45 protein-coding genes (2 of these 45 cut by a window edge) are annotated in these 57,671 nt (G+C 73.0%); 27 read left to right on the top strand and 18 right to left on the bottom strand.

Features of this window, described 5'->3' with window-relative positions:
• On the bottom strand, window positions 1-218 hold the 5' end (the start) of the coding sequence (locus tag G339_RS40900) for a C40 family peptidase (protein WP_276203773.1). 850 nt of this gene lie to the left of the window's left edge; the window shows 218 of its 1,068 coding nt (coding positions 1-218); it begins with the start codon at window positions 216-218; the stop codon falls past the left edge of the window.
• A 525-nt stretch (window positions 219-743) separates the two neighbouring features.
• Here G339_RS40900 and G339_RS0120945 point away from each other — a divergent pair.
• From G339_RS0120945 to G339_RS0120915, 7 genes are all read left to right on the top strand, one after another.
• Window positions 744-1,256 (top strand): amino-acid N-acetyltransferase, encoded by a 513-nt coding sequence (locus tag G339_RS0120945; RefSeq protein ID WP_019633028.1) that lies wholly within the window; start codon window positions 744-746, stop codon window positions 1,254-1,256.
• Between the two features lie 4 nt (window positions 1,257-1,260).
• Window positions 1,261-2,139, top strand: a complete 879-nt coding sequence (locus tag G339_RS0120940; protein ID WP_019633027.1) for an RDD family protein — start codon at window positions 1,261-1,263, stop codon at window positions 2,137-2,139.
• Between the two features lie 158 nt (window positions 2,140-2,297).
• Window positions 2,298-2,861, top strand: coding sequence for an RDD family protein (locus G339_RS0120935; RefSeq protein ID WP_019633026.1), 564 nt, complete (start codon window positions 2,298-2,300; stop codon window positions 2,859-2,861).
• A gap of 854 nt (window positions 2,862-3,715) precedes the next feature.
• Entirely contained in the window at window positions 3,716-4,036 is a 321-nt protein-coding gene (locus G339_RS0120930) for a histone-like nucleoid-structuring protein Lsr2 (protein ID WP_019633025.1), read from the top strand.
• A gap of 338 nt (window positions 4,037-4,374) precedes the next feature.
• Window positions 4,375-6,888 carry an ATP-dependent Clp protease ATP-binding subunit gene (locus tag G339_RS0120925; RefSeq protein ID WP_026341637.1) on the top strand — a complete coding sequence of 838 codons (2,514 nt, stop codon included), beginning with the start codon at window positions 4,375-4,377 and terminating at the stop codon, window positions 6,886-6,888.
• Window positions 6,889-7,505: 617 nt separating this feature from the next.
• Window positions 7,506-8,567: an acyltransferase family protein gene (locus G339_RS0120920; protein ID WP_019633023.1), complete on the top strand. Its 1,062-nt coding sequence runs from the start codon at window positions 7,506-7,508 to the stop codon at window positions 8,565-8,567.
• Between the two features lie 85 nt (window positions 8,568-8,652).
• Window positions 8,653-11,151 (top strand): ATP-dependent Clp protease ATP-binding subunit, encoded by a 2,499-nt coding sequence (locus tag G339_RS0120915; protein WP_019633022.1) that lies wholly within the window; start codon window positions 8,653-8,655, stop codon window positions 11,149-11,151.
• A gap of 86 nt (window positions 11,152-11,237) precedes the next feature.
• Here G339_RS0120915 and G339_RS39955 read toward each other — a convergent pair whose 3' ends face one another.
• Window positions 11,238-11,759, bottom strand: a complete 522-nt coding sequence (locus G339_RS39955; RefSeq protein ID WP_019633021.1) for a hypothetical protein — start codon at window positions 11,757-11,759, stop codon at window positions 11,238-11,240.
• A gap of 265 nt (window positions 11,760-12,024) precedes the next feature.
• The gene (locus G339_RS0120905; RefSeq protein ID WP_019633020.1) at window positions 12,025-12,906 is read right to left on the bottom strand and encodes an HhH-GPD family protein; all 882 of its coding nucleotides are present in this window, start codon (window positions 12,904-12,906) and stop codon (window positions 12,025-12,027) included.
• A 65-nt stretch (window positions 12,907-12,971) separates the two neighbouring features.
• On the opposite strand from G339_RS0120905, the gene G339_RS0120900 reads away from it, so the two are divergent.
• The 3 genes from G339_RS0120900 (at window position 12,972) to G339_RS39945 (ending at window position 14,790) form a co-directional block, all read left to right on the top strand.
• On the top strand, window positions 12,972-13,634 hold the full coding sequence (locus G339_RS0120900) for a hypothetical protein (protein WP_019633019.1): 663 nt from the start codon (window positions 12,972-12,974) through the stop codon (window positions 13,632-13,634).
• Window positions 13,635-13,816: 182 nt separating this feature from the next.
• The gene (locus tag G339_RS39950) at window positions 13,817-14,236 is read left to right on the top strand and encodes an esterase/lipase family protein (RefSeq protein ID WP_051107904.1); all 420 of its coding nucleotides are present in this window, start codon (window positions 13,817-13,819) and stop codon (window positions 14,234-14,236) included.
• Complete coding sequence (locus G339_RS39945; protein ID WP_019633018.1) at window positions 14,203-14,790, top strand: lipase family alpha/beta hydrolase; 588 nt, start codon at window positions 14,203-14,205, stop codon at window positions 14,788-14,790. Before G339_RS39950 ends, G339_RS39945 begins: the two co-directional genes overlap by 34 nt.
• A 176-nt stretch (window positions 14,791-14,966) precedes the next feature.
• Here the strand turns inward: G339_RS39945 and G339_RS0120890 are convergent, their stop codons facing one another.
• Complete coding sequence (locus G339_RS0120890) at window positions 14,967-15,584, bottom strand: alpha-ketoglutarate-dependent dioxygenase AlkB (RefSeq protein WP_019633017.1); 618 nt, start codon at window positions 15,582-15,584, stop codon at window positions 14,967-14,969.
• A gap of 143 nt (window positions 15,585-15,727) precedes the next feature.
• Between G339_RS0120890 and G339_RS34725 the strand changes: the two genes are divergently transcribed.
• Both G339_RS34725 and G339_RS36990 read left to right on the top strand, forming a co-directional pair.
• Entirely contained in the window at window positions 15,728-17,764 is a 2,037-nt protein-coding gene (locus G339_RS34725; RefSeq protein WP_019633016.1) for an outer membrane protein assembly factor BamB family protein, read from the top strand.
• A complete protein-coding gene (locus G339_RS36990; protein WP_019633015.1) occupies window positions 17,761-19,953 on the top strand; it encodes a serine/threonine-protein kinase in 2,193 nt (730 codons plus the stop codon). The genes G339_RS34725 and G339_RS36990 overlap by 4 nt, the downstream gene beginning before the upstream one ends.
• 5 nt (window positions 19,954-19,958) lie before the next feature.
• On the opposite strand, the gene G339_RS34715 is transcribed toward G339_RS36990, so the two are convergent.
• Together G339_RS34715 and G339_RS0120870 are read right to left on the bottom strand one after the other, a co-directional pair.
• Window positions 19,959-23,456 (bottom strand): ATP-binding protein, encoded by a 3,498-nt coding sequence (locus tag G339_RS34715; protein WP_019633014.1) that lies wholly within the window; start codon window positions 23,454-23,456, stop codon window positions 19,959-19,961.
• An 85-nt stretch (window positions 23,457-23,541) separates the two neighbouring features.
• A complete protein-coding gene (locus G339_RS0120870) occupies window positions 23,542-24,447 on the bottom strand; it encodes an MmpS family transport accessory protein (RefSeq protein ID WP_033323710.1) in 906 nt (301 codons plus the stop codon).
• 185 nt (window positions 24,448-24,632) lie between these two features.
• Between G339_RS0120870 and G339_RS0120865 the strand changes: the two genes are divergently transcribed.
• Entirely contained in the window at window positions 24,633-25,400 is a 768-nt protein-coding gene (locus G339_RS0120865; RefSeq protein ID WP_019633012.1) for a hypothetical protein, read from the top strand.
• 216 nt (window positions 25,401-25,616) lie between these two features.
• Complete coding sequence (locus G339_RS0120860; RefSeq protein WP_019633011.1) at window positions 25,617-26,612, top strand: hypothetical protein; 996 nt, start codon at window positions 25,617-25,619, stop codon at window positions 26,610-26,612.
• A gap of 113 nt (window positions 26,613-26,725) precedes the next feature.
• On the opposite strand, the gene G339_RS0120855 is transcribed toward G339_RS0120860, so the two are convergent.
• The gene (locus G339_RS0120855; protein WP_019633010.1) at window positions 26,726-27,313 is read right to left on the bottom strand and encodes a TIGR03086 family metal-binding protein; all 588 of its coding nucleotides are present in this window, start codon (window positions 27,311-27,313) and stop codon (window positions 26,726-26,728) included.
• 200 nt (window positions 27,314-27,513) lie between these two features.
• On the opposite strand from G339_RS0120855, the gene G339_RS0120850 reads away from it, so the two are divergent.
• Window positions 27,514-28,407: a DMT family transporter gene (locus G339_RS0120850; RefSeq protein WP_019633009.1), complete on the top strand. Its 894-nt coding sequence runs from the start codon at window positions 27,514-27,516 to the stop codon at window positions 28,405-28,407.
• Here G339_RS0120850 and G339_RS0120845 read toward each other — a convergent pair.
• Window positions 28,361-29,434, bottom strand: coding sequence for an MGDG synthase family glycosyltransferase (locus G339_RS0120845; RefSeq protein ID WP_019633008.1), 1,074 nt, complete (start codon window positions 29,432-29,434; stop codon window positions 28,361-28,363). The two genes, G339_RS0120850 and G339_RS0120845, sit on opposite strands and share 47 nt — an antisense overlap.
• A 30-nt stretch (window positions 29,435-29,464) precedes the next feature.
• Between G339_RS0120845 and G339_RS0120840 the strand changes: the two genes are divergently transcribed.
• Window positions 29,465-30,238: a polysaccharide deacetylase family protein gene (locus G339_RS0120840; protein WP_019633007.1), complete on the top strand. Its 774-nt coding sequence runs from the start codon at window positions 29,465-29,467 to the stop codon at window positions 30,236-30,238.
• Window positions 30,239-30,314: 76 nt separating this feature from the next.
• On the opposite strand, the gene G339_RS0120835 is transcribed toward G339_RS0120840, so the two are convergent.
• The 5 genes from G339_RS0120835 to G339_RS0120815 form a co-directional block, all read right to left on the bottom strand.
• Entirely contained in the window at window positions 30,315-31,751 is a 1,437-nt protein-coding gene (locus tag G339_RS0120835; RefSeq protein ID WP_019633006.1) for a SulP family inorganic anion transporter, read from the bottom strand.
• Window positions 31,748-32,350 carry a carbonic anhydrase gene (locus G339_RS0120830; RefSeq protein ID WP_019633005.1) on the bottom strand — a complete coding sequence of 201 codons (603 nt, stop codon included), beginning with the start codon at window positions 32,348-32,350 and terminating at the stop codon, window positions 31,748-31,750. Before G339_RS0120830 ends, G339_RS0120835 begins: the two co-directional genes overlap by 4 nt.
• A gap of 108 nt (window positions 32,351-32,458) precedes the next feature.
• Window positions 32,459-32,866: a hypothetical protein gene (locus G339_RS39025; RefSeq protein ID WP_019633004.1), complete on the bottom strand. Its 408-nt coding sequence runs from the start codon at window positions 32,864-32,866 to the stop codon at window positions 32,459-32,461.
• 361 nt (window positions 32,867-33,227) lie between these two features.
• Entirely contained in the window at window positions 33,228-34,016 is a 789-nt protein-coding gene (locus tag G339_RS0120820; protein ID WP_026341636.1) for a PRC and DUF2382 domain-containing protein, read from the bottom strand.
• A 110-nt stretch (window positions 34,017-34,126) separates the two neighbouring features.
• Window positions 34,127-34,723 (bottom strand): TetR/AcrR family transcriptional regulator, encoded by a 597-nt coding sequence (locus tag G339_RS0120815; RefSeq protein WP_019633002.1) that lies wholly within the window; start codon window positions 34,721-34,723, stop codon window positions 34,127-34,129.
• A gap of 197 nt (window positions 34,724-34,920) precedes the next feature.
• On the opposite strand from G339_RS0120815, the gene G339_RS36195 reads away from it, so the two are divergent.
• Window positions 34,921-36,654: an MDR family MFS transporter gene (locus G339_RS36195; RefSeq protein ID WP_019633001.1), complete on the top strand. Its 1,734-nt coding sequence runs from the start codon at window positions 34,921-34,923 to the stop codon at window positions 36,652-36,654.
• Window positions 36,655-37,300: 646 nt separating this feature from the next.
• Here the strand turns inward: G339_RS36195 and G339_RS0120805 are convergent.
• Together G339_RS0120805 and G339_RS0120800 are read right to left on the bottom strand one after the other, a co-directional pair.
• The gene (locus G339_RS0120805) at window positions 37,301-37,681 is read right to left on the bottom strand and encodes a DUF488 domain-containing protein (protein WP_240489864.1); all 381 of its coding nucleotides are present in this window, start codon (window positions 37,679-37,681) and stop codon (window positions 37,301-37,303) included.
• A gap of 1,300 nt (window positions 37,682-38,981) precedes the next feature.
• The gene (locus G339_RS0120800) at window positions 38,982-40,370 is read right to left on the bottom strand and encodes a PucR family transcriptional regulator (protein WP_019632999.1); all 1,389 of its coding nucleotides are present in this window, start codon (window positions 40,368-40,370) and stop codon (window positions 38,982-38,984) included.
• A 729-nt stretch (window positions 40,371-41,099) separates the two neighbouring features.
• Between G339_RS0120800 and G339_RS40535 the strand changes: the two genes are divergently transcribed.
• From G339_RS40535 to G339_RS0120760, 8 genes are all read left to right on the top strand, one after another.
• Window positions 41,100-42,893, top strand: a complete 1,794-nt coding sequence (locus G339_RS40535; protein ID WP_019632998.1) for a fibronectin type III domain-containing protein — start codon at window positions 41,100-41,102, stop codon at window positions 42,891-42,893.
• 160 nt (window positions 42,894-43,053) lie between these two features.
• A complete protein-coding gene (locus G339_RS0120790; RefSeq protein WP_240489863.1) occupies window positions 43,054-44,508 on the top strand; it encodes a fibronectin type III domain-containing protein in 1,455 nt (484 codons plus the stop codon).
• Between the two features lie 79 nt (window positions 44,509-44,587).
• Entirely contained in the window at window positions 44,588-46,000 is a 1,413-nt protein-coding gene (locus tag G339_RS0120785; protein WP_019632996.1) for a fibronectin type III domain-containing protein, read from the top strand.
• 14 nt (window positions 46,001-46,014) lie between these two features.
• Window positions 46,015-47,271 (top strand): lipase family protein, encoded by a 1,257-nt coding sequence (locus G339_RS0120780; RefSeq protein WP_019632995.1) that lies wholly within the window; start codon window positions 46,015-46,017, stop codon window positions 47,269-47,271.
• A gap of 16 nt (window positions 47,272-47,287) precedes the next feature.
• The gene (locus G339_RS0120775) at window positions 47,288-47,821 is read left to right on the top strand and encodes a hypothetical protein (RefSeq protein ID WP_019632994.1); all 534 of its coding nucleotides are present in this window, start codon (window positions 47,288-47,290) and stop codon (window positions 47,819-47,821) included.
• 224 nt (window positions 47,822-48,045) lie between these two features.
• Window positions 48,046-48,978 carry an AurF N-oxygenase family protein gene (locus G339_RS0120770; protein WP_019632993.1) on the top strand — a complete coding sequence of 311 codons (933 nt, stop codon included), beginning with the start codon at window positions 48,046-48,048 and terminating at the stop codon, window positions 48,976-48,978.
• Window positions 48,979-49,177: 199 nt separating this feature from the next.
• Window positions 49,178-50,422 carry a PucR family transcriptional regulator gene (locus G339_RS0120765; RefSeq protein WP_019632992.1) on the top strand — a complete coding sequence of 415 codons (1,245 nt, stop codon included), beginning with the start codon at window positions 49,178-49,180 and terminating at the stop codon, window positions 50,420-50,422.
• A 249-nt stretch (window positions 50,423-50,671) separates the two neighbouring features.
• A complete protein-coding gene (locus G339_RS0120760; protein WP_019632991.1) occupies window positions 50,672-51,961 on the top strand; it encodes a helix-turn-helix domain-containing protein in 1,290 nt (429 codons plus the stop codon).
• A 404-nt stretch (window positions 51,962-52,365) separates the two neighbouring features.
• On the opposite strand, the gene G339_RS0120755 is transcribed toward G339_RS0120760, so the two are convergent.
• Window positions 52,366-53,142 carry a TetR/AcrR family transcriptional regulator gene (locus G339_RS0120755; RefSeq protein WP_019632990.1) on the bottom strand — a complete coding sequence of 259 codons (777 nt, stop codon included), beginning with the start codon at window positions 53,140-53,142 and terminating at the stop codon, window positions 52,366-52,368.
• Between the two features lie 265 nt (window positions 53,143-53,407).
• On the opposite strand from G339_RS0120755, the gene G339_RS0120750 reads away from it, so the two are divergent.
• Complete coding sequence (locus G339_RS0120750; RefSeq protein ID WP_205625598.1) at window positions 53,408-55,024, top strand: AMP-binding protein; 1,617 nt, start codon at window positions 53,408-53,410, stop codon at window positions 55,022-55,024.
• Between the two features lie 10 nt (window positions 55,025-55,034).
• Here G339_RS0120750 and G339_RS0120745 read toward each other — a convergent pair whose 3' ends face one another.
• Window positions 55,035-55,430 (bottom strand): ATP-binding protein, encoded by a 396-nt coding sequence (locus tag G339_RS0120745; protein WP_240489862.1) that lies wholly within the window; start codon window positions 55,428-55,430, stop codon window positions 55,035-55,037.
• A gap of 452 nt (window positions 55,431-55,882) precedes the next feature.
• Here G339_RS0120745 and G339_RS0120740 point away from each other — a divergent pair, with 452 nt between their 5' ends.
• Complete coding sequence (locus tag G339_RS0120740) at window positions 55,883-57,055, top strand: DMT family protein (protein WP_019632987.1); 1,173 nt, start codon at window positions 55,883-55,885, stop codon at window positions 57,053-57,055.
• A gap of 332 nt (window positions 57,056-57,387) precedes the next feature.
• Here G339_RS0120740 and G339_RS0120735 read toward each other — a convergent pair whose 3' ends face one another.
• On the bottom strand, window positions 57,388-57,671 hold the 3' portion of the coding sequence (locus G339_RS0120735) for a hypothetical protein (RefSeq protein WP_019632986.1). The gene runs 325 nt beyond the window's last position; only the last 284 of its 609 coding nucleotides appear in the window; the start codon falls outside the window, past its right edge — the gene reads right to left on this strand; it ends in the stop codon at window positions 57,388-57,390.

Raw genomic sequence — 57,671 nt, 5'->3', positions numbered from 1 at the left:
CCGGGCGGCGCGGGGTCCGCGTGCGCGGGCGGCGCGATCCCCGGAACCGGCGACAAACCGCTGGCGGCCAGCCCGGTGCTGACGAGACCCGTGGTGAAAAGGCTCGTGGTGAACAGCCCCGTGGTGAAGATCCTCGCCGTGAACGGTGCGGCCGCGCCGCGCGTTGGGGGGCGGCGATGTTTTCCGACCGGACGCGACCCACGGCGCAACGGCTCCACGACCACTCCTCTGCTCGACCACCCGTGCTGACGACGCGTGCTGACGACCCGTGCTGACAACCCGTGCTGATGACCCGTGCTGACGACGCCGGCGACCGGCGCGGCGGCCCGCGCCCCATGCCCGGCGTCCGGGCCGGCCCCGGTCCGAGTCCGCGCGGTCTCGGCGCGGCGCACCCGGGTACTGCCGCCGACCGGATCGGCGCGCTCGGCGCCGGATCTCCCGGTTCCGCCGTCCCGGTACCGGAACGCGACCGTACGGACGCTGTCCGTAACGGCCCGGCGACGCGCAGGACACTAACGGAGCCGCCCAGCCCTGCCAACCAGTACGAGGGAATCCGTCGGCGGTACGCGCGAAGGGCGCTGACCTGCCCGAATTGTCATCGCGGACGGTCGTGCCGTTGGTCACTTTTGCCGGTTCGAGCGGCGTCGAGGCCCCGTTTCGGCCGGGTCGGCGCGTGTCGTCCCAACACGCGCCCGCCCGGCCGCTCGGCGCGGGAACGGACCGTTCGCTAATGTCGCCTGTTTGTGGAAGTCGTGATCAGGCGTGCCCGCACCGCCGATGTCCAGCACATCCGACGGCTCATCGACCTGTTCACCGGAACGGGCCGACGCCTGCTCCGCAAGTCGACGGTGACGCTCTACGAGGACGTCCAGGAATTCTGGATCGCCGAAGACCGCCAGACCAACGAGATCATCGGCTGCGGTGCGCTGCACGTGATGTGGGAGGACCTCGCCGAAGTGCGCTCGGTCGCCGTCGCGCCCGGCCACACCGGGCGCGGGATCGGCCACCGCATCGTGACGCGCCTGCTGAGCACCGCCCGCGACCTCGGCGTGCGCCGCGTGTTCTGCCTTACCTTCGAGGTGGAGTTCTTCGCGCGCCACGGATTCCGGCCGATCCTCGGCACCCCCGTCGCGCCCGAGGTGTACGAGGAACTCCTCCGCTCGTACGACGAGGGCGTCGCCGAGTTCCTCGACCTCGACCGGGTGAAGCCCAATACGTTGGGAAATACCCGGATGTTGCTCCGCCTGGAGGATTGACCCGATGACCGAACACCCCCCCGGCGACGGTCCGTACCCGCCCCGGCCCCCGCAGGCGGGCGGGGCCTCGTGGGGGCCGCCGCCCCCGTACCGCGAGCCCGCGCGGCCGTCCGCGCCCGCGCAGTGGGAGCAGCCCGCCCGCCAGCCCGTCCAGCGCCCCGTCGAGCAGCCCACGGAGCAGTACTGGGACCGTCCCGTCCCGCACGCCGGATCTGGCGACGAGGGACGGACGCAGGCGTTCGGCACGGCCGACTACCAGCCGGACTACCCCGACCAGCCCGACTACGCCGACGACGCGGGCGACCGCGAGCCCGGCGACGTCCAGCTCGCCTCCATCCCGCGCCGCGCGCTGGCGCGCCTGGCCGACAACCTGCTCGTCGCGGTCTTCGGCTTCGCGCTGATCCTCCCGTTCACCATCGGGATCTTCGGCCTCGACACCACCGGCAAGAAGACCGCGACGGACGGCGCGATCTGGAACTGGCCGATCATCGTCACGCTGTTCGCCGTCCTCGCCGTCCTGCCGTTCGCCTACGAGGCGATCCAGTTGACGATGTCGGGCCGGACGCTCGGCAAGCGCCTCCTGCGCCTCGGCATCGTCTCGCAGGACCCGGCGGGCGGTCGCCTGACCACCGCGCAGGCGATCATCCGCCCGGCCGTGAACCACATCGGCTACCAGATCGGCCTGTTCTTCTTCCTGATCCTGGCGGTGAAGGTCTGGGACTACGCCTTCTACGGCGTCGCGCTCGTCGCCGCCGGAACGCTCATGGCCTACCTGTGGGCGATCTGGGACGAGCCGTTCCGCCTCGCGCTGCACGACCGCCTGACCGGCACGCTCGTCGTGGACGAGCGCGAGTACGCCGACTACGGCGAGTACGAGGGCTGAGCGGTGTTTCCAAGTCCCGGCCCACGGCCCTCGCGCCCCACCGGGACTTTGCGAGCGCGGCATCGCTTCGCGATCCGGCCGGGGAAGCCCGCCTCCGGCTTCGCTTCCCCAGCTAGGTATCGGCCTGAGACAACCTGAGATCGACCCTGGGAGAACTGATGGAGGCGGCGGAACCGGCCGGAGAGCTGGAGCGGCCCGAGACGGCGGACCTCACGGACGCCGCCGCGCCGCCGCGCGCCGTCCGCGCCGACCTGGCCGACCCCGGGCAGCGGCTGCTGGCCCGGATCATCGACACGCTCGTCGTCGGGCTGCCCGTCGTCATGGTGCTGCTGGAGACCGTCCCGCGCTCCCGGCTCGACGTCCTCGCCCCGCCGATCGTCGCGGGCCTCCTGCTGCTCTACGAGGTCCCCCAGACGGCCCTGTGGGGCCGGACGCTCGGCAAGCGCGCGGCGGGCGTCGCCGTCGTCGCCCAGGACACCGACGCGCCGCCCGGATTCCCCGCCGCGCTGGTCCGCGCGGCTACCTACGCGCTGCCGATCGCGGTCCGCCCGGTGCCGTTCCTCGGTTTGGTCGCGAGCCTGTTCTGGGTCGCGAACGGCGCGGCCATTTACGAAGGCGCGCGGCGGGCGCTGCCGGACGGACCGCGCCGCGCCCTGCATGATCGTTTCGCGCGCACGGACGTCGTGAAGACGGACCCCGAGCCCGGCCCCGACGCGGAATAGGGCGTATCGGCCCGACCAATAGACGGGCCGCCGAATGCCCGTGCGCCCCGCGACCGTTCGTCGGCTGCGCTCGCGACACGCCGTACGCATCCGCGATGTGGAACTGGCGCCGGAGAGATGGTGAATTGACCATCGCGGGAGATCGGCCGCCGATGGCTTCGCCGACCGCCGTCCGGAACGGCCCGGGTGAAGCCCCGGAGGCCGTGGCGGTGCCGTATCTTGTCCGCTGACGTCCCCGGTGTCGCGAGCCCACGGGCGAGCGCTGTATTGCCGACTTATCGCCCCATTGGGGCCGGGACGCGCCTTCGTGGAGCGCGTTTTCGCCGGGGGCGCCCGCTCCGGCATTCGTTGACATCGCCCGGTGGCGGCCCTGGAAGCCCGCCCCGAGCCGGTCCCCGCACGCCGGATTTGGGTCCGCCGATGGTGTGCTTAGTCCCCATACGTCGGGCTTAATCAGGGCCGCGGAGACCGGTCGGGGACGGCCGGGTTAACGCAGCGTGTCCGGCGTTTTGGGGCACCGGGTTCGCCGCGCGGGCCGCGCGGGTGAATGCCGGACGGCGTTGGAAACCCGGTCCAATACATGATCGAAGCCGCTGGTCGCGGCGGTGCGGGCCGCCGTCCGCGCCGCCAAAGACGGGCCGCCGCGCGTCCGGACAATTGCCGCCCGCGCCGCCGCCGCGCGCGACGGCGCGCCGCCGTAACGCCGGTCCCGCAGATTCCGATGACGGTGATTACGATGCGTTACCGCGGGCAAGATGTCTTCGGGCTGCCGTGTTGAATTGTCATCGGCATCGCTCGCGGTATATGTTTGTGCAACCGGAATGAAGTGTGCTCGATCCGAAAGGTCTGTCCCCATGGCACAGAAGGTCCAGGTGCTTCTCGTCGATGACCTCGACGGTGGCGAGGCGGACGAGACCGTAGCGTTCTCGATCGACGGCGCCTCCTACGAGATCGACCTCAGCGGCGCCAACGCCAAGAAGCTGCGGGATTCGCTGCAGCCGTTCGTGGAGAAGTCGCGGAAGGCCGGCACCGCCCGCCGCCGCCGGCCGCGGACCGGCTCCAACCGCGAGCGCAGCGCGGAGATCCGTGCCTGGGCCAAGGCCCACGGCATCAAGGTCAATGAGCGGGGCCGTATCCCGCAGAATGTGATCGAGAAGTACGAAGCGGCCCACTGACTCCCGCGTCCGGGCCGGCGGCCCGTCTCGGTGCCGGGACGGGCCGTTCGCTTGTGGCGTAGCGAATCTCGGGTTGCGCGCCTCGCAGTGCGGTACACAGGTTCCATTCGACAATGCTCCGGACGCGCCGCGGCCGTGGGCGATAACCCCCCGTTCGCTTGCGGCGTAGCGGGAACATCGCGCACCGAAGCGGTAGTTGGATGAGACTGAACAGCGCTTAGCTGGGGAACGTCTCCTGGTGGGAAGGCACCGGGCGGCCTCCTCGGGGCGGGCTAGCATGCGGAAGGACGGGTCCGGACGTTCCGGACTCAACCAACCGCTCTGTGAGGAGCGACGAGATGTTCGAGAGGTTCACCGACCGCGCGCGGCGGGTTGTCGTTCTGGCTCAGGAAGAGGCCAGGATGCTCAACCACAACTACATCGGCACCGAGCACATCCTCCTGGGTCTGATCCACGAGGGCGAGGGTGTCGCTGCCAAGGCCCTGGAGAGCCTCGGGATCAGCCTTGAGGCGGTGCGCCAGCAGGTCGAGGAGATCATCGGCCAGGGACAGCAGGCGCCGTCCGGGCACATCCCGTTCACCCCGCGTGCCAAGAAGGTGCTGGAGCTCTCGCTGCGGGAGGCGCTGCAGCTCGGCCACAACTACATCGGCACCGAGCACATCCTGCTGGGGCTGATCCGCGAGGGCGAGGGCGTGGCCGCCCAGGTGCTGGTGAAGCTCGGCGCGGACCTGAACCGCGTCCGCCAGCAGGTGATCCAGTTGCTGCACGGCTACCAGGACAAGGGGGCCGCCACGGCGGGCGCCCCGTCGGAGTCGGCGCCTTCCACGTCGCTCGTCCTGGACCAGTTCGGCCGGAACCTGACGCAGGCCGCCCGGGAGAGCAAGCTGGACCCGGTGATCGGCCGCGACACCGAGATCGAGCGGGTCATGCAGGTGCTGTCCCGGCGCACCAAGAACAACCCGGTGCTGATCGGCGAGCCCGGCGTCGGCAAGACGGCCGTCGTCGAGGGCCTCGCCCAGAAGATCGTCAAGGGCGAGGTGCCCGAGACGCTGAAGGACAAGCACCTCTACACCCTCGACCTCGGCGCGCTCGTCGCGGGCTCCCGGTACCGCGGCGACTTCGAGGAGCGGCTGAAGAAGGTCCTGAAGGAGATCCACACCCGCGGCGACATCATCCTGTTCATCGACGAGCTGCACACGCTCGTCGGCGCGGGGGCCGCCGAGGGCGCGATCGACGCCGCCAGCATCCTCAAGCCGAAGCTGGCGCGCGGCGAGCTGCAGACCATCGGCGCGACGACGCTGGACGAGTACCGCAAGTACCTGGAGAAGGACGCCGCGCTCGAGCGCCGCTTCCAGCCCATCCAGGTCGCCGAGCCGTCGCTGCCGCACACGATCGAGATCCTCAAGGGCCTGCGCGACCGCTACGAGGCGCACCACCGCGTGTCGATCACCGACAGCGCGCTCGTCGCCGCCGCGCAGCTCGCGGACCGCTACATCAGCGACCGCTTCCTCCCCGACAAGGCGATCGACCTGATCGACGAGGCGGGCTCGCGGATGCGCATCCGCCGGATGACCGCGCCGCCGGACCTGCGCGAGTACGACGAGAAGATCGCGGACGTGCGGCGCGAGAAGGAGTCCGCGATCGACGCGCAGGACTTCGAGAAGGCCGCCGCGCTCCGCGACTCCGAGAAGCAGCTCCTCGCCCAGAAGGCGCAGCGGGAGAAGGAGTGGAAGGCCGGCGACATGGACGTCGTCGCGGAGGTCACCGAGGAGCTCATCGCCGAGGTCCTCGCGACGGCCACCGGCATCCCGGTCTTCAAGCTGACCGAGGAGGAGAGCGCCCGCCTGCTCCGCATGGAGGACGAGCTCCACAAGCGCGTCATCGGCCAGGAGGACGCCATCAAGGCGCTGTCCCAGTCGATCCGGCGCACGCGCGCGGGCCTGAAGGACCCCAAGCGCCCCGGCGGCTCGTTCATCTTCGCCGGCCCGTCCGGCGTCGGTAAGACGGAGCTGTCCAAGACGCTCGCGGAGTTCCTGTTCGGCGACGAGGACGCGCTGATCCAGCTCGACATGTCCGAGTTCATGGAGAAGCACACCGTCTCGCGGCTGTTCGGCTCCCCGCCCGGCTACGTCGGGTACGAGGAGGGCGGCCAGCTCACCGAGAAGGTGCGGCGCAAGCCGTTCTCGGTGGTCCTGTTCGACGAGATCGAGAAGGCCCACCAGGACATCTTCAACTCGCTGCTGCAGATCCTGGAGGACGGCCGCCTCACCGACGCCCAGGGCCGCGTCGTGGACTTCAAGAACACCGTCATCATCATGACGACGAACCTCGGCACCCGGGACATCTCCAAGGGCCAGTCGATGGGGTTCGCGCGGTCCAACGACGACAAGGGCTCCTACGACCGGATGAAGGCGAAGGTCGGCGAGGAGCTGAAGCAGCACTTCCGGCCGGAGTTCCTGAACCGCGTCGACGACACGGTCGTGTTCCACCAGCTCACCCCGAAGGAGATCATCCAGATCGTGGATCTGATGATCGCCCGCGTGGACGAGCGGCTGCGCGACCGCGACATGGGCATCGAGCTGCGGCAGGAGGCCAAGGACCTGCTGGCGGAGCGGGGCTACGACCCGGTCCTCGGCGCCCGGCCGCTGCGCCGGACGATCCAGCGGGAGATCGAGGACAACCTGTCCGAGAAGATCCTCTACAACGAGCTGAAGGCCGGCCAGATCGTCATCGTCGGTGTCGAGGGCTCGGGCGAGGACGCGAAGTTCACGTTCAAGGGCGTGCCGAAGCCGAACGGCGTGCCGGACAGCCCGCCCCCCATCGAGGGCGCGGTCAACTTCAACAAGGACTGACCCCCGCCCCCAACGGCGACAAGGACCCGCACCGCCTCCCGGTGCGGGTCCTTCCGCGTTCCAACGCCCCACTTACCGCCGTCGAGCCGTGCTCCACGCATCCAGACGCTCATATGGCGGCACACCTGGAGAGTGCCTGCCTGCCCGCCTTGCAGTCTGTTCGGGGTCGTTCATCGGATCTCGCGCGGAGCCGGGGAATCAGCGCGACCGATTGGCTGGCTCTCGATCTGGTCTTCGGATGGGGGCTCGTTCGGCGGCGTGGTGCCACCAGGCGGGTGGGGACGGGCCGCGTACACGGGAGAGGGGCTGGTCCGGGTGCAGGCCGAGGGGGCGCAGCGCGTCCGCGCGGACGTTGACGCCGCACCAGCTTCCGGAGGGCCGCAGGTGAGGTCGATGCGGACGTCCGCCGGGTCGAGGGGCATCCAGTCGATGCCACGGTCGCGCAGTCAGCCGCGCAGCGCGGCCGCGGGGGAGGGGGCGCCGGGAACGTTCCGGTAACTCGTCACAGGAATCCACGTCATCCATCCAGGATCGCACGACCGGTCAGGAACTGTTCAGATTCGGCGGGTACGGTAGCGGCCGTTCCTGGCTCCTGACCTCGGATCGGTGTCCCTGGCGTGCTCCTGACCCAGCCGACGTCCCAGGCGGACGGCACCGCCGCGCCCGCGCGGCGAGCGTTCCGCGACCCCTATTTCGACAACGCCAAGTTCCTCGCCATCGCCCTGGTCGTCGTCGGGCACGCGTGGGAACCGCTCCGCACGTCGGGGCTCGGCGGCCGGACGCTTGAGGCCGCGCACCTGTTCGTGTACGCGTTCCATCTGCCGGTGTTCAGCCTGATCTGCGGCTACTTCTCGCGGAGCTTCCCGAACGGGCGGAACAAGACCCGCAAGCTCGTCACCGGCATCGCCGCGCCGTACATCCTGTTCAGCCTCGGGTACACGCTGCTGGCCGGTTTTCTCGACGGGCACCGGATGGGCTGGGACCCGTTCGAGCCGTTCTATCTGACGTGGTTCCTGCTGGCGCTGCTGATCTGGCGGCTGTCCGTGCCGTTGTGGCTCCAGATCCGGTGCCCGGTATTGGTCGCGACGGCGATCTGCGTCCTGTCCGGGTTCGTGACGTTGCCGACGGCGCTCAACACGTCGCAGGTGCTGTCGTTCCTGCCGTTCTTCGTGTTCGGGCTGACGGTGACGCCGGAGAAGCTGGCGGTGCTGCGTCGGCGCGCGGTCCGCTGGATCGGCGCGGTCGTCCTGGTGCTCGGCGCGGGCGTCGCGTACGCGGCGGCCGGGCGGGTGGACGCCGAGTGGATTCACTGGCGGCGCAGTTTCGCGCAGCTCGGCGTCGGTGACTCGCTCGGCCTCGGCTACACGCTGATCGCGCTCGCCGCCGCCGTCACGCTGACCGCCGCGTTCCTGGCCGTCGTCCCGTCGCGCGAGACGTGGTTCAGCGGCTACGGCTCCGCGACGATGTACGCGTACCTGCTGCACGGCATCCCCATCATGTGGATGGCGTACCAGGGCTGGTACTACGGCCTCGCCGATTGGCAGATCGCCGTGCTCACGGTCGGCTGCCTGGCGCTGACGGTGCTGCTGTCCACCAGGCCCGTCCGCGCCGTCACCGCGTGGGCGGTGGAACCCCGCCTGACCTGGCTGTTCCGCACGACGCGGGCATCCAAGGCTTGACGTTCTTGGACCGTCGCGGAGGTTCTCCATACGAGCCGCCGGGGACGCGCCCTTAGGAAGAGGGACGCGTCAGCAGGGAGGCGGCATGACGGCGGGATGGTACGGGGGCGGCCGTGATCCGTTCGAGGAACTGCTCGCGCGGTTCTTCGGGGCGGGGTCGCCGCGCCCGCCGATGGAGCGGGTGAACATCGCGCGGCTGATGAGCGAGCCCGCGCGCGAGCTCGTCCGGGACGCCGCCACGCAGGCGGCGCAGTGGGGCAGCCCCGACCTCGACACCGACCACCTGCTGTGGGCGGCGACCCGCCAGGCCGGGACGCGGCAGTGGCTGGAGCGGGCGGGCGCCGACGCCGACGCCCTCGCCGCCGAGGTCGAGCGGACCGCGCGCCGCGCCGAGCCGTCGGAGACGCCGCCGGTGCTGACGCCGTCGGCGAAGCGGCTGCTGCTGGACGCGCGGCAGGTCTCGCAGGCGCTCGGCTCGTCGTACATCGGACCCGAGCACCTGGTGTTCGCGCTCGCCCTGAACTCCGACTCGCCCGGCGGGAAGATCCTCGGCGGCGCGCGCGTGACGCCCGAGTCGCTGCAGCAGGCGGCGGCGCCGCCGCCCGGCGGCGGCGTCCCGCGCGACTCCAGCACGCCGACGCTGGACGAGTACGGCCGCGACCTGACCGCTCTCGCCCACGAAGGCCGCATCGACCCGGTGATCGGTCGCGAGGCGGAGATCGAGCAGACCGTCGAGGTGCTGTCACGGCGGACGAAGAACAACCCGGTGCTCATCGGCGACCCCGGCGTCGGGAAGACCGCCATCGCCGAGGGACTGGCGCAGCGGATCGTGGACGACGACGTGCCCGACACGCTGCGCGGCAAGCGCCTCGTCCAACTCGACCTCGGCGGCGTCGTCGCGGGGACCCGCTACCGGGGCGACTTCGAGGAACGCGTCAAGAAGATCATGGACGAGATTCGCGCGCACTCCGGCGAGATGATCGTGTTCATCGACGAGATCCACACGATCGTCGGGGCGGGCGGCGCGGAAGGGTCGATGGACGCGGGCAACATGCTCAAGCCGGCGTTGGCGCGCGGTGAACTGCACGTCATCGGTGCGACGACCATTGACGAGTACCGCAAGAACATCGAGAAGGACGCGGCGCTGGAGCGCCGGTTCCAGCCGATCCTGGTGCCCGAGCCGAACGCCGACGACAGCGTCGAGATCCTGCGCGGCCTGCGCGACCGGTACGAGGCGCACCACCAGGTCCGGTTCTCGGACGCGGCGCTCGTCGCGGCGGTGGACCTGTCGAGCCGGTATCTGACCGACCGGTTCCTTCCGGACAAGGCGATCGACCTGATCGACCAGGCGGGCGCGCGGGTGCGGTTGCGCAGCGGGCGGCGCGGCGGCGACACCCGCGACGTCGAGCGGCGGCTGGACCGCCGCCGCCGGGAGAAGGACCAGGCCGTCGCGGACGAGGACTACGAGAAGGCGTCGGCGCTCCGCGACGAGATCCAGGAGCTGAAGCGGCGTCTGGAGAGCGACGAGATCGGCCTGGAACCGGCCGTCCCCGAAGTCACGACCGAGGACATCGCCGAGGTCGTGTCTCGCATCTCCGGGGTGCCCGTCGCGCAGCTCACGCGGGAGGAGCGGGACCGGCTCCTCGATCTGGAAGGGCACCTGCACGAGCGCGTCATCGGGCAGGACGACGCGGTCCGGGCCGTGTCGCGCGCCGTCCGCCGGTCGCGGGCCGGCATGGGCGACCCGGACCGGCCGATCGGCAGCTTCCTGTTCCTCGGCCCGACCGGCGTTGGGAAGACCGAACTGGCACGGGCGCTCGCGGAGGCGCTGTTCGGCAGCGAGGACCGGCTGATCCGGTTCGACATGAGCGAGTTCCAGGAGCGGCACACCGTCAGCCGCCTCATGGGCGCGCCGCCCGGCTACATCGGCTACGAGGAGGCGGGCCAGCTCACCGAGGCCGTCCGCCGCCGCCCGTACTCGGTGATCCTGCTGGACGAGATCGAGAAGGCCCACCAGGACGTCTTCAACGTCCTGCTCCAGCTTCTCGACGACGGCCGCCTCACCGACGCGCAGGGCCGCACCGTCGACTTCCGCAACACCGTCGTGATCATGACGAGCAACCTCGGTTCGGAGATCATCACGGGCCGCCGCGCACCGGGATTCGGCGCGGTCGGCGGTGAGAGCACCGGGGAGTCCATGCGCGACCAGGTCATGCGGCGGCTGCGCGAGGAATTCCGGCCGGAGTTTCTGAACCGCATCGACGACATCATCGTTTTCCAGCGGCTGGAGGCCGAACAGCTCCACGAGATCACCGACCTTCTGCTGGAGGACACGCGGCGGCGGCTGCGCGGCCAGGACCTCACGATCGAGTTCACACCCGAGGCCGTGGACTGGCTCGCGAAGCGCGGCTACGAGCCGGACTTCGGAGCCCGCCCGCTGCGCCGGACGATCCAGCGCGAGGTGGACGACCGTCTGTCGGACCTGCTGCTCGCGGGCGAACTGGAACCGGGCCAGCATGTGACGGTCTCGGCGTCCGACCGCGGCCTGGAGGTCAAGGCGGCCACGCCCGCCCTGCCGTCCTGACCCGTCCCGCGCGGTGCGGACGCCCCGGCCCTGCCGTCCTGACCCGTTCCGCGCGGTGCGGACGCCTCGGCCCGATGTCCATGCCGTCATCGCCGCTTGCGCTTGCCCGGTCGCCCCTTCGGTCGCTTCCGGCCGTTCGAGGACTGAGGCTTCCTGCTCGTGACCGGCTTCCGAGCGAACCGAGGCGGCGCGCCGGACGCATCCGCTGCGCCGGACGACGTACTCGCGGGACGGGGAACCGCCTCGACCTCGCGCGGTTCCTCCGAGCACGGTCCCGCCGGGCTGGGGACGCTGGGCTCCGACGTCGCAGGCTGGGAAGCGGCAGCCTCCACAGCGCTTTCCACCTGTGCGAGCTCGGCGACCGGTGTGATCGTGATCGGCGCGCACTCCCCGCCAGCCCGGCTGTACTCGACCAGCCGGAGAACCCGGCACTGCGGATAGCGGACGGTGCGAACAGCGACGCCCTTGCGGTTGACCTCGCTGACGCTGACGATCCCGTCCTCCGTGGTCGCCACGACGCGGCGGCCGACCCGGTCGGCCGTCACCACGCACAGTTCGGCGCGGCCGTCCGCACCGGCCGCGAGAATCTCGATCCTGTCTCCAAGCATGGGCGGTCCGCCCTTTCATCGGTGGGTCGATGTGGGCTTCGAGTACATCGACCGCGCGCGGACCTCCGCCACATGAGCCGAAACCTGTGGATAACTCGTCGGGGCGGCATGCCCGCCAGGAGGTCGTCGGCGAGCCCGGCGCGGTGGTTCGGCTGCCCGGACGCGGACCGCGCCGCATCCTGAGCTGGGCCGACGACCCACGGGAACGGCTGCCTGAAGCCCTACCGGTGAACATTGCCCCAGCGGCGTCGACGCACGTCAGGGGTTACGCCGGAAGCGCGTAGCGACCGTCGTCGAGAGGGTCCACCAGGCCGTCCGCGATGAGCCCGTCCAAAGCGCGTTCCCGCTGCACCGGATCGGACCAGACGATGTCGAGCGCCGCCTTCTCGACGGGCTCTGGCGCGTCGCGCAGCACGGCCAGCAGGCGACCCCGGCACTGGCGGTCGGTGCCCGCGTACGTCTGGCCGCGCCGGGGCGGACCGTCGTGCGCCGGGCGGCCGAGCGCCTGCCACGCGCAGCGGTCCAGCACCGGGCAGTCCACGCAGCGCGGCGAGCGGGCCGTGCAGACGAGCGCGCCGAGTTCCATCACCGCCACCGACCAGCGCGCGGCGGTCGGCGGATCGAGCGGCAGAAGGCCCTCGGCCAGTGCGACCTCGGCCTTCGTCTGCGACGTCGGCGGGTACTCGACGCCCGTCAGCAGGCGGGCGAGCACCCGCCGGACGTTCGTGTCGAGCACCGCGTGCCGCTGCCGGTAGGCGAAGCTCGCGACGGCCGCCGCCGTGTACGCGCCGATGCCGGGCAGGGCGAGCAGGTCGGCGTGGACGTCGGGGACGGCGCCGCCGTGCCGTTCCACGATCGCCTGGGCGGCGGCGTGCAGGCGCAGGGCGCGGCGCGGATAGCCGAGCCGCCCCCACGCGCGGACGGCCTCGCCGGACGGTTCGGCGGCGAGCGCGGCGGGCGTCGGCCACTGTTCCATCCACTCGTGCCAGACGGGCAGGACGCGCTTCACCGGCGTCTGCTGCAGCATGATCTCGCTGACCAGCACGCCCCACGGCGTCGCATCGGTGGCGCGCCACGGCAGATCGCGGGCGTGCTCGCCGTACCAGTCGAGGACGGGGGCGGTGATCAGGTGGGCGGGGATCTCCATCGGTGCCTCATTCTGTCACGGCGTGCCGTCCGCCCAGGAAGATCGACCGATTGCATACTGTCCGTATGTCTACGGGTACAGAACGTGAGGATTCCGAGTCGGACCGCGGGCCGGACCAGTACTGGAAGCGGCGCGCCATCGCGCTCGGGGCCGTCCTCGGGGCGGTCGGGCTGATGGCGTGGGCGTGCGGCGCGGGCGGCGGGGAGGAGAAGCCCGTGCGGGACGCGGCGGCGCTGGCCGGCGCGACGCCGACCATCGTGCCGATGCCGGCGGCCACGTCGCCCACGGCGACCGCGACGGCGTCCCGCAGCGCCTCGCCCAAACCGCGCCGGAAGGCGGGTGACGCGTGCGTGCCGCACGACGTCGTGGTGACGCTCGCGGCGTCCGCGTCGGTGTACGCCAAAGGGCGGCGGCCCGAACTGCGGCTCACGGTCGTGAACACCGGGTCGCGCGCGTGCGCGTTCGACGTCGGTTCACGCGCGCTCGACCTGCGGATCTCCTCCGGCCCGGACCGCGTGTGGACGGCCTCCCAGTGCGCGCCGGACGAGGGCTCGGGCAAGCGCGTGCTGCGGCGCGGCGTCCCGTTCGTCCGGACGATCGTCTGGGACCGGCGGCGCGGCTCGGACGGCTGCCGGGGCCATCGCCCGACCGCCCGTCCGGGAACGTACGTCGCCGAAATTCACGCGAAGGGCGTCACGGCGCGGCGGCAGGTGTTCTCGCTGCGCTGACGGACGCGCCGGACGCGCGTTATCCGCAGGATGGCCGCGACTCCGTTAGCACCTCGGCGCGCAAAAACGGACTGTCGGATTGTACCTACGGCCTGTTGTCGCCTATTGGACGCGCAACCTGGATTTCACCCTTGCCACGGCGATGCAAGTGAACGCTTGCCGGGCGCACCGAGGAGGGTGACATGGGAAGTGGACGTGCGAAGGCGGCCCGCTCCGGCGGACGGCGCACGCGGCACATCCGGCGCGGACTGACGGCGGCGGCGCTCGCGCTCGGACTCGGCACGGGCGCGCTCGCGGCTCCCGCGTCGGCCGACGCCAAGTACAAGGAAGGCGACCTCGGCACCGCCGTCGCGAACTTCTTCAACAGCCCTGACGCGGTCGCGGGCGCGAACGACTGGAACTGCAAGCCGAGCCCCGAGCACCCCACGCCCATCGTGCTCGTCCACGCCACGTTCGTCAACCTCGGTGCGAACTGGGCCGTCCTGTCGCCGAAACTCGCCAACGCGGGCTACTGCGTCTACGGATTCAATTACGGAATGACGCAGATTCCGCGGACCGGATCGGCGGCATGGGCGACATCGCCGAGTCCGCCAAGACGCTGAGCGCGTTCGTGGACCAGGTGCGGCAGCGGACCGGCGCGGCGAAGGTCGACCTCGTCGGCCACTCGCAGGGCGGCATGATGCCGTCGTACTACCTCAAGCGGCTCGGCGGCGCGGACAAGGTCCGCCGGTTCGTGGCGCTCGCCCCGAGCAACCACGGCACCGACCTGCTCGGTCTGGTCAACCTCGGCCGAGCGCTGAACCTCCTCGGGTTCGTCAACGACATCTTCAACCAGGCGCAGACGCCGGGCCTCGCGCAGCAGGAGTCCGGCTCCGACTTCCAGAAGGCTCTGTTCGCGGACGGCGACACGGTGCCCGGTCCGGAGTACACCGTCATCGAGACGAAGAACGACGAGGTCGTGACGCCGTACACGAACGCGTTCCTCAAGGGGCCGAACGTCCGCAACATCACGATCCAGGACCAGTGCCCCGGGGACTACGTCGCGCACGTCGGCATGTTCAACGACGGACCGACGCTGCAGAACGTCCTGAACTCGCTCGGCGCGAACGACCCGTCCTTCCGCCCGGCCTGCAAGGACTTCGGCCTGCCCTTCTGACGTCGGCAATTCCACGAACCGCCGGACGGGACACATCGCGGTGCGTCAGGATGCGGGTGCGGCACGTCACCGACCCGAGGTCGGGGACGGCCCGCCCGCGGCCGACGGCCGGGCGCCCTTCGACGACGACCCCTTGGCGACCGGCCGCGGCCGGGGCGTCCCGTCCGGCGGCGCGCTCAGCGCACGTTCGTCGGGCGGAACTGGACGCTCACGCGCGGCCCGAGCGGACGGGCGCTCTTCGGGACGGCGTGCTCCCAGGTGCGCTGGCAGCTCCCGCCCATGACCAGCAGGTCGCCGTGGCCGAGCTCGTACCGCAGCGCCGGGCCGCCCGCGCGCGGACGCAGCAGCAGCGGGCGCGGCGTCCCCAGCGACACGATCGCGACCATCGTGTCCTCGTGCCGGCCGCGACCGTACTGGTCGCCGTGCCACGCGACGCTGTCGTGGTGGTCGCGGTACAGGCAGAGGCCCGCCGTGGTGAACGGCTCGCCCAGTTCCTCGGCGTAGTGCGCGTCGAGGAGCCGCTTCATCTCGTCCAGCGCCGGATCAGGGAGCGCCATGCCCTCCCTGTAGAAGGCGAGCAGCCGGGGCACCGCGACGACCCGGTCGTACATGCGGCGGTTCCCGGCCTGCCACGGGACGTCCGTCAGCAGCCGCTGGAACAGGGTGTCCGCGCCGGTGATCCAGGACGGTCGCAGGTCCACCCAGGCCCCGTCCCGCAGCGGGACGCGGCGGACGGACGAGCCGAGCGGGTTCACGCCGACCTCGTCGGCGTCCAGGAGCGACGCTTGGAACATGCGTCCCAGAGTACCCAGCGAGTCAAACATATGTTCGATCGAGGGGCTGTAATCGCGCTGTAAGGACGGCGCTCTACGATCGGCGCACCGCTCCCCGCGGGCGGGGACAGCGTCGGCGGAGGGTGTGTGCGGGAGGTGGGGCGTTGCCGGGGGTCGATCCGCTCGAACCCGGCGATCCGCAGACGATCGGGCGGTACACCGTGCTCGGTCGTCTCGGTGCGGGCGGCATGGGCCGCGTGTACCTCGCGCGGTCGCCGGGCGGCTCCCGGGTCGCGGTCAAGGTGGTCCACGCCGCCTACGCGACCGACGAGCGGTTCCGGGCGCGGTTCCGGCGCGAGGTGATCGCCGCCGGCGCGGTGGGCGGCGCGTTCACCGCGCCGGTCGTCGACGCCGATCCGGACGCCGCGAGTCCCTGGCTGGCCACCGCCTACCTGCCCGGGCTGTCCCTGCAGGCGGCGGTCGGGGAGCACGGGCCCTGGCCGCCGCCCCGGACGGCGGCGCTCGGCGCGGCGCTCGCGGAGGCGCTGCTGTCGATCCATCGAGCGGGCATCGTCCACCGCGACCTCAAGCCGTCGAACGTCATGCTCGCGGCCGACGGCCCGCGCGTCATCGACTTCGGTATCGCCCGCGCCGCCGACGCCGTCGCGATCACCCGCACCGGCGCGGTGCTGGGCACGCCCGGCTACCTCGCGCCCGAGCAGGCGCTCGGCGGGGAGACCGGACCGGCGGGGGACGTGTTCGCGCTCGGCGGCGTCCTGGTGTTCACCGCGACGGGTGAGGGGCCGTTCGGTCGCGGAACGGTCGAGGAGATGCTGCGCCGCGTCGTGCGGGAGCCTCCGCGCCTCGACGCGCTCCACGATCCGGGGCTGCGCGCGCTGGCCGCCGCGTGCCTGGCCAAGGACCCCGCCGATCGGCCGACCCCGGCCGACCTGCTGCGCGAGCTGTCGGCGGTGTCCCCGGACGGGCCGCTCCCGCCGCCGCAGGTCGCCGCGGCGATCGACCGGCTCGCGGCCGCGCCGCTGCCCGTCCTGCCCAGGGCGGGGCGCGTGCCGCGCCGGGCGCTGCTCGCGGCCGCCGGGGGCGGGCTCGGCGCGGTGGCCCTCGCGGGGACCGCGGCCGCGTTGGCGTGGACGCGTTCGGGTCCGGAGCGGCCGCCCGCCGACCTGAGCCCGACGACCGCGCTGGCGCTGCCGGGCCGTGCCGCGCAGCCGCTGTGGCGGTTCGACGCGCAGCGGTCGGTGGACTCGTCCCCGGCGGTGTCGGGCGGGGTCGTGTCCATCGGCGGTGACGACGGCCACCTGTACGGACTCGACCTCGCGAAGGGGACGCGGCGTTGGCGGTACGCGGCGTCCGGCGAGGTCCGGGGAACCGTCGCGGTGGCGGGCGGCGTCGCGTTCACCGGGTCGTCGGATGGCGCGGTCCACGCCGTCCGCGTCTCTGACGGCCGTCGCGTCTGGCGGCGTTCGGTCGGGACGGACGCGCGTGTCGTCGCCGTGCTCGGGGATTCGGTGCTGGTCGCGGCATCCGCGGACGACGCCGGCGCTGTCGTGCGGCTCGCCGCTCGTGACGGCGCGGTTCGGTGGAAGCACCCGACGAGCGGCATGCCGGACGGCCCGGTCGCCGTCGTCGGCGGTGCGGTGTACGTCGCGGACGGCGCGCTCTACGCGCTGGACGCGGACGGGAAGGCGAGCGCGGTCGGCGCTGCGCCCGCTGCGCTCGGCGCATCGGTCGTCGGTGACCTGCTGCTGGTCGGCGTTCCGGCCGCCGGGGCGGGCGGGCCTGCCGTTGTGGCGCTCGACGCGCGCACTCGCGCCCGCCGCTGGTCGGCAACGACGCAGGCGGAGGTGAAGACCGCCGCCGTGCGCGCCGGGGGCGTACTGTGCGTCGCCGACACGTCCGGAACTGTTTACGGCATCGGCACGGACGGGACCATCCGCTGGCGGCGCGCGCTCAGCGGCGCGGTCGCCGCGTCCCCGGCCGCCGCGGGCGACACGGTCGTCATCGGCGCGGGGGACCAGTGCGTCTACGGGATCACCGCCGCGTCCGGCGAGATCGCCTGGACCTGCCGGACCGGTGACGCGATCGGCGCGTCCACCGCCGCCGTGGCCGGCCGCACCGCGGTCGTGGGCAGCCACGACGGCTACGTCTACGCCCTCGAAACACATCCCGGAGCATCATGAAGCCGCTGCTGCACGACGACCCCGTCCAGATCGGCGTCCATGTCCTGATGGCGCGGATCGGTGCGGGCGGGATGGGCGTGGTCTACCTCGCCCGGTCGCCCGGCGGGCGGCTCGTCGCGCTGAAGGCCGTCCACGCCGAGCTGGCGTCCGATCCGGCGTTCCGCGCGCGGTTCGCCCGGGAGGTGGAGGCCTCGCGCGCGGTGGGCGGCGCGTTCACCGCGCCCCTGGTGGACGCGGACCCGGTGGCGCCGCGGCCGTGGCTCGCGACGGTCTACCTGCCCGGCGTCCCGCTGGGGGAGGCCGTCGAGGCGACCGGCCCGCTGCCCGGACCGGCCGTGGACGCGCTCGGGGCGGGCATCGCCGAAGCGCTGGTGTCGATCCATCGGGCGGGCGTCGCGCACCGCGACCTGAAGCCGTCGAACGTCCTCCTCACGCGGGACGGGCCGCGCCTGATCGACCTCGGCATCGCCGCCGTGACGCGCGTCGGGGACGGCGCGGGGGACGGAACCGTCCTCGGCTCGCCCGGCTACCTCGCGCCCGAGCAGGCGGCGGGCGGCGACGGAGGCCCGGCGGCGGACGTCTTCGCGCTCGGCGCGGTGCTGGCGTTCGCGGCGACCGGGCGCGGGCCGTACCAACGGGGTTCCGCCGATGCGCCGCCCGCCGCGCTGCTGTACCGGGTGCTGAACGAGGAACCCGATCTTTCAGGGATCGACGATGTGACCCTGCGCGACCTGGTCGGACGCTGCCTGCGCCGCGACCCGGACGAGCGGCCGGACGCCTCGACGGTCCTCGACGCCTTCGCCGCCCGCCTGCCCGCAACGGACGGCGTGCCGGAGCGGAGCGGCGGGCTGAGGCTTCCCGGCGCCGTCGTTGAACGCATTGACGCGGCGGCGCGGTTCGTTCCCCGGCCTGGAGCGCCGCCGTGGCGGGAAGCGCGGCCGCCCGCGCCGCCCGGCGTCAAGCGGCGTCGCGTGCTGTTCGGGCTGCTCGCGGCCGGTGGTGCGGTCGTCGTCGGCGGAGCGACGACGGCGGCGGTTCTGGCGTCACGGGGCGGCGGTGAGGAAGACGGGCTCGTGTGGAAGACGACGCTGCCCGACCAGCCCGACGTCGTCCAGCCCGTGGGCGGCACCCTGCTGTGCATCAGCCGCGACTCGGGGACGACCGGCCTCGATGCCCGGACGGGTAAACGCCGGTGGCGGAACTCATCGCTGACCGCGAGCGGCCAGAGCATGGTCCTCGCGGCGGGGAACGTCGGGATCGTCACGAACCTGAGCGACGTGCAGGCCGTCGACGCCGCCACGGGCAGGTCGCTGTGGTCCACGAGCATCGCCGGGCGGAACGTCCCCGCCGTCGCGCCGAACGTCGTGTGCGTCTCCGGCGTGCGCGAGGCCGTCGCCGAGACCTCGACCATCGCCTACGACCCCAAGTCCGGCGCGACGCTGTGGAAACTGCCGTCCAGCTACCAGATCGCGGGCGGGACCGTCGCGGGCGGCGTCGCGTTCGTGCCCGTCGAGGACGGCAAGGTCCGGGCCGTGGACGCGGTCAGCGGCGCGAAGCATTGGGAAGTGACGCTCGCGCCCGAGGAGAACGCATCCACCTTCGCGGTCATGACGCCGGTCGCGGCGGGCGACGCCGTCTTCGTCCCGGCGGGCGACAACCGGCTGCACTGCTTCGGAGCGGCCGACGGCAAGGAACGCTGGAAGGCCGAGCTGAGCGGCGCGCTCACGTACGCCTCCGACACCCCGGACTGCTGCATCGCGGCGGGCGACGCCGTGTTCACCATGACCGCCGAGGGCATGGTGCAGTGCTTCGAGGCGGCTTCGGGGAAGCAGCGCTGGCGGCTCCCCACCGGCTACGCGGCGCACCGGCCGCTGCGGGACCTGCTGCACGTCTCCGGCGACGTCGCGCTGATGATCGCGCGCCGGACGCTCGTCGCGGTGGGCCTCGCGGACGGCCGCGAGCGCTGGCGGCAGGAGATGGGCGTCGAACCGCTCCGCGCGGTGCTCGGCGGCGGCCTGCTGCACCTGGACTCCATCGACGGCCTGCGCAGCGTCGACCCCGCGACCGGCAGGATTGAGCGAACGCTCAACGGCGACCCGTACTCGCTGCACAGCGACCCGTACGTCGTGGGGAACACGCTCGTGATGAGCGGCTACCCGCACTTCGCGCTGGCGGTTCCCTGCCGCTGAACGCGTCAGCGCGGTAGGTGCTCCGCTCGGACGCCGAGCCCGGCGAGCAGCGCGCGGCCAGTGCGGCGGGGTCCGGCGGCGGATTCGGCGTCACCGAGATCCGCCAGGACGTCCGCGAGCAGCAGCAGGCAGCGCGCCCGCCAGAGCGGCACCGCCAGTTCCTCGCACAGGTCAAGCGCCGCCGCGACGAGCGGCCGGGCGCGCTCGGGCTCGCCGCCCGACCGGTACAGCTCGGCCAGCGCGTACTGGACGCGCGCCCGCATCAGCCGGTCGCCGCGGTCCCGCGCCCGGTGCAGCGCCGTGCGCAGCTCCGCCTCCGCCTCGGCGGGCCGCCCGAGCGCCGCGTGCGCGCAGCCGAGCCCGTGCGCGGCGTACATGTCGCCGAGCCGGCTGCCCGCCGCCGTCGCCGCCTCCCCGACGTACCCGAACAGCGCGGCGGCCTCGGCCGGGCGGCCGAGCGCGAGCAGCGCCTGACCCGTCCAGTACGCGGCCTGGACCTCGACGCCGGTGTAGCCGACCTCGCGCGCGAGGCGGCGGGCGGTGCCGAGGACCGTCAGCGCCGTCTCCGGCGCGCCCCGCTCCAGCTCCACGCCGCCGACGATCAGCACCGCGCGGGCCTCCCCGGCGGTGTCGCCCGCCGCGCGCAGCAGGTCCCGCGCCCGGCCGCACTCGTCCACGGCCGCCGCGAACTCGCCGGTCATCCGGTGGACGGTCGCGAGCTGCCGCAGCGCGAGCCCCTGCCCGTGGCCGTCGCCCGCCTCGACGTGCAGCCGCAGCGCGCGCCGCACCGCGTCGAACGCGCCCCGGTAGTCGCGCCGCTGGCAGGCCAGCTCGGCGGCCAGGACCAGCACGGCCGCCGCGCCGCGCCGGTTGCCCGCCGCCTCCGTCGCGGCGAGCGCGTCGTCCAGCGCCGACCGCCACGCCTCGACGTAGTGCGCGGGCTGGAACAGGACCGCGGAGCGGACGGCCAGTTCCCAGCACAGCTCGTCCGATCCGAGCCGCGCCGCCTGCCGGACGGCCGCCGCGAGCGCGAGCCGTTCGGCGGCGAGCCAGCCCGGGGACCGCGTCGCCGCCCGCCGTCGCGCCGACGAGCCCGGGTCGAACCGCTCGGCCGAACCACGCGCGGGCACGTCGCCACCCGCCGCGACCAGGTCCACGACCGTGTCGGTCAGCGCGAGCCAGCCGCCGAGCGCCCGCAGCAGCGCCGCCCGCCGCGCCTCGGGCGGGTCGGCGGCCAGGCAGCGCTCGCGGGCGTGCTCCCGGACGAGGTCGTGCAGCCGGTAGCGGGGCGCGTCGTCGGCGGAGCGGCCCGCCGGGGCGACGAGCTGGGCGTCCACGAGCCGTTCCAGCACGTCCACGGCGTCGTCGGGCGGGGCGTCCAGCAGCGCGGCGGCGACCCAGCCCGCGAAGTCGGGAGCGTCGAGGAGGCCGAGCAGCCGGTACAGGCGGCGGGTGCGGGCGTCGAGCGTGCGGTAGCCGACGTCCAGCGCGCCGCGCACGCTCAGCCCGCGCTGCGCGAGCACGTCGAGCCGCCCGCCGCCGCGCAGCCGCTCGGCGAAACCCGCGATGCCCCAGTGCGGCTTGGCCGCCAGCCGCGCGCCCGCGACGCGCAGCGCGAGCGGCAGGTGGCCGCACAGGTCCGCGAGCGCCGCGACCGCCTCCGGCTCGGCGGCGACGCGATCCGCGCCGAGGACGCGTTTCAGCAGCACCGCCGACTGCGTGGGCTCCAGCACGTCCAGCTCCACGAGCCGGACGCCCGGGAGCCCGGTGAGTCGCGCGCGGCTGGTGACGATGGCCCGTGAGCGCGGTCCGGCGGGCAGCAGCGGCGCGACCTGCCGTTCGTCGGCGGCGTTGTCGAGCACGACGAGCACGCCGTGCTCGGCGGCCAGAGTTCGGAAGAGCGCCGTCCGGTCGGCGGCGGACTCCGGCAGCGCTTCGCCCGCCACGCCGAACGCGCGCAGGAAGCGGCCCAGCACCTCGCCGGGGTCGGCCGGGTCCGGCTCGGTGCCGCGCAGGTCGACGAACAGTCGCCCGCCCGGATGGTGGGCGCCTGCGCGGTGCGCGGCCTCGACTGCCAGCGCCGTCTTGCCGATCCCGCCCATCCCGGACACGACGGTCAGCGCGCCGCCCGCGAGGACATCGGCGAGCTGCCGTTCCCGGCCGGTGAAGTCGGCGACGGCGGGCGGCAGCTCGTCCGGGCGCGGGCGGGCCGGCGCGGACTCGGGAGCGGGTATCTCCTGCCGCATCACCCGCAGGTGCGCCGCGCGCAGGTGCGGGCTGGGATCGACGCCTAGCTGGTCGCGCAGCCGTTCGCGGGTGCGTTCGAACGCTTCGAGCGCCTCGGCCTGGCGGCCGCAGCCCGCCAGCGTCTCGATCCAGACGGCGAGCAGCCGTTCGTCCAGCGGGTGCTGCTCCACGAGCGGAGCAAGCCAGGGGAGCGCTCGTTCGGGCGCGCCGGTCGTTGTGGTGGCGGCTGCGTGTTCCAGCGTTGCCGTCAGCCGTTCCTGTTCGAGTCGGTCCGCGACGGCCGGGTCCAAGGCGGCGGCGTCTTCCAGCGCGCGGCCTCGCCAGAGTGCGAGCGCGTGCTCCAGCGTCGTCGCCCGGTCGGCCGGGTCGAGGCCGCGCGCCCGCTGGACCGCCGCGCGGAACAGCTCCGCGTCGATGGACGCACCCGGCGTTCGCAGCGCATATCCGTTCGCCGTGCGGACGACCGTCACCGCCGCGCGGTGATCGGTTCCGCCGTCTCGCGCGTTCTCGTCCGCGTCGTTTGGCGTGGAGTCGCGCGGGTCACTTACTGCGGCTGCCCGCGCGCGGTCGGTTGCGTCATGCCGCGCGGCCCCAGGGACCGCCTCGCGCATACCGGTTGCAACGCCGGGCCGCGCGGTCTCGGGTGAGTCGCCGTCCGTAGGTTTCGGCGAGTCATCGCTGAGCGCACCCGGCGTGCGGCTGCACGACGGTTCGGGCGGCTCGCCTGCTGTGTTTCCGCGCGCGTCGTCGCACATTCCTTGCGGCACGTCGCCGTGCGCTCCGCGCATGTCCCCGGACTGATCGCCGCTCAGCGCTCCGCCCGCGTATCCAGGCGGCGCATCGCGGTCCCCGGCCAGAGCACCGTGCTCGGCGGGCGGGCCATCGCGGGGAATCCCGCGCGCAGGTCCGAGCAGGGCGCCGCGCGCTGTTCCGGGCAGGCGGTCGCTCCGCGCCTCGGGTGGAACGTCGGTCAGAGCGTCGGGTGAAGCGAGCGGCGCGTCGTCCAGTGCGTCGCGCAGCCAGCGGCGCAGCCGGTACACCGCCACGGCCAGCGCTGACGCGGACACGGACGCCTCGCGTTCGCCCCACAGCAACGAGACCAGCGCGTCGTCGCGGAGGCCGATCGCGCCCGCCGTCGCGAGCGCGCCGAGCAGCGCGCGGGAGATCCCCGACGACGGGGACAGCAGCACACCGTCCCGGATGATCCCGACCGGCCCGAGCACGGCGACGCGCACGCCCGCCGCTCCGCTCCGCATGGCCGCCGCGCCTCTCCACCGCCGGTTCCCGTCGCCCTTCTAGGACTCATGGGACCAGACGAAGGTTCGGAGCGGAAGGCCCCCGTCACCCGGTGTAGAAGGCCAGGCAGGTCGCCGTCGTCGTCGAGTCCTGCCGCTTGAGCTCCTGCCCGTCGACGGAGATGCGGCAGCCGACCGGCTTCATGAAGCCGTTGGTGTAGGCGCTCAGGTTGAACGGCATCTGCGCGCCCGCCTGCGGAACGAACGGAAGCTCCTTGGACCACGGGAGTTTCACGTTCTTGACCGTCACGGATTTCGTCGCGGCCGGGTCCGTGTACATGATTTGGGACGCCTTGCCGCTCCCGGTCACCTCGAAGCGCACCTTGTGCGTCGTACCGGTGTCCTTCGCGCCGACGCCGGGGAGCCGTTGCAACACGAGGCCGGCCAGCCCGGTAAGGACGGTCTTCGGGTCCTTTTCGTTCTTGCCGTGGATGCCGCTGAGCGTGATGTCGACGACGAGCGCGCCGCGCCGCGCGTTGATCTCGTACTCGGTGAACTGCGTGCCCTCGGTGCCGAGCGTCCAGTAGTCGAACCAGCTCTCGTCGGCGCCCTGGACGACGTTGTTCGCGAGGATCGTGCGGCGCGCGTCCTCCTGGAGCCGGTCCTTGTGGTCCTGAAGCGTCTTCGAGTAGACGAGCTTGCCCGCCTGGATGGTCGGCTGGAGGTCGACCGTGAAGGCGTCGGCGACCATGCCCTCGCAGCTCAGGACCGTCCCGTTGATCTTCGGCGTGAACGGCTGGAGCATCTGGTGGCCGTAGCCGGCGTAGTCCTCGGGCGTGAGCAGGCCGCACATCGCCTCGGTGACGCGGCCCCCCGAAGGCTGCGGCCAGCCACCCGCCGGGGCCTTCACCGCCGTCGTCTTCGGCCCGCCGCCGTCCGAGCCGCCGCAGCCCGCCGCCAGCAGGGCCGCCGCCGCGACCACCGCACCGGCCGCCCACTTCCCACGCCGCACGTTCCCGCCTTTCCTCGCCGCCGCCGGACGGGAGGCACCTTAGGGACGTGCGATGTCATCTCGATTACATCGGGCGAACACTCACATCTTGACAGTTGAGAGTTCTTCATCTTTGATTCTGGAACGCGCCAATGTGACCAGCTTCTCATTGTCGCGTTCCTCTCCCTCCACCCGACGAGGACTCCATGATTCGTCTTGCCCGCCGGGCCGCCGCGCTCGTGCTCCCTGCCGCCCTCGCCGTCTCCGGCCTCGCCGCCGCGAGCCTCGCCGCCACGACGGTCGCCGCGCCCGCCGCCCTCGCCGACACGCCCGCGCCCGGCGTCCCGGACCTCGACCTGTCCGACTGCCCGGACTCGCTGCCCGTCGGCGCGAAGCCGGACGAGTGGTTCTGTGAGGTCCTCATCACCAACGCCGGGCACATGAAGGTCGGCGCGATCGACCAGCCGATCACCCAGCCGCTGATCATCACGAGCATCGCGGGCGTGGACCCGAAGACCGGCAAGGACGTCACCCGGTTCATCCGGATGCGCAGCAAGCCGATGACGGTCGCCGGCGGCGCGCTCGGCATCCCCGGCACCGACAGCCTGCCGCTGCTGGGCCTGTCGGTCGAGCCGCAGTACGCGGGCACGTTCGAGATGGACATCCCGAACTTCAAGGCCACGCTCAGCCTCAAGCTGAAGCTCAACAACGAGCTGCTGGGGAACTCCTGCTACGTCGGCACGGACGAGAAGCCGATCAAGCTGGACCTGGACCTCTCCGGCATCCAGATGGCCCCCGGCTCCTCGTTGGTGCAGGTCCAGTCCACGGACAAGACGTTCGCCGCGCCCGCCACCAGCGGCTGCGGCCTGCTCACCCCGATCGCCGACTGGCGCGGCGGGCTGCCGTCGCCGTCCGGCGGCAACGCGGCGGAGCTGACGTCCTACCTCGGCGGGGTCTCGTACGCGGACATGTAGTTCGATCCGCGAGCCCCGGCCGGGATCGGCCGGGGCTTGCCGGAAAGGTGCGCGACAGCGTGTGATGGTCGCGGACCCGGCGCCCGTGGTGCCCTCCCCCGTGGGGCACCGCGGGCGTCGTCCGTTCTCCGGGCCGTCGTTTCTCCCCCGCGCGGGGGAGCGGGTCACGATGCGCGAGGGAGGACGCGGTCCGCGCCCGCGGGCGATCGTGACGTCATGCGGACATTGCGACTCTCGCGGGACGCGCTCTCGGCGGCGGCGCCCGCGCTGCCGCTCGGGTACGCGGCCGTGCGCGCGTTCTGGCTGGTCCACGGCTTCCCGTTCGACAGGGCGCCGATCGGTTCGGACCTCGTGTCGGTCCACGGCTGGGACTCGGTCGCGCTGTGCTGCTTCGCCGCGCTGATCGTCGCCGCGGCGCGACGGATGCCCGCGCGCGTGCCGCGGCCGCTCGTCGTCGCGGCGGGCTGGGGGACGGCCGCCGTGCTCGCCGGGTCCGCCGCGCTGCTGCTGCTCGACGTCGTCGGCGCGATCCTGCCGGGGCTCGGGCTGGTTTTCGAGCCGCTGGGCGCGCTGAGCCGGGCCGCGTGCGCGGGCTGCGCGGTGCTGACGGCCCGGGCGACGCTCGCGTACCAGCGCCGCACCCGCACCGGCCGGACGCTGCTCGCGCCGCTCTCCCGCACGCCGCGCTGGGCGTTCGTCGCCGCGTACGCCGCGTCGGCGGGCTGCCTGGTTCGCATCGCCGCGCAGGCGTGGGTCGGCCTCGAAACGTCACCGCTGCGATCCGGGACGGCCGAAGTCCTGTTCGAGTTGGGGTTCGTACTGGGCGGGACGCTGCTGCCCGCCGCGCTCGTCCACGCCTTCGGACGGACGTGGCCGCGCTGGGTGCCCGTCCTCGCGCGCCGCCGGGTGCCCCGGCGCCTGGTGCTGTGGCCGGGTGCGGCGGTCTCGGCCGGACTGATCGCGTACTTCGGGACGATGACGCTGCAGATGATCTGGGAGCGCCTGCACGGCCGGAACCCGTTCCCGCCCTCCGGCGGCCTGGACCTGCCCGAGGCGTTCTTCTGGATCGCCGTCCCCGGATACCTGGTGTGGGGCATCGGCCTGGCGGCGGCGTCCGTCGCCTACGCCCGCCGAACGAAGATCCCGGACGCAGCCGCCTCGACCTGCGCGCCGCCCATCGACCGCGCGACCGAACGAACAGTGCCCGGGTGACCTGCGTGTCGCGCGTGGGCCACCGCGCGAGGTGGTGCGGCGGCTGCCTTGGACGGGGAACGGGCGAAGCCGCGCCTTGGCGTGGCGCGGCTTCGGGGAGCGTTCCTGGTAGGTCAGGGCGTCCAGTGGGGGTTGCGGCCGAGGTAGCGCAGGAAGCGGGCCGTGTCGTCGTCGCCCGGCTCGTCGGGGAGGGCGGCGGCGTAGGCGCCGAAGGAGCGGAGCGGTTCCACGATCACGGTCGCCGAGGTGTGGAGGCGGCGGGCGAGGTCCGCGTTGAGCGGGGACGGCCGGCCGGTCGCGAGCGCGATGTCCCAGGCATGGACGGCGGCGTCGAGCGCGCATGCGCCGACCGCCGTCGCCGCGTCGAGCTTGTTCGGCGGGACGGGCACCGGGACTTCGGCGGTGTCCGGCGCGACGGTGGCGAACGCGCGGGCGCTGGCCTCGACGGCCCGCCGGGCGACGGCTCCGGGGTCGTCCCCGAGCTTCCCGGACGGCGCGAACGGGTTCTCGTCCGGACCGGGCTCGCCGGTAAGGAAGGACGCGAACGCGAGCTGATCCCCGGCGGCGTGCTGGAGAACCTGGGTGACGGTCCAGTCCGCGCAGGGCGTGGACCGTTCCCAGCCGTCGGCCGGAACGTCCCGGACGGCCGTGAGCAGGGCCTCGTGGGCCTCGGCCAGGATCGTCCACTCGGTGCTGGTCATAGCTGGTTCCCCTCGTTCGACTGCCCTGCCAGTGTATCGGAACGGAACGATCTATTCCAGTCCACGAGGCGCCGGCCGCCCGGTTCCGCAGTTGGCAAAGACGCCGCCAACCGGGCGCCGACGCCCCGGCACGCGGGTAGGAGAGCCAGGACACCTGCATCCACCCGGGAGAACGCAACGACGATGGCCGGGCGCGGTAGATGATCGCGACGCTCCTCGCGCTGCTGGCCGCGGCGTCCAACGCGTTCGCCTCGGTGCTGCAGCGCCGCGCGGCGCGCACGGTCCCGGCGGCGCACGCGTTCCGCCTGAGGCTCTTCCTCGACCTGCTGCGCACGCCCGCCTGGCTCGGCGGCATCGGCGCGCTGCTCGGCGCGTTCCTCCTGCAGGCGGCGGCGCTGTCGCAGGCGGGCCTGACGCTGATCCAGCCCGTCCTGTCCGCCGAACTGCCGTTCACGATGATCCTGCTCGGCCTGCTCCCGCCCCGCGACCTCGCGCGCGTCCCGTGGCGCTCGGTCGGGCTGCTGACGGCCGGGCTCGTCGGGCTGCTCGCCGCCGCCGCGCCGCGCGAGGGCTCCCGGTCGCCGGGCGCGTGGAGCTGGGTCCTGGCCGGGGCGGCGTGCGCGGGCGGCGTCGCGCTGCTCGTCCTCGCCGCGCTCGTGGCGCGCGGGGCGGCGCGGGGCGTCCTCATCGGCATCGCGTCGTCGGTCGTGTTCGCGTTCACGGCCGCGCTGATGAAGGAGGTCACCGAGCTGTTCGGCGACGGGATCACCGCCGTCGTGACGTCGTGGGAGCTGTACGGGATGGTGGTCGGCGGGCTCGCCGCGCTGTTCCTGCTGCAGAACGCGCTGCAGAGCGGGACGCTCGTCGCCGTCCAGCCCGCGCTGACCGTCAGCGATCCCGTCGCGAGCATCCTGCTCGGCATCGGGCTGTTCGGCGAGCGGATCAGGACCGGCCCGTGGGTGGCGCTCGAGGTGCTGGGCGTCGCGCTGATCCTCGCGGGCAGCATCGGGCTGTCGCGGTCCCCGATGCTTCAGGAGCACCACGACGTCAAGCCGGCGAAGCCGCCACGATCTCCTCGGCGCTCGGCGCGTTGAACAGCGCGGTCGCCCGCGCGGTCTGCCGCGCGCGGACGGCCGGGTCGGCGAGGCGGTCCAGCGCGGCGACCAGCTCGGCGGGGGACCGCGCGTACACGCTGACGCCGCCGCCCGCCATCGCCCGTGCGCCGTCCCGGCCGTGCCCGGCGATCGGCCGGTAGGAGACGACCGGCACGCCCAGCGCGAACGCCTCCCGGCAGCTCAGTCCGGCCGCGTTGTCGACGAGCGCGTACGCGCCCGCGAGCAGTTCGGCGACGTCGTCGCGCCAGCCGAGGACGAGGCCCGTCCCGGCCGCGCGCAACTGCCGGATCAGCCGCTCGTTCCGCCCGCACAGCACGACCGGCAGGTACCGGCCCGAATCGGCCAGGACGCGCGTCGTGTCCGCGATGTGCCCGACGCCCCACGACCCCGCCGACACGACGACGGGCCGGTCCTCCGGCCGCACGCCCGGCAGCGGGCGCGCGGGCCGGACGCGGTCGGCCGTCCGGAACCGTTCCCCGACCAGCGGCGCGGTCGCCGTCGCGGGACGGCCCGTCGCCTCGGTCACCGCGCGCGCCGCCGCCGTGTCCGGGCACAGGTAGCGGTCGTTGCCCCGGTGCATCCACAGCCTGTGGACGGCGAAGTCGGTGACGAGCACCAGCGACGGCGTGGGGAGCCGCCCCGACTCGCGCAGCCGCCCCGCGACCTGTGCAGCGAGATGGAACGTGGAGACCACCGCGTCCGGCGGACGGTCCGCCAGCGCGCGCCCGAGCCGCGCCGCCAGCCACATCGTCAGCGGCGACGCGCGCGGCGGGTCGCCGGACGCGAAGAAGCCTCGGTACAGCGCCTCGTACAGCCACGGCATCGAGATGATCACCGTCCGGTACGCGCGGCGCAGCGCCCGGCCGAGCCGCAGCGGGAGCAGGTCCAGGACGTCCACCACGGCGACGTCGAACCCGGCGGGCGCGAGCCGCCGCGCCAGCTCCGCCGCGACGCCGTCGTGCCCCGCCCCCATTCCGGCCGTGAGTATGAGCAGGCGTTTGCCCATTCAGAACGCCTTCCCGCGCAGACTGGACGCATGGCCACACGGGCGGCGGCGCGGATCGCGGCGGTCGCGGCGGGGGCCGCGTTCGCCAACGCGCTGCCCGCCGTCACGTGCCTGCGCGCCGTGCGCCGCTGGACGCCGCGCCTCGCCGGCCGCGGCGACCCCGGACACGTCGCGCTGACCTTCGACGACGGCCCCGACGCGACCGGCACCGCGCTGTTCCTCGACGTCCTGGACGACCTCGGCTGCCGCGCGACGTTCTTCCTCCTCGGCGACCAGCTCCGCCGCCGACCCGCGCTCGCGCGCCGCATGGTCGCGGCGGGCCACGAGGTCGCGGTCCACGGCTGGCTGCACCAGAACGGCCTGCTCGCCCGGCCGGGGCGCGTCCCGGCCGGGATCGCGCGGACGGTCCGCCTGATCGAGGACGTGTGCGGCGTCCGGCCCGTCTGGTACCGGCCGCCGCACGGCGCGCTCAGCGCGGAGGGCCTGGCGGGCGCACGGGCCTGCGGGCTGCGGCCCGTCCTGTGGACGGCGTGGGGCAAGGACTGGACGGGCCGCGCCACGCCCGCGACGATCCTCGCGACGCTCCGCCCCGATCTGGCGGGCGGCGCGACGCTCCTCCTGCACGACAGCGACGTCACCGCGGCGCCCGGCGCGTGGCAGGCGACGCTCGACGCGCTGCCCGCGATCGTCCGCGCGTGCCGGTCCGGCGGGCTCGCCGTGGGACCGCTGCGCGACCACCGCATCCACCCCCGGCTTCGCCGTTTGCCCGACACCTCCATGCTCGGCAGGAATCCCGTGGGCTAATCTCCGCTTTCGCCCAAGACCGTCCCCAGAACGCCGAGACCCCCGGGCGGGGTCGCCGCCGGGGGCCTCGGTGGGGTCAGGCTCGCGCGGGCACCGTCCCGCAGCGGCCGTCCGCCCATTCGGTGAGGGCCGCCCGGCAGGACGGGTCGAGGTGCCGGAGGCCGGACACGTCCAGCTCGATCCGCCGGTCGTGCGGCAGCGCGTCCAGCGCGTCGATGAGCTTCGGCAGCCGCAGGAACGTGGCGTTCCCGGTCACCGCGACGCGGAGCGGCCCGTCGCCGTCCGGCGCGCGCGTCTCGACGTGGACGTGCGAGGTCTCCCACGCCGACTTCGCGATCGCCGCGACGAGCCCGATCAGCACGCCCTCGAACAGGTTGAGCGCCACGACCGCCACCGCCGTCACCGCGAGGACCGCCGCCTCGCCGCGCTGCTCCCGCCACAGCGGACGCAGCCGCGCGAGCGGGATCAGCTTCCAGCCCGCGTGGACGAGCACGCCCGCGAGCGCCGCCAGCGGAATCCACCCGAGCACCGACGGCAGGAACGCCGCGAACAGCAGCAGCCAGACGCCGTGCAGGACCCGCGACGCCTTCGTCCGCGCGCCCGCCCGCACGTTCGCCGAGCTGCGCACGATGACGGCGGTCATCGGCAGCGCGCCGAGCGCCCCGCACACCGCATTCCCGGCGCCCTGCGCGATGAGCTCGCGGTCGTAGTCGGTGCGGGGCCCGTCGTGCATGCGGTCCACGGCGGCGGCGCTGAACAGCGTCTCGGCGGACGCGATGAGCGCGAACGCCAGGACGGTGCCGAGCGCGCCGACCTCGGCGAGCCGCGCGGCGTCGTCCAGGCCGGGCGGGTGGATCGAGCCGAGCAGCCCCCGCACGTCCAGCGACCGGACGGGCAGGTCGAGCAGCAGCGTCGCGCCCGTCGCGGCGGCGACCGCGACGAGCGGCGCGGGCACCCGCCGGGCCTTCTCCGGCAGCAGCGGCCACCCGGCCAGGACGGCGATCGTCGCGACGCCGACGCCGAGCGCGGTCAGCGCCGCGCCCGACCCCGCGCTGCCGGCGAGCATGCCGGGCAGCCCGGCGAGCTTGCCGAGGCCCGAGCCGGGCGCGGGCGCGTCCGCCATCGCGTAGAGCTGCCCCGCGATGATCGTCAGCCCGATCCCGGCGAGCATCCCCTCGACGACCGACAGCGACACCGCCCGGAACCAGCGGCCGAGCCGCAGCGCGCCGAGCAGGAGCTGGACGAGCCCGGCGGCCAGCACGATCGCGCCGAGCGCGCCCGCGCCGTACTCGCGGACGGCCTCGAAGACCAGGACCGTCAGCCCGGCCGCGGGCCCGCTGACCTGGAGGCTGCTGCCGGGCATCGCCCCGGCGACGAGCCCGCCGACGATCCCGGTGATCAGCCCCAGCTCGGCGGGGACGCCGGACGCCACCGCCACGCCCACGCACAGCGGCAGCGCGACGAGGAACACCACGAGCGAGGCGGGCAGGTCCCGCCGCAGGACGGCGCTCACAGCGGGAGGAACGCGTCGGCGTCCGCGCGGTGCGCGAGGACGGTCCCGGTGTGGACCTCGTAGTACCAGGCGTGCAGCCCGAGCGCGCCCGCGCGGAGCCGCCGCGCGACGTTCGGGTAGGTGCGCAGCCGGTCGAGCTGGTGCAGCACGTGCCGCTGCGCGGCCGCCGCGTAGTCGGGCGCGGTGTCGCCGGGGCCCGGCGGCGCGGGGCCCCCGGCGCGCGCGCCCGCGAGCCAGCTCCGCACGGCGGGGACGCCGGTGAGGTCGTCCCCGCGCGTCATGGCGCCCACGGCGCCGCAGTGGGAGTGGCCGCACACGACGATGTCGGCGACGCCGAGCACCTCCAGCGCGAACTCGATCGTCGCGGCCTCCCCGGTCGGGTGGCCGAGCCGGTGGCGGGGAACGATGTTGCCCGCCGTCCGCAGCTCGAACAGCTCGCCGGGACGGGCCCCGGTGAACAGGGACGGGACGACGCGCGAATCGGAGCAGGCGATGAACAGCGCCTGCGGGGACTGGCCCGCGGCCAGCCGGTCGAACTCCGCGCCGTTCCGGGCGGCGTGCTCCCGGAACGAGCGGGCATGGTCGATGAACGTCTGCATGGCGAAGACCTCCAGGGGCGCCGCGCGGCGGCGCGTCGATGGAGCGGGAACGGACGGCGGCGCGGACGTCCCGCCGCCCGGGCGGGCGGCGGGCGCGCGGCGGTCACATCAGCAGCGGAACACCTGCAGCAGGGCCGCGACGTCGCCGGAGACCGTCCGGCTCAGGGCGTGGAGGTGTCCGTCGTGGCCGCGGCGCACGAGCGCGGCGGCGAGAGCGCGGGGAGCCCCGGGGCGGACGGCCAGGCAGGAGTGGCCGCGCGGGAGCTTGAGGTCGGGCAGCAGCGCGGGCACGCGGACGCCCGCGTGCCGGGGCGCTTCGTGGGGGCGTTCGTCGTCCACGCAGCAGCGGCCCGACGCCGGGCCGGCCGGGCCGGGCGCGACGGCGCTCGCCGCGGGCGCGCCGAGCCGCGCCGCGCCGGAGTGGTGCGCGGGGGCGGCGAGGACCAGGACGAAGGCGGCGCACAGGACCGCCGCGACCGCGAGCGCGGCGTGCCGGAACGTCGCGAGCCGCGTCACCGCCCGTCCCCCTTTCCCGCGCCGCCCTTTCACCCGACGATAAGTGGCTTCGTCATCGCATAGGGACCTTGTCGTTGAACTATGCGTGAAGTCACACGATATCCACAACTACTTGTCACGTGAGAAGTCATGGAGCGGTGGGACAGTGGGTTCTCATCTTAGGGACAGATCACGATCGAATCGAACGTCGCGCATCGGGAAACCCGCGCACAAAGTGAATTGTCTTCATGTCGGGAAGTCGGGGGATGTGTCCGCGGCCTGGGGGCTCGTCGCGCGAACTAAATGGGAGGAAAACGGTTCTTACCGGTCGCTGGGCGAAAGGCGCGCCCCCCGGGGGGAGTCCCGGGGGGCGCGTCCGGCGTCAGTGCGCTCGCGGATCGTCCGGCGCGACGATGTCGATGCGCTCCTTGCGCACCTCGTCCTCGACGGTCCGCTTGTCGGCGACCGTCTGCTTGCGGATGACCACCCGCTCGACCGGGACGGCCTCCTTGTTCACCACGATCCGCTCCTCGTGCAGGATGATCTCCTGCTCGGACGGCTCCAGCGCCGCGCCGCCGGGCCTTCCGTCCGTGATCGGCTCGCGCTCGATCTGGATCTCCTCGTGGCCGACTTCGACCTCCATCCGCTCCAGCTCGGTGTCGACGGACTTGCGGATTCGGACGCGTCCGGTCTCCTCTTCGCGTTTCGACACCGACATGCGTTCCTCGGAGCGGACCACCTCCACCGGCTCGCCCTGGTCGGCGCGGTCGGCGGCGGGCTGGTCCGGGCGACCGGGGCGCGTCCCGTCCGGACCGGCCGGCTTCATCTCCGCCTGCGCCTGCTCGCGCGGGCGGTCCGGCGTGCGCAGGCCGTAATACCGGTACAGGTCGTTGATCTCTTGAGGGCTCAGGTGCTGGCCCGCGTGGACGTGCGGCGCGTCCTTGATCAACTGGCGGTCGAACGGGACGCGCAGACCGTCCTGGTCACGCGTCGCGTCGGTGATGGGGACGAAGCTCTCCCGGTTGCCGAACCAGCCGGTGTGGACCGTCACCCATTCGGGAAGGCCCGTCCGGTCGTTCAGATAGATCTGGCGGACCGTGCCGATCTTCGTCCCGTCGCGGCCCGTCACCGTCGTGTTCATCAGTTCGCGCACGCGGTCTCTGGTCTTCATCGCAAACCCCCCGGCTCACCGGCCCGGGTCTCCCGCCGGGGGAGCCGGGCGGTGGGCGTTCATCGCGTCCCAGCGCCCCTAGCCGGGACGCAAGGTCGATAAACGCGAGGTCAGAAGGCGGTGCCGATCTCGTCGAGGGTCTCCTCGACGACGTCCTGGAGGGGCCGCTCGGGGGACTCGACGGCCCAGCGCTGCACGCCGACGCGCAGCGCCGTCAGGAACGCCGCCGACAGCACCCGCGCGCGCAGCGCGTCGGGCGGCAGGCCCTCGCGGACCGCGACGAGTTCGGCGATCCGCGCCTCCAGTTCGGCGAAGCGCGCGAGCTGCCGCTGGATCAGGGACGGGTGGCTGCGGACGAGCTTGGCCTGGCGCAGGACGTACGGGTCGAGCGTGAGGTCGCCGAACTGGTCGCGGACCGTGGCGCGCAGCGCGGGCCAGCCGCGTTCGTCGGCGGGCCGGGCGGCCAGCGCCTCGACGACGCGCCGCCGCCACTCGGCGTCGCCGTAAAGCAGCGCGTCCTCTTTGCCCTCGAAGTAGTTCGAGAAGGTGCGGCGCGAGACCCCGGCGGCGTCCGCGATGGCCTCGACGGTGACGTGGTCGAGGCCGTGGTCGATCGTCAGCCGCATCGCGGCCTCGTGGAGGGCCTGGCGGGTCGCCGCCTTCTTCCGCTCGCGCAGCCCCGGGGCCGCCTCCCGCATCGTCTCCATCGCACCCCCACCCTAGCGTCCAGAAAACTTCTCGATGGGAAAACTTGCGCAGTGGGCATATAATTCCCCGGTCGGGTGTTGGACCCGATGTCCCGGACGTCCCCCGGAGAGCCACCGACGCCCCGGCGGGACGGACACGCCGCACGTTCCCGATGGAGGCTTTCCCGTTGAGTGCGCAGTCGTCCGGCTCGGCTCCGATGAGCCAGCGGCAGACCCTGGAGGCCCTGAGCGGCCTCCTGCTGTCGCTGTTCGTCGCGATGCTGAGCGCAACCGTGGTCTCCACGGCCCTTCCCCAGATCATCGGGTCGCTCCACGGCACGCAGTCGCAGTACACGTGGGTCGTCACCGCCACGCTGCTGCTGTCCACCGCGACCACCCCGATCTGGGGCAAGCTCGCCGACCTGTACGACAAGAAACTGCTCGTCCAAGTCGCGATCGTCATCTTCACCGTCGGCTCGCTGATCTCCGGGTTCTCCCAGAACACCGGTGAGCTCATCGCCGCCCGCGCGTTCCAGGGACTCGGGATGGGCGGACTCCAGACGCTCGCCCAGATCGTCATGGCCGCGATGATCAGCCCGCGCGACCGCGGCCGCTACTTCGGCTACCTCGGCGCGGTTATGGCCGTCGCCACCGTCGGCGGGCCGCTGCTCGGCGGACTCATCGTCGACACGTCCTGGCTCGGCTGGCGCTGGTGCTTCTTCATCGGCGTGCCGTTCACCGTCGTGTCCTTCTTCCTGCTGCAGAAGACGCTGCACCTGCCGGTCCTGCGCCGCGACGACGTCAAGATCGACTACCTGGGCGCGACGCTCATCGCCGCCGGGGTCAGCACGCTGCTCATCTGGGTGACGTTCGTCGACGACAGCTTCGCCTGGCTGTCCTGGCAGACCGCCGCGATGGTCCTCGGCGGGCTCGCGATCCTCGCGCTCGCCGTGTTCGTCGAGACGCGCGCCGCCGAACCCGTCGTCCCGCTCAAGGTCATCGCGCGCCGCAACACCGCGCTGTCGATCGTCGCGAGCCTCGCCGTCGGCATGGCGATGTTCGGCGGGGCCGTCTTCCTCGGGCAGTACTTCCAGATCGGACGCGGCTACAGCCCCACCCACGCCGGACTGCTCACGATCCCGATGATGGCGGGCGTGCTGCTGTCCTCCACCGTCGCCGGACGGCTCGCCACGCGCACCGGGCGCATCAAGCGGTTCATCGTCGCCGGGACGATCGTCCTGACCGCCGGGTTCGCGCTCCTTTCGACCATCGACCACGGCACGTCGCTGTACTTCGTCGGCGTCGCGATGTTCCTCGTCGGCGTCGGGGTCGGCATGTCGATGCAGAACCTCGTGCTCGTCGTGCAGAACTCCGTGCCGCTGGGCGAGGTCGGGGCCGCCAGCGCGTCGGTGACGTTCTTCCGGTCGCTCGGCGGGACGATCGGCGTCTCCGTGCTGGGCGCGGTGCTCGCCAACCAGGTCTCCACCAAGATCGCGGAGGGGCTGGCGCGGCTCGGCATCAAGGGCGGCGGCGCGGGGTCGGGCAGTCTCGACGTGAAGTCGCTGCCCGGGCCGGTGCGTGAGGTCGTCCGCGCCGCCTACGGGGACGCGACGGGGCACATCTTCCTGATTTCGGCGTTCATCGCGGTCGTGGGGATCGTCGCGGCGCTGGCGCTGAAGTCGGTCGTGCTGCGCGACAGCCTCGACCTTGCGGAGGGGGCTCCTTCGGACGCGGCTTCCGGCGGCGCCGGGGCGCTCGCGGGCGCTTCTGCCTCGGGCTCGTCGGCGGTGGGGACGTCGGTCGCTGGCTCGCCGGTTCCCGGCTCGTCCGCTACCGGTCCGCTGGCTACCGGTTCACCGGCTGCGGGCCCCTCGGTCGCGGGCCCGTCCGCCGCCGGACCGTCGTCCACCGGCCCGATCGGCGGACCGCCTGCCGCGTCGGGCACCGACTGACGCGTTCGTGACCGCGAAGGCCCGGAACGGGAACGTTCCGGGCCTTCCGCATTCTCCGCGGGATGCGCGCGGGCGGCGCGCGGCTGGTCCTCCAGCAACTCGTGCGTCGGGTGAGCGCGGACCAGGGCTGCCCAGCCGACGCGTAGCACTCGCCCTTCGGGCGCGGGAGTGGGGCGAGTACTGCGGGGCGGCGCGCGGCTTGTCTGTGAGTCCCGCGTGCGGGGCGCTTGCTGTGGTGGTGATGCGCAGGTTGTCTGGTGGTCCCGCGTGTGCCGGGGCGAGGTTCGACAACGAGTGCAGGTGAGTGCCGGTGCGAAGACTGCCCCGCGAATGTGACCGTACGGTCCTGTCTTGGTCGCGGCCGCCTGGCCCCGCAGCGTCTGAGCCGGGTGTGCGCGGCGTGCGTCAATCCCGCCAGCGCGAGGTTCGCGCCGCTCTGCAAGCGCGGGCAGCGTGCCGCGCCTGGAGTAGGCGATCGGTCCTCGTCTCTTCTGCTGGGCTGGCGTGCTCGTCGCAGTGAGCGGCTCGTCCGTCAGTCCCGGGGGGCTGACGGTTCGTTTCGCGCAGAGGCAGTGTGTTCAACAGTGACTGGGATCGGCGCTGGTCCAGTTCGCTCGCGTGGGGAGTTGTTCTCGGGCGGGTGGGGTCAGCCGCGGATGCGGCGGGCGAGGATCGGAAGGTGGCTCTGCTCGACTTCTCGTGTCGCGGTGAGCAAGGTCAGGGGCGCCGACTTCGCCAGTTCTCTCAGGTGCTCGACGATCTCGCGGCGTTCGGGGTCGTCCAGCTCGGCGCGGTAGCGACGGCGGAACTCGTCCTCCTTCGCGGGATCGTGCCCGTACCAGCGGCGCAGGTCGTTGGACGGCGCGACCTCCTTCGCCCACTCGGTGAGGTCCGCCCTGGCCTTCGCCAGCCCGCGCGGCCACAGACGGTCCACCAGGACGCGCGCGCCGTCCGCCGCCTCCGGCTGCTCGTACGCGCGGCGCATCCGCACGCCGCCGTCCGTCATCACGTCCCCATCAAGGTTCATGGCCCTCGCGTACCCGATCGACTCCGCTCACACGCGCGCTCTCGTATCTATAGGGCATGGTCCACACCTCTATATAGATACGCATCGCCCCGACGCACATCCGCGCCCCCGCGAGCCGCCCCGCCGATCGCACGGCTGCCGTCGAAGCGCTGTCTCGGCCGCCGCGTACGACTCGCGCCGACCGCGCGGCTGCCGTCAATGACGCGCGACTCACCGCCGCATACGGCTCGTGCCGTGCCGGGCCTTCACGGCGCGGAGCGACCACCGCGCCACGCCATCGGGTTACAGCCCAGGCCCGAAGGCGCCGGCGCACGCATGTGCCGCCGGACGCCCGCGTTGTGCCGTACAGGCCCGGTCGGACGGCCGTGTTGCGCCGTAGCTGGGCATCGCGTCGCGCCGGAACTGCGTTGCACCGCAGTGGGGGGCGCCCAGAGCATCCACGTGTTCCACGGTCGAGCATCCGACCAATCGCGTCGTCGGCGGGTCTGCCGAAGACTTGGCGGGTTTGCCGCAGACAGGGCGCGTCGCCGAACGGCGTGAGGCGCCAGCGGCGCGTTCGGTGTTGTGGCGAGTCACGCTTGAACTGCGCTCGGGCAGTCGTGCTGCCGAGTCGCAGTCGTGAACTGTTACCGGGCGGCTGCGGACCGGCCGTGTTGTCGGATGATCGTGGTGGCGGGTGGCGGGTGGCGGTGACTTCAGCGGCCGGTGCCGCGTCACCGGTGGGCACGCGGGCCGGTGGTCGGCGAGGTGGCCGCGTCGTTGGAAGCTGCGCGAGCTGGTGTCTGCGGGCTCGGGCTGCGTCGCGCCGCCTGCGGGCGCGCCGGTTGGCGGGTTGTGGCGGTGGGTGCTGGTGGCGGGCCGTCGCGGTGACCCCGATGGGTTGGGGGCCTGTGTTCGCGGCGGGCGGCGCTGTCAGCCGATGCTCGTGGCGGTCGTGGTCGGACCGCCGGTGCCACGCGGTCGTGGCTTCGGAGCTGGGCGGCCGGTACGTCGCATCGGGTGAGGGTGCGTTCGTCGGCGGTCTTGGTGGTCAGCCGCGGCGGCGATCGGCGGTGATCGGCGGTCGTCCGTGGTCACTGTGGTCGGCGACCGGCGACCGGCGACCGGCGACCGGCGACCGGCGACCGGCGACCGGCGACCGGCGGGCATCGGGATTGGGTGACCGGCGGTCATTGGGGTTGGTGGCCAGGTCAGAGTGGGGTTCACGGTCGTTGGGGGAGAAAGGGCCGATGGCCGCGCGGCTGGTCGGGTGGACGGGGCCGCGCGGGCCGGTGGTTCCATCGGGAGGCCGTTTCGCTCGTCAACCGCGGCGCCGGGGGACCCGCGGCGTCACCACCGCGTGCGGGACCGCGCCGCGGCGGGCGCGGGCGGCGGCGGGGAGGTTCGGGGGAACGCCCCGGCCGCCCGACCGGGCCGCGCCCGCGGCGCCCGGCGCGCCGGACCGTCCGCCCGACCGGCTGTGCGCCTTGCGCGCGCGCTCGCGCAGTTCCATCGCGCGCAGGACGGCCTCGATGCCGAACCGCGCGTCCGGGTCGGCCAGCTCCGGCCCGAGCGTCTGCTCGATCTTGCGCATGCGGTACCGGACGGTCTGCGGGTGGATGTGCAGCCGCGCCGCGATCTCCGCGGCCGTTCCACGGGTGACGAGCCAGGTCCGCAGCGTCTCGGTCAGCCGGTCCTGCTGGCCGGGCGTCATCGCGGGCAGCACCCCGAGCACTTGGTGCGCGAGCTGCTCCAGCAGCGCCGGGTCGGCCATCAGCCACAGCGTGACCAGGTGGTCGTCGCAGCGGACGATGGGACCGTCCACCTCCAGCACACCCTCCTCGGCCAGGTGCAGCGCCTGCCGCGCCCAGCGCAGCGAGTCCGCGGCGCGGGCCAGCGGGACGGCCGTGCCGATCGCGAGCCGGCGGCCGGGGAAGGCCGTCGCGAGCATCGCCGCGCGCTCCTCGGTCGGCGGGCCGGGCAGCAGCAGGTGCGGCTCGGCGTCGTCGAGGTCGACGAGCAGGTCGTCGTCCAGCACCGTCCGGACCTGCCCGGGTCCGGGCCGCAGCGCGACCAGCGTGACCTGCTCCGGTACGGTCCAGCCCGCGGCCTCGGCCATCTCCACCAGCGCGGGGCCGGGGCCGGCGGCGCCGTCGAGCAGGATGCGCAGCAGCCGGCGGCGGCGCTCGTCCAGCGCGGCGACCGGGTGGGCGCGGGCGGCGAGGTAGCCCTCCAGCGACAGCGCGGCGAGTTCGTCCATGAACGAGAACAGCGCGTCGGCGAGCCGTGACATGACGGTGGACGAGATGTCGTAGCGCGGCGCGACCTTCATGACGCGCCGCCACGCGACCTGGCCGCCGATCCGGTACGCGGCCTGCAGCGAGTCGAGGCTGCGGCCCTCCATCGCCTCGTACTCGCCGAGCCGGCGCGCCGCCTCGCGGTGCGAGGCCGCCCCGCCGGGCGTCCCGCCGACGCGGTCGGTGAACGCGGTCAGGCTCTGCCGGACGCTCGCGTGCAGCACCTGGTCGTAGGCGTGGTCGTAGGGGCCGTCGCCGGGCGGCGCGTACTCCGGGATCGCCTTGCGGATCTCGGCGACGATCTCGTCGCACAGGCTGGGCAGCTCCGGCCGCATGAGCTGGGCCAGCCGCCGGGGCAGCGACGACGCCGCGCCCGCCGCGCTCGCCGCGACGGGGTCGAGGGTTCGGGTCATGGGACACCTCCAGAGCCGGTTCCGCCGGATCGGTCCGGGACGCGGCGCGGGGCGGCGCCGGAGTTCCGGACCGGCGGTTCCGCCGGCCGTCGTGCAGGGATCGCGGCAGGGGGTGGGACGCGCCGAGCGGGGACCCCCGCGCGCCGTGCCTCCCGTGATCCAGGACACGTGCAAGCTAACCCGCCGAGCGGGGCCCGGTCCGTACACCGGGTGAACAAAGCGGGCGGCCGAACGCGCGCTGGGTGACAAGAAACCCCGATGGCCCCCGACGGGCCCCCAAAATGACTCATCGGATGATGAAAAAAGATTCAGGAACGCTGGTGGTATTCCAAATCTGATCATTCCGGAAGTGACCGTTCACACGCCGTGGAAGGCTTGCGGTTACGCCGCTCTGATAGTCGCAGTGGCGTGCGTCACTCACTACTTATGAAATTTCTGGGCCGCGGGAACAATGTGTGGACTCCGCGTCCGCCGCCGGATAGTTTGCGCCAACGAAGCCCCCGAACGATCCGGCGGCGCAGGTCGCGAACCCGACCGGTGCGCCGACGAACCAGGGACACGACCCGGCCGACACGGCCGGTCCCGTCCCCGGGAGTTTCAGCTCGGACGCAATCCAGCGCCCGGCAATTCACAGCACCGACATCCGAGGCCGCCTCGTCGGAGGTGAACCGTCCCCCCGGGGGCCGCCGAGATGCACAGCCGTTTCTCCGCAACGCGAAGAGGTAGCGAGTGAACGCCAAGAAGAAGTCCCCGAGGGCACGTACCGCCCTCGCGGCGGCCGCCGTCGGCAGCATGGTGGCCGCCCTGACCGGTGTGGTGGCCGCGGGCCCGGCCTCGGCCGACCCGGTGACCCTCAACGGTCTGACCTACACCTGCAAGTACCCCCTCATCGGGGAGCAGAAGGTCACCGTCGACATCAAGTCGGACATTCCCAAGTCCGTCCCCGTCGGTCAGAAGATCCCGAAGATCATGATCGACGCGATCTCCACGGTCGACGAGAACACCTGGTCCGGCCTGAGCATGGTCGGCGCCGCCAGCCTCGAGGGCTCGGCGTCCGCCTCCTCCACGCTCCAGGTGCCGCAGGGCAACCTGAACGTCAAGGTGCCGATCAAGCTGGACAAGACGCCGGTTCCGGTCGACCCGGCGCCGATCGTCATCCACGGCACCGGCGAGGCGCCGCAGCTCACCTTCAACAAGGCGGGCCACGGCAAGATCATCGTCGGTGACCTGACGCTGAACATCGTGCCGCGCGACTCCGACGGCAACGTCGTCGAGATCCCGCCGGAGCCGGGCACGTCGATGGACAAGATCCCCTGCACGCAGGACCCGAACCAGAACAACGTCCTGGCCGAGTTCGACATCGGCGAGGGCAACCCTGACCCGGGTGGCAAGGACACCGTGGCGCCGAGCGCTCCGGCCGACGTGAAGGCCACCTCCGACGCCGCCGGCGCCGCGAAGGTGACCTGGGGCGCCTCGACCGACACCGCGCCGGACGGCGTGACCCCGTCGGGCGTCGCGGGCTACGAGGTCTTCGACCAGACCGGCAAGTCGGTGGGCAAGACCGACAGCAAGACCACCAGCCTCTCGCTGACCGGTCTCGCCGCCGGTGACTACACCTTCTCGGTGAAGGCGACCGACGGTGCGGGCAACGTCTCCGCCGCCGGCACGGCCGCCGCGGTCACGGTTGCGGGCGAGGGTGGCGGCGGTGACGACGACACCGTCGCGCCGAGCACCCCGCAGGGTGTGACGGGCACGGCCACCTCGAGCAGCGTCGCCCTGTCGTGGACCGCGTCCACCGACAACGTCGGCGTCACCGGCTACGAGGTGTACGACGGCTCTGGCAACAAGGTCGCGGACGTGACCGGCACCAGCGCCACCGTCTCGGGCCTGAAGGCCTCGACGCAGTACACCTTCACGGTCAAGGCCAAGGACGCCGCGGGCAACCTCTCCGAGGCCAGCGCGCCGTTCCAGGTCACGACCCAGGCCGGCGGCGGCGGTGGCGACAACAACCACGTCAAGTACGGGTTCACGCTGAAGGGCTCGACGTTCGTCAAGTCCCCCAACGGCTCGGCCCCGCTGACCGGTGCGATCGACGCGGACCTGGACCTCAAGACCAAGGCCTACACCGCTGACCTTTCGCTGAACAAGACCACGGGCAACTTCGCGATCCTCGGCTTCCTGCCGGTGAGCGCGGGCATCGAGATCGTCCCGACGGGCAAGGTCACGGGCACGCTGAACGGCCCGCTGAAGGCCGACGTCAACGTCATCACCAAGCTGTCCGTCTTCAACCTGTTCGGGGCCATCCCGATCGGCGGCGGCGACAAGTGCCAGACCAAGGACCCCTCCGCGATCCACCTGGAGTCCGACGGGACGTTCAACCCGCTCAAGGGCGGCAAGATCACCGGCACGTACAAGCTGTCGGAGATCCAGGACTGCAACATCCTGACGCCGATCCTGTCCATCTTCACCGCCGGTGACGGCAACACCCTCGACCTGGACCTGACCCCGGTCGCGAAGAGCTGACGCTCCTCCCTCCGGTAACCGGTTCACGGTTTCCGACCGGCCCCCGCCGCCCCGCGCCCAGCGCGGTCCCGCACGGCGGGGGCCGGTCCCCCTCAATCCCCGCAAAAGCCCCGCACGAGCCCCGCATTCCGCCCCGCCTTCGGTGACACGAGAGGTTGACGTGAGAACCAAGACACTGCCGAACCGCGTGCGCGGTCTCGGCGTCGCGGTTTGCGTGACCGCTGCGGCCGGCGTCGTCGGCATCGCCGGGGCGGGCTCCGCCGCGGCGACCGAGCACTCCCTGAAACTCGACTACCGGTGCCCGCTCCCGATGCTCGGGGACCAGATGATGCAGCTCACCCTCAACGCGGACATCCCCGAGCCGGTGCCGCCCGGCAATCCGATCCCGAGGGCCACGGTCGACGCGGAGATGGCTCTGACCGGGTGGACCGGGCTCAACGGCATCGGCGCGGCCAGTATGAGCGGGACGGCGTCGTTGTCCTCGACATTGCACGTCCAGCAGGGCGACCTCAGCATCAGGGCGCCCCTCACGTTGGAGAAGGCCGTCGTACCCGATGACCCCGCGCCGATCGTCCTCCACGGCAAGGGACAGTTCCCGCCGTTCTCGATCAGCGGGGACAAGCCCTGGCGTATCACCGTCGACGACATGCAGATTGTTCCCGAGCTGTGGGACTCCGGCGGCAACGTCATAGAGATCCCCGATGAGTCGGGCATTTCGCTGAAGATGGACTGCACTCGGTCCAACGCGGCTCAGAGCAATGTCCTGGCTGAGTCCGGCATACCCGACAGGGACAACATGCCGCCGACCGCGCCGGGTGACGTGGCCGCGACCGCCGACTCCAATGGCGCGGCGAAAGTCGCGTGGGCCGCCTCGACCGACCAGGCGCCGTTCGGCGTGGAGCCGTCCGGCGTCGCGGGGTACGAGGTGTTCGACCAGACCGGGAAGTCGTACGGCAAGACCGATGGCAAGACCACGAGCCTGTCGCTGACGGACCTGCTGCCCGGTGACTACACCTTCGCGGTGAACGCCGTCGACGGCGAGGGAAACGCCTCCGCGCCCGGCACGGCCGCGCCCGTCACCGTCAAGGGCGACGACACCGGAAGCCACGTCAAGTACGGATTCGCACTGGCGGGTTCGACGTTCGTGAAGGCCCCGAACGGCAAAGCCCCGCTCACCGGCGCGATCGACGCCGACCTCGACTTGAAGACCAAGGCGTACACCGCCGACCTGTCGCTGAACAAGAAGACCGGGAATTTCTCGATCCTCGGGTTCCTGCCGGTGACGGCGGGAATCGAGATCGTTCCTCAGGACAAGGTCACCGGGACGCTGAACGGTCCGCTTGAGGCGGACGTGGACGTCGTCACGAAGCTGTCGACGTTCAACCTGTTCGGAATTCCCCTCGGCGGCGGCGACAAGTGCCAGACCAAGGAGCCCTCCGCGATCCACCTGGAGTCCGCCGGAACTTTCAACCCGCTCAAGGGCGGCGAGATCACCGGTACTTACAAACTCTCGGAGATCCAGGACTGCGGCGTCCTCACGCCGATCCTGTCGGCGTTCACCGCCGGTGACGGCAACACCCTCGACCTGAACCTCACCCCTGACGTGCAGAACTGACGCCCTACCCGACCCCCTCCGCCCCCGTCCTCGGCGACACGAGAGGTAGACAGTGAAAGCCAAGACACTGCCGGCCCGCTTGCGGAACACCGGCGTCGCGGTCTCCGTGGCCGCCGCCGTGACCGGCATCGCCGGCGTGGCCGGGGCGAACCCGGCCGCGGCTTCGGTTCACACCCTGAAGCTGAACTACCAGTGCGAGTTCCCGCTGCTCGGACCGCAGCAGGTCCAGGTGACGATGAGCTCGGACATCCCCGAGACCGTGCCGCCGAAGACGCCGATCCCCAAGATCGTCGTCGACACGGTGTCGACGGTGGGCGAGAAGTCCGCGCAGGGGCTGCGCGAGGTGGGCGCGAAGACGCTCGAGGGCACGGCGTCCGCCGAGGCCGTCGTCCAGGCGCCGCAGGGCGACCTGCCCGTCAAGGTCCCGGTGACGCTGGAGAGCACGACGCTTCCCGCCAGCGGCGGGTTCGACATCAAGGCGACCGGGTCCGCGCCGCCCATCCAGTTCAGCAAGGAGGGCACCGCGAAGATCGTGGTGAACAACCTCCTGCTCACGCTGACGCCGAAGCTCGCGGACGGCACGCTCACCGGGCTCGACACCTTCGAGTCCGAATGCACGCAGGAGCCGGGCCAGGACAACGTCCTCGCGACGATCGGCGTGAAGACCGAGGGCGGCGGCGGTGATGAGGACACCGTCGCGCCGAGCATCCCGCAGAACGTGACGGCGACCGCCACGACGTCCAGCGCCGCGCTCAGTTGGGAGGCGTCGACCGACAACGTCGGCGTGACCGGCTACGAGGTGTACGACGGCAGCGGCAAGAAGGTCGCGGACACGACCACGACGAGCGCCGTGGTGTCCGGCCTCCAGGCCGACACCCAGTACACGTTCACGGTGAAGGCGAAGGACGCGGCGGGCAACCTGTCGGATGCGTCCACCGCAGTGGCAGTCAAGACCCCTTCCAGCCCCGGCGGGGACACCCCGGTCAACTACAGCTTCGCGCTCGCCGGCTCGACGTTCGTGAAGGCCCCGAACGGCACCGCCCCCCTGGTCGGCGCGATCGACGCCTCGCTCGACCTGAAGACCAAGTCCTACACCGCCGACCTCGCGCTGAACCCGACGAGCGGCAACTTCTCGATTCTCGGCTTCCTCCCCGTGACCGCGGGCATCGAGATCGTGCCGCAGGGCAAGGTCACCGGCACGCTGAACGGCCCGCTGAAGGCGGACGTCAACGTCATCACGAAGCTGCCGAGCTTCAGCCTCTTCGGCGTGATCCCCCTCGGCGGCGGCGACAAGTGCCAGACCAAGGACCCCTCCGCGATCCACCTGGAGTCCGACGGGACGTTCAACCCGCTCAAGGGCGGCAAGATCTCAGGCACGTACAAGCTGTCGGAGATCCAGGACTGCAACCTCCTCACCCCGATCCTGTCGGCGTTCACCGCCGGTGACGGCAACACCCTGGACCTGAACCTCACGCCGCAGGCGAAGGCGTAAAGGAGATGCGACCGATGCTCGGCCTGTTCCGAACCCGCCGCTCGCGGACCGCCGCCCCGGCCGTCGCGGCGCTGACGCTCGGCGTCGCGCTGGTCGGCGCGTCGCTCGGCGGGTCCGCGTCCGCGGCCCCCGCCGCGCCGAACCTGCCCGCGGACGCCGCCCCGGCGGGCGACGACTTCTACGTCCCGCCGGCCTCGATCCCGGCGGACGCCAAGCCCGGCGACATCCTGCGCTGGCGGCCGTCCAAGGCGGGCCCGCCGACGGCGCGCAGCCTCGCCAACGCCTGGCAGGTCATGTACGTGTCGCAGGACGCGCTCGGCAAGCCCGACGCGGTGACCGGCACGATCCTGGTGCCCAAGTCCGGCGACGCCAAGACCCTCCCGATCGTCGGGTTCGGCCCCGGCACGAGCGGCCCCGCGTTCCGCTGCGCGCCGTCGAAGTTCATCGACGAGGGCGCATTCTACGAGCAGGCCGCCGTGAACGGCATGCTCAAGGCGGGCTACGCGGTCGCGATGACCGACTACGAGGGCTACCACCCCGACCCGAAGATGACCTACATCGCCGGGAAGTCGATGGGCTCCGCGGTGATCGACAGCGTCCGGGCGGCGCAGCGGTTCTCCGAGGCCGGGCTGTCGGCCGACGCGAAGGTGCTGTTCCGCGGCTACTCGCAGGGCGGCGGCGCCGCGATGTGGGCGGGCCAGATGCAGCCGGACTACGCGCCGGAGCTGAAGCTCGTCGGCGTCGCGGGCGGCGGCGTCCCGGCCGACCTGACCAAGGTCGCGGTGGGCCTGAACTCCAAGCGCGGCTTCGGGTTCCTGATGACGGCGCTCGTCGGCCTCGACAACGCCTACCCCGAGCTGAAGCTGTCGTCCTACTTCAAGGACGACGGGCAGCAGGTCTTCTCGAACATGGTCGCCAACGACTGCACGCTGGAGCTGCTGACCAACTACGCCGGGCACAAGACGACCGACTACCTCACCAAGTCGCCGTTCCTGGACGCGCCGTGGCTCGCGCGCGTCAAGGAGAACCTGCTCGGCGGCACCGCGATCAAGGCGCCGGTCTTCCACTACCACGGCACCAACGACGACATCGTCCCGTTCGCGCAGGACGACACGCTGCACCAGGCGTACTGCAAGCTCGGCGTCCAGGAGACGTGGAAGACCTACCCGGTCGACCACATCACCGGCGTCGGCCGCGCGAACGACGATGTGCTCGCCTTCATGGCCTCCGCGGTCAAGGGCGAGGCCCCCTCCTCCAACTGCTCTGCCTGACAAGGAGACCCACCCCATGCGGCGTCTGATCATCGGCGCGGTTCTGACCGCCGCCCTCGGCAGCTTCATCACCGGCTGCGGATCGTCCGACGACAAGAAGGACCCGCCCGAGGTCGCCTGGGCGGCCAAGGTCTGCGAGTCCGTCAACAAGGCGGGCGGTCAGCAGCTCTCCCTGCCGACCCAGTCGAAGGACCCGAAGCAGTACAAGGCGAACATCGAGACCTTCCTTGACCAGATCTCCAAGCGGCTGGGCGACATGGAGGCCGGCGTGAAGAGCGCGGGCAACCCGCCCGTCAACGGCGCTGACAAGGCCGTGAGCCGGGCGCTGACCCGGCTGGAGATCACGCGCAAGTCGGTGGAGAACGCCAAGGCGAACCTCGCCAAGGCCGACACCTCCAGCATGGCCGCGCTGCAGAAGGACATGAAGGACCTGTCCAAGACGATGATCGCCTCGATGGCCTACAAGGGCCCCAAGGACGACCTGCGGGCCGACCCGGCGCTGACCAAGGCGTTCGACGCCGCGCCGTCCTGCAAGGTCAACAAGGCCTGACGCGGTTCGTCCGCCGCGTCGGGACACCGGCACCCGTCCGCCCCCACCTTCTCCCACGGTGGGCGGGCGGGTGTCGTCGTTGTGCGGGGATGTCGCCCCGGAGGTTGTGAGGGGACTGCCAACGCACCGGGCCGACCTGCGCGAAGACCGTATTCCTCGGCGGTTCCCGGCGGGGGAGAGTCGTGCCGTCCACGGCCGTTCGCCCGCCTGTGAAGGACCGAGAGATGACGACCCCGAACACCGCCGCGCCCCGCGCGGACGCCCCGCGCCGCCCCCTCCGGGACCGGGAGACCGTCGCGCGCCGCCTGCTGCGCTCGGCGGCCCGCGCCACCTACGACCCCGACGCCGTCCTGGACTGGGACGCGCCGTTCGACCGGGAGAAGCCGTTCCTGCCGCCCGAGCGCGTCTCCCTCTACGGGACGCCGCTGTGGGAGCGGCTCACGCACGCGCAGCGCGTCACGCTGTCGCGGCACGAGCTGGCGAGCATCACGGCCGCCGGGATCTGGCTCGAGATGTGCCTGATGCAGCTCTTCCTGCGCTTCCTCTACGACCTGGACGTCCGCACCGCGAACGCGCAGTTCGCGCTGACCGAGGTCGGCGACGAGACGCGGCACTCGGTGATGTTCGGCAAGCTCCTGGAGAAGCTGGAGACGCCCGATTACGGCGTGCCCGCGCCGGTCCGCAACATCGGGCGGCTGTTCAAGGCGCTCGGCTCGGGGCCGTCGATGTGGGCGGTTTTCCTGGTCGGGGAGGAGATCTTCGACCGGATGCAGCGGGCGACGATGGACGACCCGCGCGTGCAGCCGCTGGTGCGGGAGATCAGCCGCGTCCACGTGGTGGAGGAGTCGCGGCACGTCCGCTACGCGCGCGCCGAGATCGAGCGGAGCATGGCGGGGCTGTCGCGGTCGGCGCTGACGCGGCACCGGCTCGTCACGGCGGTCGGCGCGACGGCCGCGCTGGAATTCATGATCGACCCCGCGGTGTACCGGTGCGTCGGGCTCGAACCGGACGAGGGACGGGAAATGGCGCTCGCCAATCCCCATCACCGTGCCACCAGATACTGGCTCGGTCAGAAGATCGTGCCGTTCATCGAAGAACTCGGACTCGTTTCCGGGCCCGCGGCGGTGCTCTGGCGGCGGGCCGGGCTCATCCACTGATAACCCGGAGCCCGCCCAGGTCGGGAACGGTGAGAAAGGATATTTCGGGACGCGGTTCCCGTGGATTGTCAGTCGTCCGCCGGTCTTGTCAACCGGTTGGAGACGGGGAGCGTGAAAGTGTTCCGCACCGCACAATGCGGCGGGCCGCCGATACGTGATGCTGGTTGGGTCCGTCCACATTCCTCGGGGGAGTGAACCGGTGACTGCGACAACGCTCGACCATCGTCCCTTCGAACTGATCCCGTCCTGGGTCGGCACCCGGCTGCGGCCCGTCGTCGAGGGCGCCGCCGACGACCTGCTGCGCGAACTGCTCGGCGGCGCGGCCCCCTGGCACGACCCCGCCGGGGACGCGCCGCCGGACCGGCCCGCCGACCACCGCCTCCGCGAGGGCATCGTCGCGGGTCTCGCCCACTTCTGCGACCTTCTGGAGGACCCCGGCGCCGGCTGGGACAAGGTCGCGTCCTTCTACCGCGCGGCCGGCCGGCAGCTCGCCCGCGACGGGCGCGACCCCGTCGAGTCGCACCAGACGCTGCGCCGCTCCGCGCTCGCCGCCTGGCGCGGCCTGGCCGCCCTCACCGACGAGCTGGACCTCGACCACGAGACGCTGCTGCTCGTCGTGGAGGCCCAGTTCAGCTACCTGGACGCGGTCTCGGCCGTCGTCGCCGAGGGCTACCGCGCCGAGACCGGCGACGCGCTGCGCGACGAGCGGCTGCGCCGCGCCCGGCTGCTGGCGCTGCTGCTGTCCGACCCGGTCGGCGACCGCGCCGCGCTGGAGGCGCTCGCCGCGCAGGCGCGCTGGCCGCTGCCCGCGACCGTCGCGGCCGTCGCCGTCGCGGTCCGCCCCGGCCGCCCGGACCGCGCGGCGGACGGCGCGTTCCGTCCGCCACTGCCGGTGTCGGACGAACTGCTCGCCGACCAGGGCATGCCCGAACCGTCCCTGCTGCTGCCCGATCCCGACGCCCCCGGCCGCGCCGCCGTGCTCGACCGGCTCGCCCGGGACTGGATCGTCGCGGTCGGCCCGACCGTGCCGCTGGCGCGCGCCCGCGAGTCGCTGCGCTGGGCGCGCGACACCCTCACCCTCGCGCGGCGGGGCGCGTTCCCCACCGAGCGGCCGGTCCGCAGCGCCGACCACCTGCCCTCGCTGGTGGTGCTGCGCGCGGGCGAGCTGATCGACGACGCCGCCACGACGCGGCTCGCGCCGCTGAAGGACCTCGCGCCCGCGCAGCGCGACCGGCTCACCGAGACGCTGCAGGCGCTGCTGGAGAACAACTTCAACGCGGCGCAGGCCAGCCGGCGGCTGCGCGTCCACCCGCAGACCGTCCGGTACCGCCTGCGGCAGTTGGAGGACCTGTTCGGCGACGACCTGCGCGACCCGCGCCGCTGCCTGGAGATGGAGCTGATCCTGCACGCCCGGTCCGCCGCCGCCGACCCCGCGCCCGCGTGACCGGCGCCACCACTATGAGACATCAAGTCTCGTAAGAACTCGGGCCCGGCCGTCCAAGGCGCTCGGACGGCCGGGTCCGGCCCTTCTGGTAACACCCCCACGACCAGCGGCGTTGTGGGGGTTTTAGCAATCCGTCGAAGGTTCGGCCGGGAAAGCGGCGCACTTCGGTGACAAACGCGCCGGGAGGCCCTTGCGGCATCCTTGTGGGACTCGGGGTTTCACAACGGTGGATGTGCAGGGAGTCGTTCCATGACGCAGCCCGAACTCGATGTCCGCCCGTTCGAGGCGATCCCGCGGGACCTCGTGCGGCGGATGCGCCCCTACGTCGCCGTCGCGGCGGAGGAACTGGCGGCCGACCCGGCGGCCGCGCCGCCCGGCGCCGACGTGCGCGCCGGCGTCGCCGAAGGGCTCCGGCTCTTCTACGAACTCGTCGAGGACCCGCGCGGCGCGTGGCCGCGCATCGCCGAGACCTACCGGGAGCTCGGGCGCGGCATGGCGCTGCGCGGCCGCGACCTGGACGAGCTGCACGTCGCGCTGCACCGCTCCGCGCGGGCCGTCTGGCGCACGCTGACGTCGTTCGCCGAATCCCTCGACGTGGACCGCGCCGTCCTCGGCCTGGTGGCCGACGCGCAGTTCTCCTACCTCGACGCCGTCACCGCCGAGGCCGCCGCGGGCTACGAGGCCGAGACGGCGGGCAGCGACGAGGCGGTCCGCCGCCGGCGCGCGCGGCTGCTCACCCTCCTGCTCGACGGCGACGCCGAAGCCGAGGGAGCGGCCGCCGCCATCGCCGACGCCGCGAAGGCCGCGCGCTGGCGGTTGCCGCGCGCCGCGGCCGCCGTCGTCCTGCACCCGCGCACTGACACCGGCGCGCACCCGCCCGCGCTGCCGCCCGACGTGCTCATGGACTTCGCGCGCGCCGAGCCGTGCCTGGTGCTGCCCGACCCGGAGGGGCCCGGCCGCGAACGGCTGCTGGAGTCGCTGGTCAAGGACTGGATCGTCGTCCTCGGCCCGGCGGTCGCGCCGCTGCGGACCGCCGAGTCGCTGCGCTGGGCGCGGCGCGCGCTGACGCTCGCGCGGCGCGGCCGGATCGGGTCCGAGGGCATCGTCCGCTGCATGGACCACGTCCCGACGCTCGTGATCTTCACCGCCGAGGACCTCATCGAGCACGCCGCCGGGGCGCGCCTCGCGCCGCTCGCCGGGCTGTCGCGGGTGCAGCACGACCGGCTGTCGGAGACGCTGCTGTCGCTGCTGGAGAGCAACTTCAACGCGACCGAGGCGGGCAACCGGCTGCACGTGCATCCGCAGACGGTCCGGTACCGCCTGCGGCACCTGGAGGAGTTGTTCGGCGAGGACTTGCAGGACCCGGGCCGCTGCCTGGAGCTGGAGATGATCCTGCACGCCCGGCACGGCGGCCCGGCCGGACGCGGCGGCGGCCACGCGGCCCGCCCCCGCGCGGGCGCGCGCCGCATGCTCACCGCCGTCCCGCCCGCGCCCGTCCCGCCCCGCGCCACCCGCCGCCCCCACGCCCGAGCCCGCTGACCCCCGCCGCCACGCGCCCCGACGCGCGAGCGGCGGTTCGCAGGCGGCACGTTCTCTCGTTCGTGCGAGTTCGTGTGAGCGACCGCACGGGCCGCACTGGCCCGCGCCTTGGACGCAGTGTTGGGGCGTACCGGTCTGCGGGTGGCCTGTTCTTGCTGGTGCGAGTGACCGCACGTCGGGTCGCACTGGCCCGCGTGTTGGGCGGAGCGTTGGTCCGCGTGCGGCCCGTTCTCCTGAGTACGAGTGACGCACGCCCGGCCGTACCGGCCCGCGCCCGGACGCAGTGTTGGGGCGTGCCGGTCTGCGGGTGGCCTGTTCTCTTGGGTTTGGGTTACCCGCATGCCCGGCTGCTGTTCGTCGGGGCGCGAGCGCCTGGGCGGTGGTCGTCGGGGTATCGGCCCCGGTCAGGTGTCGGTGTGGGCGAGGAAGCGGGCCAGGGCGCCGAGGGCGCGGCGGTCGAAGACGTCCGCCATTCCGCGCAGGGCCAGGCCGAACGGCGAGTCGAGCGGTTCGACCCGCAGCAGCCAGGCGACGCGGTCCGCCGTCAGCGGGTCGGTCGCGGCCGTGCCGACGAGCTGCGTCAGCATCTGCGTGCCGAGCAGCATCTCCAGCTCGCCGCGCGACGGGCTGCGCGTCCGCAGCCACTCCGCGCCCGCCCACTCGACGCCCGCGATCCACGAGCGGACGGCCACGCGCAGCGGCTCGCTCGGCTCGTCCACCTCCAGCGTCCGGTACGTCAGCGCGCAGATGCGGTCGCGGACGCCCTGCGCGACCGCCAACGCGGCGAGCGGCGCGCGGGCCGCGCCGATCCCGAGAATCCCGGCGTACCCGCCCTCGTACTCCTCCAGGAAGTCGAAGTAGACCGCGAGCCGCGCCATGACCAGCTCGGACGGCGAGGTCCCCGGCACGGCCTCCAGCCGGTCGTTGAGATCGGAGCCGACGCGCTGCGCGACGACCTCGTACAGCTCGCCCTTGCCGTCGAAATACCGGTACACCGAGGAACGCGACGTGCCCGCGGCGGCGGCGACGTCGTCGATCGAGACCTCCGGCTCCGGCCGGTTCCCGAACGTCCTGATCCCGGCCGCGATGATCTCCTCGCGCCGCCGGTCCGAGGAGAGCCGCCGGAACGACGGGCGCTCCCGTCCCGTTCCGGACCCAGCGCCGGTGCCGCCGTTGGCCATGACCGCCAGCCTAACGTCCCGGACAGTCCGTTTACGCACCTCCGACGCGAAATTATGCGAGGCCCGTATAAACCCGGAGAAGAAAATGATCGCGGCGCAACGAGACGCCGAACACGCCGCGCCGGGTCTTGTCAGTGGAATGACAAGTACCGCGGGGAACACCTGGGTCGGCTAAGGAGAACGCGCGCGTACGCGCCTTTACGGTCTTCACCGAGGCCGGGCACGCCGGCCGATGACGACGGTCGGCGGACAGCGGGTGACGGACATGATCGGATCATCGGACATGGGCGACCGGACGCGATCGGTGGCCCGGACGGGCGGCATGTTCGCCCGGAGCGGCCTCTGGCGGCCCGGCCCGCCGCAGCGCGTGGCGCGCCAGCTCGCGGCGCTGCGCCGCTGGGGGACCGCCCTCGGCGGCACGTTCGTGTCGGCGGCGGCGCGCGATCCCGAGCGCGTCGCGGTCCGCGACGACGACGGCACCGTCACCTACGGCGAACTGGACGCCCGCACCGACCGCCTCGCCGCCGCGCTCGGCCGGTTCGGCGAGCCGCCGCGCGTGGCCGTGCTGTGCCGCAACCACCGGGGCATGATCGAGGCGCTGGTCGGGGCGAGCAAGCGCGGCGCCGACACCGTCCTGCTGAACACCGGCATGAGCACCGAGCAGCTCGTGACCGTCGTGAAGGAGCAGAGCGTCGACGTGGTGATCGCCGACCACGAGTTCGGCGACTTCCTCGCGGCCGTCCCCGAGGGCGTCCACGCGCTGACCGCGGGCGGCCCCGACTCGGGCCTCGGCGAGCTGATCGCCTCGACGCCCGCCGTGCGGATCGAGCCGCCGCGCCGCACCGGCCGCACGATCATGCTCAGCTCCGGCACGACCGGCACGCCGAAGGGCGCGAACCGGCACTCCAAGCCGGGCCTGCAGCCGCTCACCTCGATCCTGTCGCGCATCCCGATGCGCGTCCACGAGACGATGCTGATCGAGGCGCCGCTGTTCCACACCTGGGGCTACGCGATGCTCCAGGCGGCGATCTCGCTGCGCGCGACGATCGTCCTGCAGCGCCGGTTCGACCCCGAGGGCACGCTGCGGCTCCTCGACCGGTCCCGCGCGACGACGCTCATCGCGATCCCCGTGATGCTGCGCCGCATCCTGGACCTGCCGGCCGAGACGTTCCCGAAGTACGACACGAGCGCGCTCCGGATCTGCGCCGTCAGCGGGTCCGCGCTGCCCGGCGCGGTGTCGACCGCGTTCATGGACAGGTTCGGCGACGTCGTCTACAACCTGTACGGCTCGACCGAGGCGTCCTGGGTGACGATCGCGACGCCGGAGGACCTGCGGGCGCGGCCCGGCTCGGCGGGCACGCCGCCGCCCGGCACCCGCGTCGCGATCCTCGACGCGGACGGCAACCCCGTCCCGACCGGCGTCACCGGCCGCATCTTCGCCGCCAACGAGCTGATGTTCGCGGGCTACACCAACGGCGCGACGAAGGAGATGCACGACGGCATGATCAGCCTGGGCGACCTCGGGCACATCGACGCCGACGGACGGCTGACCGTGGACGGCCGCGACGACGACATGGTCGTCTCCGGCGGCGAGAACATCTTCCCCAGCGCCGTCGAGGAGGTGCTGATGCGGCTGCCGCAGGTCCGCGAGGCCGTCGTCGTCGGCGTGCCCGACGCCGAGTTCGGGCAGCGCCTCGCCGCCCACCTGGTGCTGGACCCGGCGGGCGAGCCGCTGGACGCCGAGGCGGTGCGCACGCACGTCCGGGCGAACCTCGCGCGGTTCGCCGTGCCGCGCGACGTCCACTTCCGCGCCGACCTGCCGCGCAACGCCACCGGCAAGGTGCTGCGCCGGCTGCTGGTGGAGCCGCCCGCCGAGGGCTGACGGCCCCCGGTCACATCCGCGGGACCTCCACCGTGAACCACAGGTGGGTGCCGCCCGCGCTCTGCTCCAGCTCCCACTCGGCGGCGAGCGCGTCGATGACGACGAGGCCCCGGCCGTGGTCCAGGCGCAGGACCTCGCCGGTGTCCTCGTGGCCCGGGCCCTCGTCGGAGATCTCGACGCGCAGCAGCCGCCGGTCGGTGCGGACGTCGACCGTGATCAGCCCCGACCCGTGCAGGACGGCGTTGGCGACGGCCTCGGCGGTCATCAGCTCGATGTCGTCGAGCCGCCCGGCGTCGCCGATGACCTTGGCGGCCCGGTCCCGGACGATCCGGCGCGCGGCCTGCCCGGCGGACCGCTCGCCGGTGCAGGTGAACGCCTCCCCGATCGGCTCCATGTCGGCGGTCACGTCCGGCGCCCCGGCGGGGAGGGCGCGGACGCGCCTGCGGGCACCGCGCGCGGGAAGGCGGCGCTGGCTGTCGGGCCGAGAGTCACGAGATCACCACACTGTGAGATGGGAACGCAACGCAATCATTCACCTACGCTGAGTCATCGGCAACGCGCTGCGTGACTTGATCTTGAGTTTCGGGACGGGCGTCGGCCGGCGAGCGCGCGCCGGACGTGGGGAGACCTACCCGCAACGTTACTACCCTCCCGCTCGGCGGCGGCGCGCGAAAGGAACAAACCGCGGTCCGGCTATTGCTCACCGCAGCACACAATGAGGTGACATTCTCCGTCATCGGAGCCGATTATTCGGCGCGTGTGTTATGTCACTATCCGGCTATAAGCGTCTCCGCCCGTCCGGAGAGGCCGGGCCGGGGGTCCGGGCGACCCGGAGGGGCCTCACCCCCGGGGGTGCCCATGACTGCGCCGCTGCTGGCCTGCGCCGCACAGGTGGTCTTCGTCGTCGCCTTCGTCCTGTTCAAGTCCGCCGCCACCACGATGCCCCCGCTGTCCGCGCGACGCCCGCTGGAGACCACCGGCCGCGTCGTGCGCAGCCCGCGCTGGGTCCTCGGCCTCGTCGTCCTGATCACCGGGTTCGCGATGGCCGACTTCGCCCTGCTCACGCTGCCCATCGCCAGCGCCCTCCCCGCGTACGCGGGGAGCCTGGTCGTCCTGCTCGTCATCGGCGCCGTCCGCTTCGGGGAGCGGCTCACCCGCCGCGAGTGGTTCGCGATGGCGATCGTCGTCGCGGCGATGGCCACCGCGGCGCTGTCGGTCACCGCCGCGCCCGGGCCGCCGCTGGCCGCCGTCCACCGGCCGCACCTGGCCGCGCTGCCGCCCGCCTGGGCCGTCGCGCTCGTGGTCGTGCCGTCGCTGCTCGTCCCGATGTGGATGTTCTCGCTGCGCGACCGCGTCACCGTCGGCCGCCATGCCCGCGCCATCACCGGCATCGCCTACGGCATCGGCGCGGGGGTGCTGCTCGGCGTCGCCGAGACGTTCGGGCTCGGGATGGCGCTGCTCATGCGGCAGGGCCGCCACAACCCGTTCGCCACGCCGCACCTCTACCTGTTCCTCATCGCGGGGATTCTCGGGATCGGGCTGCTGTCGGTGGGGCTCCAGCGGTGCCGGCTCACCGTGCTCGTGACGGTGTTGACGGTCACCGCGAAAGCGCACCTGCTCGTCTCGGCGACGCTGCTGTTCGGCGAGCCGTGGCCGCACGACACGACGATCGTGATGCTGCGCGGCGGGAGCGTGCTGCTCGCGGGGCTCGCGGTGCTGACGTTCCCGCGGCACGAGCTGCGGCGCGCCGCCGCGCGGCCCGCGAAGGCCGAGCCCGCTGCGGTGCCCGCGACGCGGCCCGCCCCGGAGCGTTCCGAACGGCCGACGCGCGCGACGGGGCTCTACCCGGCAGTGCCCCTCGCGGCTCCGACGCCCGAGCCCGAGGGGACGCCGCCGTCCGGCACGCCCCAGCCGCCGGAGGCCGCACCGCCGCGGTCCGGCACGCCGCAGCCGGCGGAGGCCGCGCCGCCGCGCGAGGGCGGCTACGTCGGCCGCCGCCGACGCGACCGCCGGACGGTCCCGTCCGCCTGACCCGTCGCTCCGCCCGGCCGACGCGCCGGGCGGCATCGGCCCCGACCCGGCAGCGCGCCGCGTCACGCCGAGGGCTGCGGTCGTCCCGGCATCGGGTCGGGCCCGGCAGCTAGGGCGGCACGACGCGCGATCGTGCCCGCCGCACGAACCGGGGCCGTCCGGCCCCGGCAGACGGAACAGCGCGGCGCGCCGGGCCGCCTGCGCCCGGCATGAGCCGGAGCCGTCCGGGCGTCCGGGCCCGTTGGGTGGGACAGCGCGGCGCGCGGGGCCGCGTGTGCCCTGACGGCGGGTTCGGTGGGGATGTTGGTGAGGCGGCGCGGCGGGGAGGCCGGTCAGTTCTCGGCGGCGGTGTTCCACAGGCGCAGGAGCCGGTCGGGCCAGAAGCGGCTCGGGAGGACCAGGCCGCCGGGGCGGCCGGGCGCGACGACGAGCGGGAAGGTCCCGGCGGCGAGGTGGCCGCCGGGCAGGTGGCGGCGCGCGACGAGCAGCGACGTCGCGTACGCCGGAAGGCTGCCGACGAGCGAGCGCGGCACCGGCGCCCGCATCACGCGGCGCCCCTCGTCGGCCAGCGCCGCCGCGAGCGGCGCGAGGCCCGGGTCGTCCGGCGCGGTGCCCT

Source organism: Actinomadura atramentaria DSM 43919, from assembly GCF_000381885.1.
In the GTDB taxonomy this organism is placed as follows: domain Bacteria; phylum Actinomycetota; class Actinomycetes; order Streptosporangiales; family Streptosporangiaceae; genus Spirillospora; species Spirillospora atramentaria.
Note: the sequence above shows the minus strand (reverse complement) of the source record. Positions and strands in the feature narration are given on the sequence as shown.

Excerpts from the sequence above, each read along its gene's own strand:
- G339_RS0120935 (WP_019633026.1), top strand. The coding sequence starts at position 2,298 with ATGGAGGCGGCGGAACCGGCCGGAGAGCTGGAGCGGCCCGAGACGGCG.
- G339_RS0120755 (WP_019632990.1), bottom strand. The coding sequence starts at position 53,142 with ATGGCCAACGGCGGCACCGGCGCTGGGTCCGGAACGGGACGGGAGCGC.
- G339_RS0120760 (WP_019632991.1), top strand. The coding sequence starts at position 50,672 with ATGACGCAGCCCGAACTCGATGTCCGCCCGTTCGAGGCGATCCCGCGG.
- G339_RS0120775 (WP_019632994.1), top strand. The coding sequence starts at position 47,288 with ATGCGGCGTCTGATCATCGGCGCGGTTCTGACCGCCGCCCTCGGCAGC.
- G339_RS0120855 (WP_019633010.1), bottom strand. The coding sequence starts at position 27,313 with ATGACCAGCACCGAGTGGACGATCCTGGCCGAGGCCCACGAGGCCCTG.
- G339_RS36195 (WP_019633001.1), top strand. The coding sequence starts at position 34,921 with ATGAGCCAGCGGCAGACCCTGGAGGCCCTGAGCGGCCTCCTGCTGTCG.
- G339_RS39955 (WP_019633021.1), bottom strand. The coding sequence starts at position 11,759 with ATGCTTGGAGACAGGATCGAGATTCTCGCGGCCGGTGCGGACGGCCGC.
- G339_RS0120940 (WP_019633027.1), top strand. The coding sequence starts at position 1,261 with ATGACCGAACACCCCCCCGGCGACGGTCCGTACCCGCCCCGGCCCCCG.
- G339_RS39950 (WP_051107904.1), top strand. The coding sequence starts at position 13,817 with ATGGGAAGTGGACGTGCGAAGGCGGCCCGCTCCGGCGGACGGCGCACG.
- G339_RS0120930 (WP_019633025.1), top strand. The coding sequence starts at position 3,716 with ATGGCACAGAAGGTCCAGGTGCTTCTCGTCGATGACCTCGACGGTGGC.
- G339_RS0120890 (WP_019633017.1), bottom strand. The coding sequence starts at position 15,584 with ATGTTCCAAGCGTCGCTCCTGGACGCCGACGAGGTCGGCGTGAACCCG.
- G339_RS0120905 (WP_019633020.1), bottom strand. The coding sequence starts at position 12,906 with ATGGAGATCCCCGCCCACCTGATCACCGCCCCCGTCCTCGACTGGTAC.
- G339_RS0120740 (WP_019632987.1), top strand. The coding sequence starts at position 55,883 with ATGACTGCGCCGCTGCTGGCCTGCGCCGCACAGGTGGTCTTCGTCGTC.
- G339_RS0120800 (WP_019632999.1), bottom strand. The coding sequence starts at position 40,370 with ATGACCCGAACCCTCGACCCCGTCGCGGCGAGCGCGGCGGGCGCGGCG.
- G339_RS0120750 (WP_205625598.1), top strand. The coding sequence starts at position 53,408 with ATGATCGGATCATCGGACATGGGCGACCGGACGCGATCGGTGGCCCGG.
- G339_RS0120845 (WP_019633008.1), bottom strand. The coding sequence starts at position 29,434 with ATGGGCAAACGCCTGCTCATACTCACGGCCGGAATGGGGGCGGGGCAC.
- G339_RS0120780 (WP_019632995.1), top strand. The coding sequence starts at position 46,015 with ATGCTCGGCCTGTTCCGAACCCGCCGCTCGCGGACCGCCGCCCCGGCC.
- G339_RS0120805 (WP_240489864.1), bottom strand. The coding sequence starts at position 37,681 with ATGAACCTTGATGGGGACGTGATGACGGACGGCGGCGTGCGGATGCGC.
- G339_RS0120925 (WP_026341637.1), top strand. The coding sequence starts at position 4,375 with ATGTTCGAGAGGTTCACCGACCGCGCGCGGCGGGTTGTCGTTCTGGCT.
- G339_RS0120830 (WP_019633005.1), bottom strand. The coding sequence starts at position 32,350 with ATGCAGACGTTCATCGACCATGCCCGCTCGTTCCGGGAGCACGCCGCC.
- G339_RS0120900 (WP_019633019.1), top strand. The coding sequence starts at position 12,972 with ATGTCTACGGGTACAGAACGTGAGGATTCCGAGTCGGACCGCGGGCCG.
- G339_RS0120770 (WP_019632993.1), top strand. The coding sequence starts at position 48,046 with ATGACGACCCCGAACACCGCCGCGCCCCGCGCGGACGCCCCGCGCCGC.
- G339_RS34715 (WP_019633014.1), bottom strand. The coding sequence starts at position 23,456 with ATGCGGAGCGGAGCGGCGGGCGTGCGCGTCGCCGTGCTCGGGCCGGTC.
- G339_RS39945 (WP_019633018.1), top strand. The coding sequence starts at position 14,203 with ATGGGCGACATCGCCGAGTCCGCCAAGACGCTGAGCGCGTTCGTGGAC.
- G339_RS0120815 (WP_019633002.1), bottom strand. The coding sequence starts at position 34,723 with ATGGAGACGATGCGGGAGGCGGCCCCGGGGCTGCGCGAGCGGAAGAAG.
- G339_RS0120915 (WP_019633022.1), top strand. The coding sequence starts at position 8,653 with ATGACGGCGGGATGGTACGGGGGCGGCCGTGATCCGTTCGAGGAACTG.
- G339_RS36990 (WP_019633015.1), top strand. The coding sequence starts at position 17,761 with ATGAAGCCGCTGCTGCACGACGACCCCGTCCAGATCGGCGTCCATGTC.
- G339_RS0120860 (WP_019633011.1), top strand. The coding sequence starts at position 25,617 with ATGCGGACATTGCGACTCTCGCGGGACGCGCTCTCGGCGGCGGCGCCC.
- G339_RS0120820 (WP_026341636.1), bottom strand. The coding sequence starts at position 34,016 with ATGAAGACCAGAGACCGCGTGCGCGAACTGATGAACACGACGGTGACG.
- G339_RS0120850 (WP_019633009.1), top strand. The coding sequence starts at position 27,514 with ATGATCGCGACGCTCCTCGCGCTGCTGGCCGCGGCGTCCAACGCGTTC.
- G339_RS0120865 (WP_019633012.1), top strand. The coding sequence starts at position 24,633 with ATGATTCGTCTTGCCCGCCGGGCCGCCGCGCTCGTGCTCCCTGCCGCC.
- G339_RS0120840 (WP_019633007.1), top strand. The coding sequence starts at position 29,465 with ATGGCCACACGGGCGGCGGCGCGGATCGCGGCGGTCGCGGCGGGGGCC.